The following is a 56561-nucleotide window of genomic DNA, read 5'->3' on the forward strand; positions in this document are numbered from 1 at the left end:
ACACAATATGCCGCTTATGCGGAATTTAATGTGCCACTGGCGGACAGTCTGGATTTAATTGCCGCCCTGCGCTACGACCACTACAGCGATTTTGGCGGCGATGTTAACCCCAAATTGTCACTGCGTTATCGCGCTACCGATGATTTGATTATGCGAGCCTCCTGGAGCACCGGCTTTAGAGCCCCTTCGCTGTCTCAGCTTGGCGCGGGTGAATCTTTAGGCACTGCCTACATCAATTGTGGTGCAGATCAACCTTTTGATGCGCTGTGTGGCGAGTTCGGCGCCTCTTTTGGTGAACTGGAGCTTGATCAGGAAACCATTGGTAATCGCGGCCTTGATGCAGAAAACTCAGAAGCCATTAACCTTGGCTTCTCCTGGAACCTGACAGAAAATCTGCAGTTAACCGCCGATTACTGGCGCTACGAACATACCGATATTGTTGATGTGGATGCCAACACAACATTAAAAGCCTGTATCGCGGGCAGTGCGCCACTAACAGACAGCATAGCGGCACTGAACGGTGAGTTTGGTTGTGTGTTAGACGGTGGCGGCGATTTGGTGTTTTTACGCACCGGCTTCTTTAACGTGGGCAGTCAGAAAACTGATGGTGTTGATGTTAAAGTAAACTATCGTCTGGAAACTGACCAATTCGGTACCTTTAAACTGTTTGCTGCTGGTACCAAAACCTTCAGTTACGAGCGGCAAATTAATGCAGACTCTCCAGCAGAAGATTTACTCGGCCGCTTAAGTGGTGCTAATGAAATCGCCCGGCCTGACTTTGTTGCTGATGCAGGTGTAGATTGGCAGCTGACGAATTGGACAGCCAGTTTATCAGCGCACTACATCAGTGAGCTGGGCGATGGCGATTTTAAATTTGGCGGCAACGAAACCGTAGATGCCTGGACAGTGTTTAGCGGCAGTCTGGGATACGATCTGACTGATAACCAGTCGCTGCTGTTAAGCGTGCGTAATCTGACTGACAAAAAGCCACCTTACGCGTCTTCGCCCACGAATGGTTATGCCAGTTCGGTACACGACTGGATCGGCCGCTTGTGGACTGTGCGTTACACCGTGCGCTTCTAATCTGAGATAAACAGCAAGGGCCAGAGCTATCTGGCCTTTTTTTGTTTTATATCACTGGTATTGTACCGTTAGGGCTTTACACTAAGAGATGTTGTTAAACTGTCTGGCGCGGAGCACCGCTTGTCTGTCTTAAAACTTAAACCTGATGAACTCAAGCTCGGCTATGCCGTTAAGTTACCCGGCAGCTGGATGAAACACCCGTTTCTATCCGGCGAAATTCTGATTGAAAACCCGCAACAACTGCAGATCATCCGTTCATTGCAGTTGGATTACGTACTTTTTTATCCGGATAAAAGTAAAAAAATGCCGCAGCCGGACGATCTGAGCGAGGAGGAGCAAGCCAGCTTTAATATGGCAGCCAGTGAAGCCCAGCTTAAAATGCAGCAGGAAAAAATGCTGCGCATCGAACAAGCTAAAGCTAACCGGCGCGACATTCAAAAAACGGAGAAAGCCTTTGCCCAATCACTGATCCAGGTAAGAGCCCTGATGAGCAAAATTCAGGGGCGGCCACTGAATGCCATTGCGGACGCCAACAGCTTAATTGGCGCCATGGCCGATGTACTGTTAGGTGCAGATTCATTAATTTTGCACTTAATTTCAGCGGCCAATAAAGAGCAGGAAGGGCTGTATTATCATGCGCTTAACGTTGCTACCTTATCAATGATGTTAGCAAAAAACCTGAAACTAAGCGCGAATGACATTAAAGCCGTAGGCATGGGCGCGCTGTTTCACGATATCGGTAAGCTGAAAATCCCGTCTCAGATATTACGCAAAACCACAGCAATTACTGCGCCGGAGCAAAACCTGCTGAAGCTGCATACCAAATACGGTGTTGAGTTGGTTGGCCTGACCGACACCTTCCCACTGCAGGCCTGGCCCATTATTGAACAACATCACGAGTTAGTTGACGGCACTGGCTACCCGAAAGGGTTAAAAGAGGCTCAAATAGATAAACTGGCCCGTATTGTTTGTGTGGTCAATTGTTTTGATAACCTGTGTCACCCGCTGGATATCAGCAAAGCGCGCTCGCCGCACCATGCGTTATCCTATATGTACCGCAGTATGAAAGGTAAGTTACCCGAGCTGGAAATGCGGGTGATGATTAAAATGATGGGCGTTTACCCCCCCGGCACCATCGTGCAATTATCTGACCAGCGTATTGGCATAGTGATGTCGGTAAACAGCGATAACCTGCTCTGCCCCAATGTGATGGTGTACGATGCCGACGTGCCAAGATTAGAGGCACCGGTGCTGACCTTAGAACAAGATACGCTGAGCATAATAAAGGTATTAAAAATTCAGTCGTTACCACAACAAGTAGCAGAGTATTTAAACCCCAGAGCCCAGGTGAGTTATCATTTGCAAGGCAAACCTTAAGCGCTAAATTGATAAAGCTAACAATACAAAGGCCGGCAATATTTGCCGGCCTTTGTATATCGTGAGGTTACTTTAAATGCCGGTCAAAAAACTGCGTAATGCTTTTATGCAAGTGCGTTTGTACCGGCTGGCCAAACATGGAATGTTTGCTGCCCGGGTAGTTGAGCATGTCAAACAGCAAGCCCTTGTCTTGCAGCTGTTTGTATAGCTTAGTGCTGTGGGTAAACAATACATTGTCATCAGCCATGCCATGATAAATCAGCAAGTTGCCTTTTAGACCGTCAATATAGGGAAATACTGCACTGTCGGTATATCCCTGCGCATTATCAGCCGGGTGGCCCAGATAACGCTCGGTGTAGTGAGTATCATACAAGGCCCAGTCAGTTACCGGTGCACCGGACACGCCGGCGGCAAAATAGTCTGCTGCTTTAAACATGGCCATAATCGCCATGTAGCCACCGTAACTGTGGCCGTAAATAGCAATTTTATCGGCTGCGACATAAGGCAGGCTTCGCAGATACTCTACACCGCGGATTTGGTCCTGCAGCTCTACTTCACCGAGCTTTTTATAAATCGGATCTTCAAAAGCTTTACCGCGATTGTATGAGCCACGGTTATCAAGCTGAAACACCAGATAGCCTTGCTGCACTAGGTAATGCAGGTACAAATCACGCGGACTAAAGCTATTGGTGACCCGCTGCGCATGCGGGCCGCCATATACACTGACAATCACCGGGTATTTTTTGCCCGCCTCTATTACTGCAGGTTCAAATATACGGTAATGCAACGTTTGGCCGTCTTCAGCGGTTAAAGTGCCAAAACGCGGTGTGTTAAGCGCGCTGTGATAAGGTGCTAACGGATGCTGGTCATTAAGTGCATTTTGTTCAAGCCAGGTCAGTAACTTGCCATCGATGGCCCGCAGCGCCACCTTGTTGGGTGTACTGACGTTGGAAAAGCTATCAATAAAGCTACTGCCATCTTTTGCCACGACCAATGCATGATCAAAGCCGGGCTCAGTTAAGCGCTGCACTTGGCCATCTTTTAAACTGACCTGATACAAATGCCGCTCCAGCGGTGTGTCTTTACGACCGGTAAAAAACACCTGGCCTTTGGCCTCATTCACCGCTTCAAGCTCATCAACCACCCAGGCACCAGCGGTCAGCTGACGCAACAGCTTGCCGCTAAAATCATAGTAGTACAGGTGCTTATAGCCGCTACGCTCAGACGCCCAGATAAAGCCCTGCTCGTTGTTTAAAAAATGCAGATCGTCATGCAAGTTTAACCAGGTGTTGCTGGTTTCTGTCAGTAACACTCGTTGTTGGTTAGCTGGCAGATCAACCAGTCTAAGCTCCAGTTTTTGCTGGTTACGGCTTTGCCACTGATAGCTTAAATACTGCGAATTTTTGCTCCACTGCACGCGGGGCAGGTAAATATCCTCGTTATCACCCAGCGGGATCCATTGCACCTTAGCATCGGCCAGGCTGACCACACCCAGCTGAATTTTTGCATTGGCCGTGCCAGTGTAGGGATAGCGCTGGTTAAACAGCTTAATCTCATCAGCATAAATCTCGTTGCGCACCACCTCGGCAACGCCACTTTCATCGGTACGGGTAAAGGCAATTTTGCTGTCATCCGGTGCCCACCAGTAACCTGTCATGCGGCCCATTTCTTCCTGAGCGACAAACTCGGCCATACCGTTTTTAATTTCGCCACTGCCATCAAAGGTGAGCTGCGTTTCCTTACCGCTGGCAATTTCCAGCACAAACAGGTTTTGCGCGCGGATAAAAGCGATATAGCGCCCGTTTGGTGAAATGGTAGCGTCGGTCTCAAACTCGCTGGTATGGGTCAGTTTTTTTGCCTTTTTTCCCGCCAGCTCGTAGTAATACAAATCCCCGTTTAGCGGAAACAACAAGGCATCACTGTTTTTCGACCAACTGTAACTGATAATACCCGAAGCAAATAAGCGCAGACGCTCGCGGCGGGCTTTTTCTTCATCTGATAAGACTTCTACGCCACTGATCAGGCTGTCGGCGTTCACCAATAAACTGTGCTTGCCGTCTTTAATGTGGTATTGCCATAAGTCTAACCGGTTGGCATCTTCTGGCTTACCTTTTAAATACGTGACGCGGCTACCATCCGGTGCCATTGTTAACGCGCGTGGCGTGGTGCCACTCAGCGCCGGATCAGCAAATAAACGCTCCAGCTCCAAATGTTTCGCATTTGCCATGCTTCCTCCTACCAACAATAAACTTACTGCCATCACAAAACCTGATAATTTAATTAGCATTATTGCTCCTGCAACTTAGCGCTACTTACCCCGGCTGTTTGTATAATGCTTCGCACAAAACTGCAAGTAAAAGCCGATTGCGGTATGCTTAGCTGCGCTAAACAGAGGATTTGCTTATGACACTGACCGAAGTTAACCACCCACTGGTGAAACATAAAATTGGTTTATTACGCGCGGCGGATATCAGCACCAAGCAATTTCGCCAGTTGGCGTCTGAGCTTGGCAGTTTACTCACCTATGAGGCAACCCGTGATCTGCTTACCGAGCAGACAACGATCGAAAGCTGGAGCGGCCCGGTAGACGTTGAACAAATTCAGGGCAAAAAAGTGACCATAGTGCCAATACTGCGCGCGGGTCTTGGTATGCTTGATGGCGTGCTGGAGCTGCTGCCCAGCGCCCGCATCAGTGTAGTAGGTATTTACCGCGACGAGCAGACCCTTAAGCCAGTGCCCTATTTTCACAAGCTGGCAGCGGATCTGGAGCAGCGATTAGCATTAGTGGTCGACCCCATGCTGGCAACCGGCGGCTCACTGATTGCCACCATAAACTTGCTAAAACAGCACGGTGCAACGCGGATCAAAGCCTTAGTACTGGTAGCCGCGCCCGAGGGCATTGCGGCGCTGCAACTAGCTCACCCTGATGTTGAGCTATACACTGCCGCCGTTGACCGCTGCCTGAATGAACACGGATATATTCTGCCGGGTTTGGGTGATGCCGGCGATAAGCTTTTTGGTACTAAGTAAGCTGTATTTGGTAATGCACTACGTTTAGGAGCCTCTTTTGCAGTTAGTTCCCTGGTCTTTTCATACGCCGCTGGGGTTTACCCTGCGCGGTTATCGCACAGAAGCACGCGGAAAACCGGTGCTGCATATGCTACATGGCAATGGCTTTTGCAGCCGCATGTACCAACCCATGCTGCGCCAGCTGTATGACGATTTCGATTTGTTTTTATCTGACGCCCAGGGCCATGGCGACAGCGACCATGGCGGTGCCTTTGTCGGCTGGAATAAAAGTGCTGAGCTGGCCGCACAGGCCTGGCTGGCGCACAAAACACATTATGCTGATGTGCCGGTTTATGGTCTGGGCCACAGCTTCGGAGGTGTGTTAACCGCGCTTATCCATAGTACTGCTCCCAGTCCGTTTCAGGCGGCGATTTTGCTCGATCCGGTGCTGTTTACCCCCACTATGCTGACCTTAATGGGTACGCTTAAAGGTGTGCGGCTGTATAATAAAAACCCGATGGCAAAAGCGGCATTACGCCGCCGGCAGCACTGGCCAGATCGGGATAGCGCTGTAGCGTATCTAACTAACCGTGGCATGTTTGCCAACTGGCACCCCGATGCGCTGGCCGCCTATATTGATCATGCGTTAAAGCCCACCGAGCATGGACTAAGTTTAAAATGCCAGCCCGAGCGAGAGGCTGATATTTTTTCGTCATACCCCGATAAGCTCTGGCAGCAATTAAGCCAACCCTGTCCGCCGGTGCAGGTGATCTATGGTGATAAAAGTTATGACTTCATCGGCAAAGCACTGGCTAAGTGGCAAAAGCGTAATCCAGCCGTTAAGGTATCGGTTGTCAATGGTGGTCACTGCTTTATGCAAGAGCAACCAGAGCTTGCTGCACATCAAGTGCGCCAGGCCATAAAAATGCTGCGTCTGGCGCTTAAATAGCTGTTAATGCCGCCACGTAATTCCGCTATAATGGCGAAAATTTTAACCTGGGATCCCAGATGAAAAAGCGTTTACTTGTTACCGCCTTGCTGTTGTCGGCTTGCAGTCAGTTACCTACGGAGCGCAGTGCAAAGGTAGAAACCCTGGTTATCCCAAGCCAGGTAGCACAGCCAACAGAGCCTGAAGAAGTGGTGATTGAAAATTCTGACACCACTGAAGCCGTTGCCACCGATTTTGAGCATATTTTTGTTGATGCCGATATGAGTTTTACCGGCACCCTGCCCTGCGCCGATTGCCCAGGCATTAGTTACCACGTTAATTTATATCGCGATGGCCGCTTTGAAGCGCGTCAGGAATATTTGGACCGTAACCAGGTGAATCTGGTGAAAGGCATTTGGTTACTGGAAAAACGCAGCCTGCATTTGGTTAATCAAATGCAGACATTACCCGGTTTTCACTTCTTAACCAACAACACCTTAGCGATGTTGGATTTAAGCGGTAAACCCATTAGCCATAATCAAAAATACCAATTAAGCCGTGAAGCTGAGTTTAAGAAGCTCGATACCCGTCAGGCCATGCTGGGGTTATATAAACTAAGCGATAATCAGGCCAGTTTTACCAGCTGTCGCAGTGGTGACGTATTAACGGTGGCCAATACCCAGCACCATTTACCCGTTATGCGCCAGTATCAGCAGGATGAACGTTTTCGTGGTCAGGCCGTAGTCGCCACCTTAATTGGCCGTCGCGGTCAGGATGATCAGGCCACCACCTTGTTTATTGATAAGTTTGAACAGTTCTGGCCTGGCGCTATTTGCCCGGATCAGCAACAGCCCGGCAAAATGCAGGGCATTGTCTGGCGTGCAGAAAAACTGACTAACCGCTATGTGCCACAGCAGCTGAATGTACGGGTTATTTTTGATCAAAATGAGCGGCTTTATGGCTTTGCTGGTTGCAACAGCTTTAACGGTCAGTACAAGCAACGGGCAAATCAGTTAACCGTACAACCGCTGGTCAGCACCCGTAAATTCTGTGCCGACAGCAGCGAGCTGGAGCAGCAGTTTACCCAGTCATTGCAATCGGCAGATCGGGCCGAAGTGAACGGCGACAAGCTGCAACTGTTTAAAAACAACCAGCTTATTCTGCAATTTAAGCCTGCGGTTAATTAACCGCAGCGCCTTTGGCTGCCCTACCATTTCTCAGTTATAGAGCTTAACGCATAAAAAAAGCCACCCTTGGGTGGCTTTCTTATAAGCAGCTTAGATTAAGCAGCTAAGGCTTGTTTCGCTTTAGCAACTAAAGCAGTAAAGGCTGCTTTGTCGAATACGGCGATGTCAGCTAAAATCTTACGGTCGATTTCTACTGAGGCTTTTTTCAGGCCATCAATGAAACGGCTGTATGATAAACCGTTCATACGTGACGCTGCGTTGATACGCGCAATCCACAGTTGACGGAACTGACGCTTACGCTGACGACGGTCACGGTAAGCATATTGGCCGGCTTTAATTACAGCCTGGAAAGCAACACGATAAACACGACTGCGGGCACCGTAGTAACCTTTAGCCTGGTTTAACACCTTCTTATGACGCGCGCGCGCCGTTACACCACGTTTAACTCTTGGCATGTCAGACTCCTAATTAATTATGCGTACGGCATGCAACGGACTAAGCCGGCGATGTCTACTTTAGCGACTAAGGTTTTTGGACCTAACTGACGCTTACGCTTAGAGGTCTTCTTCGTCAGGATGTGGCGAAGGTGTGATTGCTTACGTTTAAAGCTACCAGAAGCGGTCTTTTTGAAACGCTTCATAGCACCTTTATTGTTTTTCATCTTTGGCATAGTTAAAAACTCGCATTGTTAAATTACAACGAATAATAAGGCGTCAACCCCACACCTTGCAGAGCAGGGTTACACTTGAAAGCACTTATTACTTCTTATTTGGGGCCAGCATCATGATCATCTGGCGACCTTCCACCCGTGAAGGGAAAGATTCGCAAACGGCAATGTCCGCTAAATCTTCTTTAATCCGATTTAACATATCAATACCGATATCAAGATGCGCCATTTCACGACCACGATAGCGCAGCGTTACTTTAGCTTTGTCACCCTCTTCAATGAAGCGACGCAGGTTGCGTAGTTTTACCTGGTAATCGCCTTCATCAGTTCCAGGCCGGAATTTTATTTCCTTAATCTGGATCTGTTTTTGCTTCTTCTTTTGCTCTTTCAGAGCTTTACTCTTTTCGAACAGGAACTTACCGTAGTCCATCAACTTACATACTGGCGGTTCGGCAGTCGGGCTAATCTCTACTAAATCAGCGCCGCTTTCCTCAGCCAAACGATTGGCCTCAGCAATACTTACTACTCCCAGCTGCTCACCTTCAACACCAATTAACCGCACTTCTGGCAGGTTAATTTCTTCGTTTATCCTGTTAGGACGGTTTGCAGGTAATGTCTTCTTTCCTACTTTAATAGTATGTTCCTCCGAAAATTATTCTTATCGCTTAACGGCTCAGACGCGGTTTTTAATTTCAGTGGTTAGCTTTTCAACAAAAGCCGCTACCGACATTTTACCCAAGTCTTCACCCTTGCGCGTTCTCAGTGCAATATCACCGGCTTCCATTTCTTTATCACCAACGACAACGAGGTAAGGAATGCGCTTAAGCGTGTGCTCGCGAATTTTAAAGCCTATCTTCTCATTTCTCAAGTCACTTATGACGCGAATGCCGTGAGATTTGAAAGTTTTTACCAATTCCTGCACATATCCGGCCTGATTATCGGTAATATTCATCACCACTACCTGAGTAGGTGCTAACCAGGCTGGGAAGAAACCGGCGTATTCTTCAATTAAAATACCGATAAAACGCTCGATTGAGCCCAAAATGGCGCGGTGGATCATCACCGGTGTTTGCTTATCGCCACTTTCAGCAACAAAACTGGCACCTAAACGACCCGGTAAGGCAAAGTCTAATTGCACCGTACCGCACTGCCAGGCACGACCTAAACAGTCATGCAGAGTAAATTCAATTTTCGGGCCGTAAAAGGCGCCTTCGCCCGGTTGCAGCTCGTAAGCGATATCATTGGCTTTTAACGCTTCCATCAGGCCCTGCTCAGCGCGATCCCACATTTCATCGCTACCGATACGCTGTGCTGGCCGGGTCGACAGTTTTACTGCCACGTTTTTAAAGCCAAAGGTGCTGTATGTGTCAAACACCATCTGAATACACTTGGTCACTTCAGCTTGCACCTGATCTTCCGTACAGAAGATATGCGCATCATCCTGGGTAAAGCCACGCACCCGCATCAAACCATGTAAACCACCTGATGGCTCGTTACGGTGGCAGCAGCCAAACTCGGCCATCCGCAATGGTAAATCACGGTACGACTTTAAACCCTGATTGAAAATTTGTACGTGACCCGGGCAGTTCATTGGTTTGATGGCGTATTCGCGGTGCTCAGACTGGGTGGTAAACATGTTATCGGCGTACTTTTCCCAGTGGCCGGATTTTTCCCACAGCACGCGGTCCATCATTAATGGGCCTTTTACTTCATCGTACTCGTACTGGCCCAGCTTTTCGCGCACAAAGCTTTCCAGTTCGCGGAAAATCGTCCAGCCGTCATTGTGCCAGAACACCATGCCTGGCGCTTCTTCCTGCCAGTGGAATAAGCCTAATGCTTTACCAATTTTACGATGGTCGCGCTTTTCCGCTTCTTCTAATTGCAGTAAGTAAGCAGCCAGCTGCTTTTTATCGGCCCAGGCGGTGCCATAAACACGCTGCAGCATTTTGTTTTTCGAGTCGCCACGCCAGTAAGCACCGGCCACTTTCATAATTTTAAAGTGCTGGCAAAAACGCATATTCGGCACATGCGGGCCACGGCACATATCAATGTATTCTTCGTGGTGATACAAGCCTGGCTTGTCATCACGGCTAACGTTTTGTTCTAAAATTTCCAGCTTGTAACTCTCGCCACGCGCTTTAAAGGTATCAACCGCTTCCTGCCAGCTGACTTTTTTCTTAATAACATCATATTCCGTTTTTGCCAGTTCCAGCATACGCGCTTCAAGCTTGGCTAAGTCATCGCTGCTGATGGGCTGATCTAAATCAACGTCATAATAAAAGCCGTTATCAATTACCGGACCTATAGCCATTTTCACATTTGGCCATAATTGCTTGATGGCGTGGCCTAATAAGTGCGCGCAGGAGTGGCGGATAATTTCCAGGCCCTCCTGATCTTTGCTGGTAATAATGCTTAAGGTAGCGTCAGTTTCAATAGGGTCACAGGCATCAACTAACTGGCCATTCACCTTACCGGCAATGGTGGCTTTGGCTAAACCGGGGCCGATGTCTTTGGCGACATCCATTACAGAAACGGCATGTTCAAAAGCGCGCTGGCTGCCATCAGGCAGAGTAATAACTGGCATGATAAGTCCTTATACAGTGGTGGCCCGTACCAAGGGTCACTTGTTTGTTAGTGTCGTTTGCGGCCGTGCAATAAAGTAGTTAATGGCTTACACAAAAAGCCATCTACTAAACCGGGCACGACAGCACAGGTAGAAGCGCCGTAATGGTAGCATTAGCGGGAACTCTTGACTATACAACGACAGGCTTTTGCCTCGCCGTTTAGCCAGGCACCGGGCAGTTTAACCTGTTGTGTTATTAGTGGTATGACAAAACTATCATTAACTGAACATAACACACCACTGGCATAAGGCCCTGCGTACTGCAACTGGCCGTTGATAAACACCAGCACGGCTGGGGTTGCGGGAAGGGCAAAGCCTGCCTGCGCTAACACAGCTGCACTGCTGTAGTGATGCTGCAGCTGTGACAAACTGGCATCCTGCACCAGCGCACGCTGATGCCCCCGGGCGCGGTAATTACAGGGGCAGCCATCATCCATAACGTGTAGTAAGGTTATCCCCTCTTGCAGCGGCAAGCCCAACGCAGTCAGTGACAAGCCATCAACTTGCCAACGCTCAGCACCGGCAAATTCACCATAATGGCGCTGGCCCAGATAAAACAGGGCAGCAGAGCCTAAACTAATCCAACCGCCGAACAGCAGTAGCGCTATCAGCAACCGGCCTGGCGGCAGCCTCACACTGTAAATTTCCCGGACTCGCTGGCAAGCACCTGGGTCACCTTCTCTAGCTGGTTGGCGCTTTGCACCACGCGTTGACCCAGCGCGTTTTGCTCGGCAGTCATACCACTTATATGCTGCGCGCCCTCCGCTACCTCTGCGCTGGCGGTGCTTTGCTGGCGCAGTGCATTTGTCATCACATCAGCTGATGTTGCTACCTGCTGCGCGTTCTGCAGTATCTGCTCTAACATAGCGCCACTTTGCTCTGCATGCTGCCGGGTGTGCTGCAACTGGGTAATACTGCGTCCTACCACCTCAACAGATTGGCCGCTGTTGGAAATCAACTGCTCGATCATACTTTTAATTTCATCGGTAGAACCGCGGGTACGAGATGCCAGCGTACGTACTTCATCGGCCACCACAGCAAACCCCCGGCCCTGCTCGCCTGCGCGTGCGGCTTCGATGGCGGCATTAAGCGCAAGCAAATTGGTTTGCTCGGCAATCGCTTGAATTACATCCAGTACTTTGCGAATATCTGCGGTCGCCTTGGCAACATCATTCACTTTATCGCCAGTCTCAGCAAGCTGGTTAGCTAATGCCGACACGGAACTGATCGTTTGCTCCACCGCCTGCTTACCCGCTAGCGCCGCCTGCTCAGCCTGCGTTGCAGCCTGCAAAACTTGTGTAGACAGTTCGGTAACTTCACGGATACTCAGCGACATTTGCTCTGTCGCTGCAGCGATACGATCCACTTCGGCCAGCTTTTTAACCATACTACCGGATAGCTCAGTTCCGCTGCCAAGCAGCTGTTGCGCTTCCTGTTTCAGATTGGCGCTTGCTTCATCAATTGTGCTGATGGTGTGCTGTAAAGTCGTCAATACGGCATTAAAACTGTTTATTACCCGCGATTTAATGTCGACACAGCGCCCGGTCAGCACTATTTTACCGCTGTCCGTTACCAAAGCTTCTGTCGCGTCAAACAGTGCCTGCCCTACCTGGGCCTCACGCAGGCTATGGCGGGAAATGATCACCAACACAGCAGCTTCCACCACAACAAAAAACGCATGCAGTACAATTATGCCAAGCGACAGGCTCTGTTGTGGCACCACATATACACCGGCGTTTTGCATTTGCAAATACATAAACAGCAAATGGTGCACTGCGATTGTCAGTGCAGCAGCAACTATCACCTGATAGTCACGAAAAGCGATTAATACGGCCAACAACACAAAAATGGCGAAATGCATTTCCAGCATTCCGCCGGTTTCGTGAATAAATAACGCAGCGAAAAACATAAAGCCAACGCCGTAACTGATACGACTTAAGCTATGATCACCAAGCGTTTTATACAACAGAGGCGGGATGACCGCCGTGGGTAACCCAACCAACACGACCGCCAGCCAGTTGTTTTGCATCCCTGCCAGAGCAGTGGCAGCAACCAGCAGCATCACATTAATCACCAGCATAATGTTATAAGCTGACAGACGAAAACGGGCAGTAGCGAGGGTCATAGTACAACCTTTTGATCTATGGGAGGCCTGTTTCCAAGCACAGTCGCATTTACGTGACGAAGCCTGGTGCGGATCAGTGAAAAATTGGCAATATCGGCCATACTAAGGTGTCACTGGCAAAGGAGGCAGTTTATGTGGCAGGCAATTGCTGAGCATATCAACAGTGAGTTAGACACTGACTTTCAGATTGAGCAAAAAACTCAGCTCAGTGGCGGCAGTATTAACCTGGCCTGGCATATCAAGGGCATGGGCCAACAGTTTTTTGTCAAAATAAATCAACGCGAACAAGCCGAACAGTTTGATACTGAAGCACTTAGCCTCAGTGCGCTGCGACAGGCGCATTGTATCCGGGTGCCCAAGGTTATTTGTAGCGGTCAAACACTGGATAAGTCCTTTCTGGTGTTGGAATATCTGCCGTTTGCCGGTGAAACGTTAACCGGCTGGCGGAATCTGGCGCAGCAACTGGCTTTGCTGCACCGCCAACATGAGCAGGCCATGTACGGTTTTGACTGGGACAACATGCTTGGCAGCACTGTGCAGCCGAACAAGTGGCAAGCTAACTGGAGCAGCTTTTTTTCAGAGCAGCGGATTGGCTGGTTATTGCAACTGCTGTTAGAGCAAGGCTTCGGTTTTGGCAAAATTGATTATCTGGTGGAACAGTGCCGGCAGCGGCTGGTACATTATCAGCCAGTGCCAAGCTTGCTACATGGCGATTTATGGCGCGGTAATGTCGGCTTTGTTATTGACAGCCCAGCGGTTTTCGACCCGGCCTGCTACTACGGCGACCGCGAGGCCGATATTGCTTTTAGTACCTTGTTTGGTCGCTTTCCTGACAGCTTTTATCAAACCTATGAGGAGTTTTATCCACTGGAGAAAGCTTATTCTGAGCGCAAAGATCTTTATAATCTGTATCATGTGTTAAACCATGCTTATTTATTTCGCGGCGCTTATCTGGTGCAGGCCCAGGAGCTGATCAAACAGTTGTTTTATTAACTCGGCCACATCATAGCCCGTGCAGTTAACAATACCGGATTACCTATGTCTTGCTCTTCCCCTGTTGCTTTTATTTCCGGCAGCGCTAAACGTTTGGGCCGCGCCATGATTGAGGCCCTGCATCAGCAGGGTTACAAGGTTATTATCCATTGTAACCAGTCACGTGCTGAGGCCGATAACCTGGCAAACCAATTAAACCAGCAGCGCAGCCAAAGTGCTGCAGTACTGCAAGCTGATTTACTGGATGAAGCTGGCTGGCCAGCATTGTGTGACGCGGTAAGGAGCTGCTTTAACCGCTTAGATGTACTGGTTAATAATGCATCCAGCTTTTATCCAACCCCTATTCACTCGGCCAACATGGCGCAGTGGCAGGATTTATTTGGCTCTAATGTTAAAGCGCCCTACTTTTTATGTCAGGCCCTGGCGCCTGAGCTGGCCAAGCAGCGGGGTGTTATCGTAAATATGGTTGATATCCATGCTGAAAAGCCACTGCCACAGCACAGTATCTACTGCATGGCCAAAGCGGCGCTGCTGATGATGACCAAGGCGCTGGCACAGGAGCTGGCACCAGAGGTGCGGGTAAACGCTATTGCACCGGGTGCCATACTCTGGCCACCGGCGCAATCGGTTAGCCTGCAAGAGCAGGATAAGGCAGCTATACTTGCGCAAATACCGCTGCAGCAGCTGGGTACGCCGCAAGACATCGCACAAGCGCTGCTGTTTTTGCTGCAATCGCCTTACATTAACGGCCATATTCTGACTGTTGATGGCGGGCGTAGTATCAGCGGCAACGCTAAAGCCTGAAGCTTTATCATGTTACAGGGAGAGCACTATGAGCATGCTGAGTAAAACTATCGACTGCCCGTTTTGTGGCCACCCGGTGCACCTAACCGTAGAGGTGACCGATGAAGATCAGGAATACATAGAAGATTGCAGCAATTGCTGCAACCCCATACATATTCGTGTGCATAAAGACGAGCTACACCACAGCGTGCAGCTGTTTATTGATGCCGATGACGAGCAGTATTACTAAGACTTTACGCGCTATCGTTACGACTGCGACACCTTAGCAAAACGCTCAGCCATAATGCGCTCAACCGTTTGCACTATGGTTTGCGTTTGCTGGTCAAGTTCAATGTTAAGTACGTCACCCACCTGCTTTTGCCCCAGGGTGGTAATAGATAGCGTTTCCGGAATTAAATACAGGCTAAAGCCATCTGTGTAGGTTTCCCCCACCGTTAGGCTGCAACCCTCTACCGCAATAAAACCTTTGCTTAGAATAAAACGCATAAACTCTGGCGCAAGCTTAAGGCGCATAGCGCAGTTATCAGCGCTTTTAATAAGCTCGGTTATAACTGCTGTGGTTTGAATATGGCCAGACACAATATGGCCGCCCAGCTCACTGCCAAAGCTTAACGAGCGCTCCAGGTTAACCTCTGCCCCCTGTGTTAACTGACCTAAATTGGTTTTGCTTAAGGTTTCGGCGATTACATCAAAACAGACCCAACCGGCTGCGCTGTCAAACTCAGTGACTGTTAAACACACACCATTAATGGCAATACTGGCGCCTCGCTCTAACTGTTTAAGATTTTGCGGCGGCACTTTTAGGGTTAACTGACGAAACTGCGCTTTATCGCGTATTTGTGTCACCTGCACTTTAGCTTGTACTATTCCGGTAAACATAAGCCCCCATCTGTGCTACATTGCGCGCCATTGCACGCTGTTGATACGACACTCGCTATGTTACCGTTTTCCCGCTTCGAAGCCAGAACCATCTTAAAACTCAGTGGTCCCATCGTACTGGCACAGCTTACCCAAACCCTGATGTATTTTGTCGACACTGTCATGGCTGGTCGCTACAGCGCGGTTGATATGGCGGCTATTGCCGTTGCCTCAGGCCTATGGTTTCCCGTAGTGATGACCATGCAAGGTTTGCTGCTGGCACTAACGCCAATAGTGGCGCAGTATTTTGGCAGTAAGCAAGTAAAACCGGTCACCCATTTTACGCTGCAGGCCATGTACCTCGCTATGGCACTGGCGGCGGCATTGTTCGTACTGATGTTATATGTGCAAGTGCCTATCGATCTGTTAAACATGGATGCCCAGCTTCGGCAAATCTCACTGGATTATTTGTACTATGTGAGTTTTGGCCTGTTTCCGGCTGCCGGCTATATGGTGCTGCGCAGCATGTTTGAAGGTATTGGCAACACCAAAGCCAGTATGTGGATTAGCTTTGTCGGCATTTTGGTGAACATTCCTGCCAATTATGTGTTTATTTACGGCAAGCTGGGAATGCCGGCACTGGGCGGTGCCGGTTGTGGTATCGCCACTGCGCTGGTGTTTCTGGCCATGTTTATCGCCATGCTGGTCTATGGCTGGTTTAGCCGCAGCACGGCACGTTATCGTACTCAGCCAGACAGCTACCGCGTCAATCTGAAAGACATCTGGCAAATTATCTGTATAGGTACGCCAATTGCGTTCTCTATCTTTTTCGAAGTCACACTGTTTGCCTGTATTCCGCTGGCCATCGTGCATCTTGGGCCTATTATGGTGGCCGGCCACCAAATTGCGCAAAACTACAGTGGCATCGTGTTTATGCTGCCGTTGTCATTGGGTATGGCTGCTACTATCCGTGTCGGCCACCTGGTGGGCCAACAAAGTATACTGGAGCTGAAAAAAGCCGTTTCTACCGCCATCGTACTGGCAGTACTCATGTCGCTGGTGATCGCAAGCCTTACCTATATGCTGCGCGGCAGCATAGCGTCGCTGTACTCGCCCGATGCGCCCGTGGTGGCACTGGCCAGCTCTTTACTGATACTGGCCTGCTTTTATCAGGTGTCAGATGCGATTCAGGTGGTGTCAGCCTGTGCACTGCGCGGGATGAAAGTGACCAAACCGGTGTTTTTCGTTACCTTTATTGCTTACTGGCCAATCGGTTTTGGTTTAGGCGCCGTACTAGGTTTAACAAACTGGCTGGTTGAACCTATGGGCGCACACGGCTTCTGGGTAGGCATTATTGCCGGCCTCAGCGTCGCCGCTATCTTACTGGCCATTATTCTAAAACGCACTTTGCACAGGTTTGAGCGCGAGGCAACATAAAGCGATGAAATACTGGCTACTACCACTGTGTTTGCTGATAGGCCTTAGCGGTTGCTCGAAAGACAGTGGCGAAAAAGCCGTTGAAAGTTATCAGCAGCGCCTGGCTCGGGTGTTAGAGCAAGAGCTACCACAAACGCCGTTGCCAACGGCACCTTTACTTACCGAGCCGCGCGATCTCAAGCAGCCACTGCCCGATCTGCGGCTGGATCTCACCGACACCTTTGCTACCCGCCACTGTGGTCTGGACACCTTAATCGGCGAGCGTAACTCCAGCCTGGGCCGGGTATATACCACCAGCAAACAATTAAGTTATGAGCTGCGCTTTTTACACCAGTTAGCTATTTGCCTGCAAAAGCAGTGGGACAATACTGAGCTGCAAAGCCAGCTACAGCAGGTATATGACGCCAAGCAGCAAAGTGCAAAACTAGCCTTTAACAACATGCTGCTCACCGACGACACCCTGCGTAAACAGCTAGTGGGCGTGCGCGATAGCCTACCCTACAATGACAAACCGGGCTTGAGTGAAAGCTGGCAAGCGCTAACAGCATTAACCCAGCTGCAGCAGTTTATTCAGCAACAAAACTGGCAAGCGGCAAGCAGTGTCGATATAGAGCAACAATTACAATTGCTATATCAGGCTAACCTGCCAGGCCGTTTGCAATACAGCCTGCGTCAAAGCAGCCATCAGCTATCTGAGCTTAACCAAATGCTCGCCGAGGTGGCACCACAAAGCCTGTGCCAGCCCAGACCAGATAAACAGCAGCTGGAAATACTAGCCAACATTTTTAGTAAATTTTTTATATCGCAGGTACAACAATACACAGTAAACCTGCAGCAATATCAGCAGCAGTTGTGGCCGCTGCTGCAACAACTATATGCCGACACACCGCTGATAGAGGCACTCACAGTACGGTTTGAAGGCAATTACCAAAATATGCGCCGCGAACTGGCGATACATGTTAAATGGTGGCAGGACCTTAACAGCCAATGCCCACTGCAATTAACCACGAGCAGCTAAGCTTAAAGCGGTGAAAAATACAGCAAACTGCCAGCGAAGCAGTAAAAACACTTGCCAAGGCTGTAGCTGCGCAATAACATAGCCGCCGTTGTTCGCTGTACGCAACAACCAAAGCGTGCGTCCTTAGCTCAGCTGGTTAGAGCACCACCTTGACATGGTGGGGGTCGGTGGTTCGAGTCCACTAGGACGCACCAAAAATTCTTTTAAAAACGCCACCTTACGGGTGGCGTTTTTATTTAAGCCGCAAAAGTTTTTCTGTTGTACCGCCAGCGCAATTAAGCTCGGTAAACTCTTCGCCCAAACGATCCTGCAAAACCGCTATCGGGCGCTCTAGTTGTGTGCTGAATATGACCATTGATAAAAGCCGGTATGTAGGTATCAGCTCATGCCATCAGGCTTTAGCTTTGAGTTTTTCCTGCATAGCAGCAAAGGTTACGACATTAACTGCAGCGTGCTCGGGATCATTTGCCTCACATTGCACCAACGTTTTTAACGGCGTTTCAATAGCATCTGTTAACTGAGTTTCGCTCAGCTGTTTTATCCGCTGGCGAATGCCTGCTACTGCATCCCGAGTACCTAGTTGATTATCTGCAAGCGACGCCTGAGTGTTATGTTGCTGATTAAGAGCGTTCAGTTTATTGCGCACGGTATCAAGCTGCGCAGTGCTGGATTTTATACCTAATTTATCCAGCGTCAGGCCCTCTTCTGCCATACGCTTTAGCAGCGTCTCTGAGGGCAGGTGCAAGTAACCAACAACAACCTGCAGTAAATCCCTAACCTCTGATTTTTGCGACAAGCTTAATGCACTCAGCGCCGCATATAGCTTATCTTCAGCTAGAAAAGTATTGCGCAGATGGCTTCGCAGCACGGTGTCAGACGTCTCTGCCACTTCCGCATTGTTATTAACGGCCGGCTCTATGTCAGCGAGGTTTAACCCTTCCTGCTGCATTTGTTCCAGTAGGGCTGCTGAGGGAATGTTAAGCCTTTTGATAGCGTGCTCAATGTTGCATTTAACCCGCAAAGCCTCCAGTGTGCTGTAACTGCCAAATACCGCTTTTAATTGCGTTGCGTCAGAGAAGTATCGGTACATATTCTTTGCCCCACTGAAATCTGATTACCTTAAATTACCCACACTTCTACCCGACGGTTGCGTTCACGACCGGCATCAGTGTCATTATTTGCTACCGGTAACAGCTCACCGTAAGACTCAACGGCTACCACAGGTATGCCACGGGCGGTTAACTCGCGCTCTACCGCTTTGGCGCGACGCAGCGCCAGCTCGCTATTCTTCGCAACGGCACCAACCGCATCTGAGAACCCCATCAGCACCAGACGACGACCACTGTTTTGCTCCATAAAGCGGATCAGCCGCTCTAAATCACGCTTACCCTTATTGTCCAGGTCATTTTCGCCGTAGTTAAACCGAAAGTTCAGCGATAACCTCTGCCCGGTGTCGGCATAACGGTTATAGGACGCGGGTGCACCTTCCACAGCAAACACTTTCTCGACACGGATGTTTTGCGAGATCAATCCGGTTTGCTCCACCAACTGCTGGCCTTTTTCTGATATGGCAAACTGGGCAAAGTCCTTCGCCAGCTGAGACGCTGCGGTAGGCGTATACAGATACAGCCGGCGTGATAGCGCATAATCTTCGGTGCTAATGGTAAAGCGGGTTGGGTAAATCGGCGTAGTGTCAGCACCCTCTGAAATAGCCAGTGCTTTGTTGTACGAAATGTAGTTTAAGCCGATAAAGCCGATAGCAGCTTCATCCTGTGATACCGCCACCGACAATTCCGTGCTCGATTCAAACCGTGTGGCAGTATCGGCAAGCTTTTTGCCGTGCTTTTTTAGCACCAGGCTGTTAAAGGTGTCAAAGGTCCCTGAGTTATTGTCGCGTGCTAGCAGCACTATCGGCTTGTCTTGACCGCCAAGCTGCGACCAGCGCGAAATTTCACCGGCATAGATCTTTGCCAGCGTTTCGGTAGAAATAGCCTTGAGGGAATTATTCTGGTTAACAATAATGGCCAGGCCATCCAGTGCGATAATGTGCTCGTTACCAATTTTGCTCAGATCGCCAAGCTCCGACCGGGCCTGCGTCACCTCATCCGGTGTTACCTTGCGTGACGACATACCAATATCTGCTTTATGTGACAGTAGCCCGCTAAAAGCGGTTCCTGACCCATGAGCATGGAGTTCTATCGCCTCAGACTGCCCGGCCGTTGTAAAGCGAAGCTGTTTCTCCACCTCTGAGTCGCCTTGCTGCCAGGCAAAAGCACTACCGCCCTGCTCTGCCAAAAACGCCTCTAAAAGCGCCGGCGCCAACTTCTCACCAACGGTATTTGAGCCATGTACTCTTAGCACTGGTGTCACAGTAGGCTGGGTGCTACCCGAAGTATCTACGGTAGACGTATTAACGATTTGAGCCTGCTGAGCAGGTGTTGTCGTTGTAGCTGGTGTCGCGCTGACTGCCAGAGCTGGCTGCACTGAATTTGATGTAAACCAGAAATAGCCACCACCTGCCAGAGCAACAATACTGAGCACCAATGCCAGCAGCAGCGCTTTGCTTTTACCTGCTGTCGCTGTCGGCGTTGCCTGATTAGCAACAGGCGCCACATCTAGTGAAGATTGTACGGCGGTATCTAACTGGTTAAGCAGGTTATTCAGCTCTTCATCTTGTAATGCGTGAAGCTCAGCCAACACTGCAGCACGGTAATCGACATTTTGCTGCAACCGGGCTAATGACAGCTGAATTTGAAATTTAGTTTCACATAGCTGAACCAAGCGGCTCAATATCAGGTTTATACTGGTGTTATCGTTTGATGTCGCGCCCACGTCTTGTCCCTAATTAAATAACATAAAACAACGACATGATTCTAGGCAGCTGATATTGCAGCAAGATTACAACATATCTCCTTAGCAAGCGGATACCACCAAGTTACAGCAGCAAAACTTGCATTAGTTTTATTAATGATTTACAGCTAGTTTATCTCGCGTATCTTACACAGAAGTGTCATTGACGCTGTATAGAATTTGCATCAGTTAATTCAGGCACTGCAGAGGTTAATCATGAAACTGTTATCTATTACTTTAGTATCGTCACTGGCTTTTTTTAGCACCCTTAGTCAAGCAAGTAACAATACTTATGTTTATTCAAACACTGAGTACTGTCTATTATCTAACGGTACAGCGTCAGCTCCGTTTTTAGACGCCTACAGCCGTAAGTTGGGCTTTACGCCGACGACAGAAGAGTGCCGCGCACTCACTATCGTGGAGAATGAGCAACGTGCGGTGTCGGCACAGCAAGACGTACGAAAGCTGTTAAGAGAAGCGTTAAAGGGCTCTGCACTGCGCCCAAGTGCGGCGTTAAACCGTAAGTTACAGCAGTTACCGGAGCAGGAACGTACAAAGGTTGTGCAGAATTTGTGGGGATAACAACCGGCAATTTAGTGAATAGGCAGCAGCTATTATTGCTGCCTGTTTCCTTTGTAATCTATTGGTAACGGCATTTGCGAAGGCTACACCTGCGCATTTAACCGGATCAGGTTATGGTAAACATGATGCAAGCGATCAACCTCTTCTCGCGAAGCGTTCCCGTGTTGACTCAATGATTGGATGGCCTGATCAAGCTGATACAGTGTGTCGCGCACTGGGCTATTTTGCACCATGCTCTGTATCCAGGTGATGGCAGCGTATCGGGTGCCTGCTGTCACGGGGGTTACTTTGTGTAGCGTGCCAGAGCTATACAACACCGCGTCGCCGGCAGCGAGTTTAACGTGTTGCTGACCAAACTCGGTATTAATCACCAGCTCTCCACCATCATACTCATCTGGCGCAGATAGAAACGTCGTCATGGACAGATCAGAACGCATTACCTCATTGCTGCCCGGTATACGCATGATGGCGGCATCGACATGAAAGCCGTATGTTTCTTGCTCGCTGTAACGATTAAAGCAGGGTGGGAAAATACGCTGGGGTAAGGCTGCGGAAACCACTTGCGTATTGTGACCAAATTTTGCCAATAGGGTATTAGCCAGCTGTTGTACTTTCGGATCGGTTGGGTCGGCCTGGCCATTTCGTTTAACGGTAGCCGCCATCCCCATCGCGGTGCTTTTACCGTCTTGCCAGCGCGCCTGTTGCAACTGCTGACGAAATAAACTCACCTCATCCGGGCTTAAAAGTTGCTTGATAATAATCACATTATTTGTCCTGAAAATGCTAAGCCCGGCGCGTTAATAACGCCGGGCTTAGTGTTGCTTAGAACTCGTATGTCAAGGTAGCACGCACCGCGCGCGCATCACCCAAATACATAAAGGCGCCTGAGCGATATGCTGCGGTCCAATACTCTTTGTCGGTCACATTCTCGATATTCAAGCGTACCGTTGCCGCTTTAGACAAGCTGTAATTGGCAAATAAGTTTGCTGTCGCATAACTTGGCACCACAATACTGTAATAGCCATTTTGCGCATCAAAAGACGCCGCAGCATCGGGTTGACCACCGTACATTTCACCTTTGTAGGTATAGTCGCCTCCAAAGGCAAAGTCGTCGTTTAACTGATAACGCAACTGCACATAGAAGCTTTTATCGGCAAAATTACTCAGCTCCAAGCCCAAGGTTTGCGTGTTTATCGACTTCGTCACCTCAGATTCCATTAAAGAGGCACTCGCCTGCACACTGAGCTTATCGGTCAGGTTACCGTTTACTGCCAATTCAACACCACGAATACGGTTTTCACCGGTGTTTAACGTGCCAAGCGTAGAGTATGCATCACCAACACTTTCCATCACGTCAGATTTAGTCGTTTGGAACAGCGCAGCTGCGAAAAACAGTTTCTCCTCCAACAATGACCACTTGGTACCCAGCTCCAGGTTTTCCACCGTCTCCGGATCGGCCAGTGCCGCTTGCTCAGGGTCTCCACACAGGCCGCCATAGCCACAGTTGGCACCCAGATCAGACTCCCCACCGTTGATATTGGTTGCAGTGGCATAACTTAGGTACACATTGGCGTCGTCAGTCAGGCTGTACACCACGCCAATATGGCCGTTATAAAAATGATCTTTGTAGGCGTACAGTAAGCTGTTATTACCACTTACTACGTCGTTGCTGTAATCAATATTGTCGATACGCGCACCGGCAAACACCTGCCACTGTTCATTAATTTTTGCCGTATCCATCACATAAACGGCGATGGTTTGCGCGTTAAACAGCGCATCAGAGCCGCCTTTGCTAAAGGTTCTGCCAATAATACTGCTGGCTTGCGGGTATACCTGGCCATTTTGGTCAAGTAAGCAGTAGCTTGGGCTTACGCCGCCACGGCCGCTGAGCGTACAGTTTGGCTGGCCGTTAGCCGTAATGTTGTAAACGCCGTTGTTGACTTTTTCGTCGGTAAATTCAGCGCCAAATAGTAGTTTATGCTCAATATCGGCAGCGGCAACATCCCAGAACAGGTTGAATTGGGTGGCAAAGTATTCCACATCTTGCCAGCCCTGATGGGTGCTTAACACTATGGTATTGGCACCGGGTGCCTCTGTATCACTGGCGTCACGCACTGTGCCACGGGCACCGGTAGATAAATACCCATTTTCGGTTTCACCATAACGGGTCGCGTTGTAAAACTTCAGGCTGTCGCTAATGTCATATTCGGTGCGCAGAGTATAGGCACTGACATCAGAGTTAAGAAAATCTTCGTTTTGTGCATAAACCGGGATATTCGACACGGGTTTTCGTGTATTACGGTCAAAATAGCTGCCTAAATCCGGCGTGTCCTCTGCTTTTAATGTGTAATAATCGGCAAAAATTCGCAGGTCGTTTACGTTGTCGAACAATCCTGACAGCAAAGCGCCACGACGGCTGCGATCTATCCCGTCACGGTTTGGGGCTTGCTCTTCGGTATGCAATAAATTTATCCGTGTGGCAACATTGGTGCTTATCGGCGTGTTGTAGTCGAGTACCAAACGGTGATGTTCATCCGTGCCTGATGCCGCATCGACACGGCCAAAATCATAGGCTGTCGAAGCCTTTTTAGTGATGCTGTTTACCGCACCACCTGACGAGCCGCGCCCGGCAAAGGTTGAACTGGGCCCTTTGGTTATTTCAATTTGTTCGGTGGCAAAGCTTTCACGTGTGGTCATGCCAGGGTCACGCAGGCCGTCTACAAACACATCTGAGCGTGCCTCATGACCGCGAATAATATAGCGATCACCAAAGGCATTACCATTCTCTCCTGTGCCCAGCGTCACGCCCGCTTGCGCGGCAAGGATGTCTTTTAAATCGCTTTTGCCTGATTCTTCAATCTGATCTTTGGTTAACACTGTGATAGTAGCTGGCGTGTCGACCAAATCTGCCATACGGCGCATGTCGCCAGACTGCTTTACGCTGTATACCGAAGTCCGTACACCGTGCACTTTAATAAGCTCTATGGCTTCGTCAGTGCATTCTTGCGAGGTTGCACCGCAGTGCTCTGGTGTCTGGGCAAGTGCCGGGGTAATGAAGTTAAATGCGAAAGCTGTCATTAACGCTTGTGAACCAAGCATGGACATTTTTTTTGTCGACATGGGAAATTATCTGCCTCTTCCTGTTAAAAGTGGCATGATAATAATTCGCAATTACAACAATGTAAACGCTATTGAGAATTGTTTTTATTTTAGTATCAATTTTTTAAACGCAGAGCTCGCCCAAATTGGCCAGCCTCTGCGCTTATATTGCTTTCAGGACGTTTGGTGTTGTAGCAAAGAGAGGCGATACACATCATGACGCCTATCTTTCATCGTATTCACACTACCATGAGTGTGTAGCTCTTTTAGTGCATTGAGATCAACATCTACTACCAATAACATCTCAGAGTTTGGCGTGGCCTCAGCCTTAATACCAGTGGTTGGAAATGCGAAGTCTGACGGCGTAAACAATGCCGATTGGGCGTACTGAATATCCATATTATTCACCCGGGCTAAATTACCCACTGCACCAGCGATGGCGACATAGCATTCGTTCTCAATAGCGCGGGCCATAGCACAATGCCGTACACGGGTGTAACCGTTTTGGGTGTCGGTTAAAAAGGGTACAAACAGGATATTCATGCCCTGATCAGCAAGTAAACGGGCATATTCAGGAAACTCCACATCGTAGCAAATCATAATGCCAATTTTGCCGCAGTCAGTGTCAAATACCCGCACCTTATTACCGCCGGTCATGGCCCAGTTACGTTTTTCAGCGGGTGTTACATGTACCTTGTCGTATTGCTCCCAGCTGCCATCGCGCCGGCATAAAAAGCCGCTGTTATACAGTTTGCCGTCTATCAGGTACGGCATACTGCCGGTAATGATGTTGATGTTGTAAGCAATAGCAAATTCGATAAATTTATCGCGGATAGTTTCGGTATATTTTGCCAGCTGACGAATGCTCTCGGTCACGCTTAAGTGGTTGTAGTGCTCCATTAAAGGCGCGGCAAACAGCTCCGGAAACAAAATAAAGTCGCTTTTGTAATCAGATACCGCATCAACGAAAAACTCCATCTGTTCAAACAGCTGGTTAATATCTTTCATATTGCGCATTTGCCACTGCACCAGGCCCAAGCGCACTTCGGCTTTAGGGGCATTAATCAGTTTTACCGACTTGGTGTAATAAATATTGGCCCACTCCAACAAGGTGGCATATTCCTGTGACTGGGTGTCACCGCGTAGGTAGCCTTTAAGTAACTTACGCACATGAAAACCATTCGCCAGCTGAAAACTTAACACCGGATCATGAATTTCCCGCACTTTTACTTTATCAATATATTGTTTCGCGCTCATTTTATCGGCGAACTGGTTGTAGTTGGGCATACGCCCGCCAGCCATAATGGCGCGTAAATTCAGGTTTTCACATAGCTCTTTGCGGGCATCATAAAGCCTTCTTGCCAGCCTGAGCCCACGAAAATCAGGGTGAATAAACACTTCTATGCCGTACAGTACATCGCCATTGGGGTCATGGTTTTTAAAAGAAAAGCCGGTAACAATTTGATCATACGTATGATCGTCACTGAATTTGCTGTAGTCGATTATCAGTGAAAAGGCGCAGCCGACCACTTTGCCATCAACACAGACACAAAGCTGGCCTTCAGGAAATTTGGTCAATAACGTATTTACCACCGGCTCTGTCCAGGCCAGTAAAGGCGCATCGGCATACACCTGCTCAGACGCTTTGCGTAGCGCCGTCATATCTTCGCGCGTTAAATGCCGTACTTCAACATGATTGGCTTCCATAAGCTCTCCTGTGTTTTGACTTAACCTAAGCCTAACACAGTGAGCACAGTTTGCAGGCTCCGGTTATTTATCAGCCCTGTTGAAGCATGATTCTCACATCCTCGGCAATGTACTGCGTTCTTACACCACTTTGGAATAACGTTGCTGGCCCTGGGCTAAATACGCATCAAAGCAAGCGCAGATACTGCGCACCCAAAGCCTGCCGGCATCGGTTACTTTAATACGCCCGGCGTACACCTCAACCAAGCCATCTTCCATAAACGGCTGTAACCGCACCAGAGCCTCCGCAAAATACTGCCAGAAGCTGTCAAGCTGCCATTCCCGGCTAAAGGCAGCGATATCCAGTTCAAAGTGACAAATAAGCTGGCTGATAACTGCAGCGCGTAGCCTATCGTCATTATTCAGACAAAAGCCTCGTTCGGCCGGTAACTGGCCGGCGCTAAAGGCAGCATAATATTCAGGTAAATCTTTACTGTTCTGCCATAGCACACCATTTACCTGGCTGATACTGGACACCCCCAAGCCAATTAAGGCGTTTTGCCCTGCGGTGGTATAGCCCTGAAAATTACGCTGTAGTTTACCGGCCTGCTGTGCTTTGGCTAACGCATCGGTTGGTTTAGCGAAGTGATCCATACCGATAAACTGATAACCGGCACTGACAAAGCGTTTTATCGCCAGCTGCATCAATTCAAGCTTTAACGGTGCATCCGGCAGGCTGGTATTAGCTATCTTACGCTGCGCAGCAAAACGCTCTGGCAAATGCGCATAACTAAACAGCGAAATACGATCAGGGTTAAGACGGATAATTTCTTCCACCGTTTCGCTAAAACTGGCCGGCTGCTGAAACGGTAAACCATAAATAAGGTCCAGGTTTATTGACGTAAAGCCAAGCTCGCGGCTAAGTGCTACCTGGTGGCAGATAAGGTGAGTATCTTGTCGCCGGTTAATGGCAATTTGTACCTTTTCGTCTAAATCCTGCACACCAAAGCTTACCCGGTTAAAGCCCAGATGGCGTAAATGGCGCAGCTTGTCATCGCTGCAACTGCGTGGATCGATTTCAATACTGATTTCAGCATCAGCATTAATCGTAAAGTGCCCGTGCAATAACGCCATTAACCGGCTTAGCTGCACTTCAGTCAGAAATGTTGGGGTGCCGCCGCCAAGATGCAGTTGGTTGATGCGTTTACCCTGCACCATTGGCGCATACAGCGCCATTTCCAGTGCTAACGCGTCTAGGTAGGCGTCTGCTTTATGCTGGTGACGGGTGACAACTTTATTGCAGCCACAGTAGTAACACAACTTATGGCAAAACGGGATATGCACATACAGACTAAGCTCGTCTGAGCTCTGGCGGATGGCGGCGTGAATCCTAGCCGGATCAAAGTCAGGCGTGAGTGCCAGCGCCGTAGGGTACGAGGTATAACGCGGGCCGTTAATATTGTACTTATTGATTAACTTCTGATCCCACTGAATGGTTTGCATACTAACCTCTTAACTAAACTGCGTCGGCGGGGGGCATTATAGGCGCCGTCACGCCGGGCGTTTTTGATCTGTCGCAGGTCAAACTTAATTGGCTCGCCTACTAGCTTACCTCTGAAGGGGTAAGCCTGCGGCGGCTTTGATTTATATCAAGCCGCCAGCTACTGCGGCTCTTACACTTAGCCAATACGCAAGTGCAAGCGGAGCCCATTTTATGAATACCGACTATCAAGACAAGCCACTGGTTTATGCCTGCTCCGGCTGCTCGAATGTCGCCCAGTTGGCCAATGATTTAGCAGTGGTGCTGGACCGCGAAGGCTCGGCACAAATGTCTTGTATTGCCGGTGTCGGCGGCAAAGTAAAGCAGCTGGTAAAAGTGGCGCAGTCGGGCCGGCCAATACTGGCGGTGGACGGCTGCCCGCTTAACTGCGTAAAACAAACCCTGGCCACAGTAGACGTGGTGCCCACCTGGCACATCGAGCTAACTACGCTGGGCTATAAAAAACGCGACCATGAAAACTGCGGTTTAGACGATGCCTATAAACTGCTACAAATGGTGCACAGCGATATCCTGCCGCAGGCCGCCAAGCCGGTGTAATGTAATCGGCGCGACATTATTCACTTCAGCCTCTGGTAAAGGCGCGTAAAAGGATTTACTGTACTGGCTTGTTAAGGGCGTATTCAGCTTTACTATGCAACGCCAGCTGACAACCGCTACAGCAGCCTTAGCGACACCGGAGCGAATATGGGGTTCATCCTACGAAGCCGATACTGGCCACTTGCCGCCGCCGTGCTATTGGGATGTTTTTTTCCGCAACATGCTCAGGCACAGCTACCGGTGCAACCTCAGCAAAACTGGACAGATGTGGTACGCACTAAGCCTTATGCTCAGAGCCAGGGTGTGTATGACAATATGATGAATGTCAGGCGCTGGATCCTGACCCGCTCCGATCACTGTGCTGAGCCCAATCGGCACTTGTTGTTTGATATGCGCGGCAACTTTCTGCAGTTTATTGAAGACGCCACCGACTCGCCACAAACTCAGCGCATACTGAATCAAACCCGTCAGGCTATGGCACAACAAGGCCTGGTCAATGCCTGGGTAGAAGGCAATAGCCAGACCCCGGGTTATCCATTCGCCATTCGTTGCCATCATCCTTCTGTTAATCTGCCGCTGGCCATAGCACGCTACATGGGGGATCATCCCGATGGCCGCTTGTCAGGTAACTGGGATGGCATTAAGGTTGGCAGCCCGAAAAAGCAAGCCTCACTGCATGATACCCTGCGCCTGGTGCATGCCCGTCGGGTGCAGCAAAAACGCATTAGCCTACCCGATGACTTACTGGCCGATCTGGCTGGTATGTTAATTATCGAAAGCGGTGGCGTACGCGAAGCTCACTCGAAAGCCAATGCCAGGGGAATTTTGCAACTAACACCACAAGCATTGAAAGATTGCAAAGTGCCTAAGCACAAACAACTGCACCGTATTGCTCAGGTTGATTGCGCCCTGTGGCTGTTTGAACGTAATCACCGCATGCTACAACCGGTGTTTCTAACGCGTTTTGGCCATTTGCCAGAAGATAAGCAAGCTGACATTTATCGGTTGTTGCTGATCCAGGCTTATCATGGCGGCCCTGGCCGGGTTAGATCGCTGCTGACAGACGACGAACTCAGCAAACCCGCCGCTTATTTTGCCGAACACCACCAGGACTTCAGCGCCGGCGATATTGCCTTTGGCATGGTGTTCCATAATCTGGGCCGCAATCGTCTTGGCTTTGCCTCACTGTATTACACTGCCGATATCCGTATTGCATTGCAGCAGCTTGAGTCCAGGCACAAAGAGCGTTTTTCTTTTGGCCGCCAAGCAAAAACGCTGTCAGCACCCTAAGTATGCCACCTAACGGCAAGCTGTAACGCCGGCTAACGACCAGCCACAATTACCTACTCGCCAATATCTTCAAACCACAGCTGTGGCTTGGCGGCGATAAAATCCTGCATCAACGCAATGCACTCAGCATTATGTTGGTTTTCCAGCGTAACGCCGCGGCTTTGTACATAAGCCTCTGGCCCCTGAAAGGTTTGGTTCTCACCAATCACTACCTTAGGTATGCCATATAGTAATACCGTGCCGCTGCACATATCGCACGGCGACAAGGTAGAGTACAGCGTAGCGCGGCGGTAATCAGCGGCGGTTAAGCGGCCGGCATTTTCCAGGCAATCCATTTCCGCATGCAGCACACAGCTGCCCTTCTGCACCCGCTGATTATGGCCAGCGCCAACGATCTTGCCATCAATAACCAGCACCGAGCCAATCGGAATACCGCCCTCAGCTAAACTTTTTTTCGCCTGGGCGATAGCCGCCTGCATAAAGAGATCTGTCATATTTGCTCCTGTGGCAACAATAGCGATAACCGAAAACGACACTAGCGTCACTTTTCGGCCAGTGTCAGGTTTAACACTATCAGGTCAAGTTTAAACTGCCTAGTGTGGCCCGGCATCAGCAGCCAATGAGCAAAGTAACCACGCCATCAGGCGCGCCGTACATGCCAGACAACAGCCCGTTTGCACAACTTTAGCCATTGCCGCTTGGCATCGTCTTAATCTGATATATACTGTACAAATATACATATATAGAGGTTTTGTATGACTGTCCTATTTCTGGGGGATGCGCAGCAAAGTGCCCGGCTTGCTATGCCGCTATTTGCCAGCAAAATTAAGGCGGGCTTCCCCTCGCCGGCGCAGGATTATGTCGAGCGGACGCTGGATTTAAACCAGCTGTGTATCCGCCATCCTAACGCGACGTTTTTTGTCCGCGTAGAGGGCGATTCGATGATTGACGCCGGCATTTACGATAACGATGTGCTGGTAGTAGACCGCGCTATTGACGCCGAGCATGGCGATATCGTGGTGGCCGCAGTTAATGGTGAATTTACCGTAAAAGAGCTATGCACCCGCCCTGCACTAATGCTACTGCCACGCAATGCGGCGTACCAGCCGATACGCCCACGTAATGGTGAAGAGCTGAATGTTTTTGGTGTGGTTACCAATGTTATCCGGCAAATGAAACGCAAATGAGCACCACTGTGTTTGCCCTGGTGGATTGCAATAACTTTTATGCCAGCTGTGAAAAGCTGTTCCGACCCGATTTAGCCGATAAGCCGGTTGTGGTGTTATCTAACAACGATGGTTGCATTATTGCCCGCTCGAAAGAGGCTAAAAAGCTTGGCATTAAAATGGGCCTGCCGGTGTTTCAGGTGCGCGATATATTGCAAAAGCACCAAATAGTGGCCTTTTCATCCAACTATGCGCTGTATGCCGATATGTCGCAGCGGGTAATGAGCACCCTGGAAAACCTGGCTCCGCGGGTAGAAGTGTACTCAATTGATGAAGCCTTTTTGGAGTTATCCGGCCTGGTTTATCGCGCAGGGCTCACCGAATTTGGCCAGCACGTTAAACGCACCGTGCAAAAAGATATTGGCATCACGGTTTGTGTTGGCATAGCGCCAACTAAAACCCTGGCAAAACTGGCCAACCATGCCGCCAAAACCTGGGCTAAAACCGCTGGCGTGGTCGATTTAACCTGCAAAGAGCGCCAGCGCAAGTTACTGGCCCTGTTACCGGTAAACGAAGTGTGGGGCATAGGCGGCAAGCTGACTAAACGTTTAGCGCAGCTGGGCATTACCACAGCGCTGCAGTTGGCCGATGCGGCCCCCGATTACATTCGGCAACACTTTTCTGTGGTCGTTGAACGCACCGTGCGCGAACTTAACGGTGAGTCATGCATTGCACTGGAAGATGTCACACCAACTAAAAAGCAAATTATCAGCAGCCGCGCTTTTGGCGAGCGCATTACCGACAAGCAGCAAATGCGTGAGGCCATCAGCGAATACATTGGCCGGGCGTGCAAAAAACTGCGCCAGGAGCAACAACAGGCAAAATATCTGACGGTATTTTTGCGCACCAGCCCCTTTAGCGACAAAGACGCACCCTACTCCGCCAGTAAAAGCTGCGAACTGGAAAGCCCAAGTAGCGACACCCGGGTGTTTTTAGCCAAGGCAATGCAGCTGCTCGACAGCCTGTGGCTTAACGGCTACCGCTACGCCAAGGCGGGGGTGATGCTAGCCGACTTTTACGATCCGGGCGTGTATCAACCCGGCCTTTTCGACGAGCCGATAGTACAAAAAGAAGCTGACCAAAAGCTGATGCAACTGATGGATAACCTCAACAGCAAGCATGGCAAAACACTGTGGTTTGCCAGCCAGGGCACAAAACAAGAATGGGGGATGAAGCGGGAGCTACTCTCGCCAGCTTATACGACTAACTGGCGAGAGCTTCCGGTGGCAAAGTAAAGTCCGGTTTGAGCGAGTTGCAGACAGTCAGGTTAATTTTGATCTGACCCTAATATTACGACTGGCGAGAGCTTCCGGTGGCAAAGTAAAGTCCGGTTTGAGCGAGTTGCTGACAGTCAGGTTAATTTTGATCTGACCCTAATATTACGGTCTGAATATGAACCCAACGGGCCAGAGAGACGCTTAGTCATTTTAAGCACTGTTCTTACCCATAAAAGGCGAGCAACTTGTTGCGAGTCCAGCGCTGAAAGCGCGATTTTTGATGGCTTTGTTATACCCATTGCACGCTATCTATACCCGGATTACCACCAGTACGCACCTTAACAAAAATTGCAAACTGATATCCTAATTGTTCTTTGAAAGCGTTAAGCTTTTCTAAATCGTAATGATCACTCTTTTGGCTAGATGTCTTTTTCATTTCTATGACCACGAAATTTTCGTCAGTGCCTCGACGATGAACGATAATGTCAGGGAATACCGTCGTAGCTTGAGTATCGTCCGATTGAATATTCCGCCTTCTAATTTCTAATCTTTTCGGATCATCGTGATTGCGATTGTATTCACAATCAACATTCCAACCGTGAAAGAGCGGCTCCAAATAAGAGGCAAGCCTGTGAGAAATGGATCTTTCGTTTACGTCCATAGCGAGAATATCGCCGTCAGAGCGTAACAACTGATTCAGTGAGTCATTCAAAGCTGACTCGACTAATTCTCTCATTGGTGAGTTCCTATTTGGGTATAACGCTTATTCGGCGGGTCGACCCGTAGTTAAACACGGATCAACCTGCTTTTGTAAATTTAATGTACAGAACACTACACCGTTATCTTAAGGCTTACAACAACTTATAGGTACAGTTGATGTTAGGGAAAAGGGGGCGGAGCTAATTAACCAGAAAAGTGCTTCAACACCATTTTTGCCTAAATTTGTAATGGCACCAAGCGCCTACCGAGAGCGGTTTCGCTGATATCAGTATGGTCACTGTTGCCAGCTAGGCAGGAATTGACCGACTCCCCTATCCGGCATCATGTTAGCGGCGTTAGCAGTTTTAGTTATCGAAACCTATGGCGTTCGCAATGTGTTTACTTATTGACTAAACGCATTTAACATGGCGGCGTTTAAACGGAGTTTCCATGAAGCTTATCATACAGTTAGCACCCGTATCCGGTTGGAATAGTTATGAAATCTAAGTCGTATATTGTCGATAGGGCGCTGCACTGGATATCAGCGTTATTGTTGCTTTTTATGCTGCTGAATTTATCGTCTCAGCTACATAATGTGGATTGGGATATTAAAGGCCAGCTGGAGCACAGGCAGGACGCTGTTGAACTGCATGCTTTTTTAGGCATTATGCTGTTAGTTTTTACCGCTTCGCGTATTATTTTTCCGTACCTTACCAAAACTAGGATTGAACGCGTCAGTCCTACATCCAAAAAACATGCGATATTTATCAAAGTCACTCACTTAAGCCTGTACAGCTGTATTTTTCTGTTGGCGGCGACAGGATTAGCACTAATTAACAATTATCAAATACCACTTACCGTTTTTGGCATTGAGCTAGCACCAGACAAAGACGCTTTTTATCAGGTTTTTCCGGGGATCCACGATATCCATATGGTTCTTAAGCAGTTAATTTGGTGGCTGATAGCCATTCATTTCTTTGGCATTATGTACGCCAAAAGATAACACTGCCCGCTCAAACCCGGATAATATTCGCCCAATCAACAGGTTGGATACCCTTTCGCTAGCAGATATCTGTTGTTCCATTCGTAAAACGACAAAAAGGCAACAAACATACCTTCCAGACTGATAAAGGTTAAACCTACCACACTTGCTGTTTGTGCATATATCAACACAACGGCAATACAAACAGGCAACCAGGCTGCGTTTGCAACTGCCAGCACAGCAACCGATGCGGATGTTCTTTGGTTTGAAAACGCAAGCCATAACGCATACATACCGTAGCAAACATTTGCCGTCGCCAGGAGCAGAATAATTGAGGTGGGCAGCTTATACAGGTCGCCAAACCAATTTGGAAACAGCAATAACAAAATGCCTACTGTGAAGCCAGCACTGCCATCCAAATGTAAAATGTTGAATTTTCCTATTCGTTTCATTTACAGCGAAAATTTTGCCGGCTGATGTTAACACTGGCCGGCGTGGTTAGCGTAACCTGATACAAAAGGTCATAGTCTTGCTCTGTCAGCGGCGCCATGGCGATACCACTTAACTGCGCCACTAACTCAGGCACCGTATTGCTGTGTCCTACCACTAAAGCTGGTTGGCTTAGCGCCTTTAACTGCTGAACTAACACCTCAGGCTGACGCGGATCGTAGGTTGTTACTTCTAGCTGTTGCTGTTTCGCCACCGCTGCGGCCGTTTGCCCGGTGCGCTGATAGGGCGTAGCGTAAACCGCAGCTAATTTAACTGCCGTCAGGCTGGTCGCCAGGGCATCGGCGCGCGCCTGACCACAGACTGTCAGCGCCGGATCTTTGCCATCGGCCAGTTTTTCCGCATGCCGCACTAAATACACGGTATCAGCCGCAGCCATACAAGATAGCAGCAAAACTAATAGCAGACTGATGATGTTAAGCCGCATAGTTGTTGTCCTTTTCCAGAGGCAGTTGCATATAACAAGCTTGCTCGCCCTGATAACTTGCCAGCGCCAGCTCAGCTTCTGACGTTAGATCATTGATTACCGTAAAGCCCTGCCGTTGCCAGTAAGGCACTGAGCCCTGCACTGCCACCAATGCCAGTTTGCTTACGCCAAGGTTTAGCGCATACTGCTTGGCAACTTGCAGCAATTGGCCGGCCAAACCCAGCCCACGCGCCCCGGGACTTACCGCCATATCATGCAGGTACAATAGCGCTGGCGTAATACTTGGAGCAAAAGGCGCCGCTAAAGGGGTAACATAGCCATCGGCTGCCGGGTAACTAAACAGATAAGCCAGTAACTCACCGGCGCTGTTTTCTGCCAGCCAACAACTTTTGACCGCCACCGTTAAGCGCTGCGTTAAAAGAGCAGGGCTTTCATACAGGGCGTCGCTGTAACAACTATCTTGCAACTTTACGACAGCCGCTAAATCTGCAGTTGTTATTAAACGTAGGTTAATCATTTTTTATCTTATTCGGTATTATGCCAAACCGTTGCACACGGGGCACTGAGGATCTTTTGGCAAATTAAACTGGCGCCACTGGCTGGTTAGGCCATCAAACAGCTGCAATTTGCCATACAGAGGTGTACCGACACCTGCAAGGATCTTTACTGCCTCCAATGCCTGCATTACACCGACTATGCCAACGACCGGGCTTAAAATGCCCGCTTCCATGCAGCTAAGCTGTTGCTCGCCAAATAACTGGCTTAAACAGTAATAACAAGCACTGTCTCCCTGCATACTAAAACTGGCCAGCTGGCCTTCAAAACGGATGGCAGCGCCCGATACCAGCGGTACTTTAGCCTTTACACAAGCGGCGTTAATCGCATTGCGCGTAACTAAGTTATCAGTGCAATCCAGCACCAGTGAATATTGCGGCACCAACGCGGCTAAATCTTCGGCATTTAAGCGTTGACGCATTGCGTTAATGTTCACTTCGAAATTAAGCTGGCTAAGGGTTACAGCGGCCTGCTGTGCTTTGCTTAGGCCAATATCGGCCTCGCGATACAGGATCTGCCGCTGTAAGTTGCTGCGGTCAATCGTATCGTCATCCACCAGCGTTAAATGTCCCACACCGCTGGCCACCAGATAAGGCGCTGCCGCACAGCCCAAACCGCCCATGCCGACTAGCAGCACCGAGCTGGCCAATAAGGCTTCCTGACCGCGAAAATCCAGCTGCGGCAACATTAACTGGCGGCTGTAACGCATCGCCTGCAACGAGCCTAAAACATTGTTTTTATTAGTTATTCTCATAACACCTTTGAGCCCTTAACTTAACAGCTGCAGCTGGGCCAACTGCTGATACAACGGGCTTTGCTGCAGCAATTGCTGATGCGTGCCCACAGCCAACAGTTTACCCTGGTCCAGTAGCATAATGCGGTCAGCATTTATTACCGTGCTTAAGCGATGCGCAATAATAAGGCTTGTTTTGCCTTGCATCAGCCGCTCCAGTGCCTGCTGAACTTGTTGCTCGCTAATGGCGTCCAGTGCGCTGGTGGCTTCATCTAACAGCAGCAGTGGTCGGTTTGCCAGCATGGCACGGGCAATGGCGATACGCTGTTTCTGACCACCGGATAGACGCACGCCGCGCTCTCCCAATTGAGTGGCATACCCCTGGCTAAAATGATGGATAAACTCATCGGCGCGGGCAGCAATGCAAGCGTCAATTACCTCCTGCTCACTGGCGTCAGGCCTGCCATAGCGCACGTTTTCCAGCACTGAAGTGGCAAAAATCACAGCGTCTTGTGGCACTAAGGCATACTGGGCGCGTAGCTGGGCCAAATCCAGTGTGCTGATATCCACACCATCAAGCAAAATTTGCCCAGAGGTTGGCTCATAAAAACGTTGCAGCAGCTGAAACAAGGTGGTTTTACCGCCGCCACTGGGGCCTACCAGCGCAATGCGCTCGCCGGGGGCAATATCGATACTCAGCTGCTGTATTACGGTTTTATCTGCCACTTGTGGGTAAGCAAAGCTTAACTGCTTTATGCTAAGTGCGCCTGTAGAAGGTGTTGGCAACTTTGCAGGCATTGGCGGTGAAGCAATATCCACCGGCGCACTGGCCAGCTCAATTAACCGCTCGGTGGCGCCCGCGGCACGCTGAACCTCACCAATCACCTCGCTGATGGTGGCAGCGCTGCCGGCAACCATCACCGCGTAAAACATAAAGGCAGTGAGCTCACCGGCGCTGACCTTACCTGCCATCACATCTTTCGCCCCCACCCAGCTAATCAGCACCATAGCGCTGATACTGAGTAGCATCACTGCTGCGATTAACAGAGCGCGATAAAAAATACGCTGCCGTGCTGCCTGCATCACTTGCTCTATGCGGCTGGCAAACTGCTGGCTGTCCACCGCTTCGTGGCCATAGGCCTGCACGGTGTGAATTTCATGCAGGCTCTCATCAACATAGGCGCCAACATCCGCCAGCTTATCCTGACTGGCACGTGATAACGTTCGCACCTTGCGCCCAAGCATAATAATGGGTAGCAGCACCATTGGTACCGCCAGCAGCACCAAAGCTGTCATTTTAAAACTGGTTAATGCCATCATCAGTAAACCGCCCACAGCAGTAACAGTAGAGCGCAGTGCCATGGAGAAACTGGAGCCGACCACGCTTTGCAGTAAGGTGGTATCGGCGGTAAAACGCGAGATCACCTCGCCGGTGCGCATCTGGCTGTAAAACTGTGGCGACAGCTTCAGCATGTGTCGGTACACCCGGTTGCGGATATCGGCACTGACCCGCTCGCCCAGCCAGGTCATTAAGTAAAAGCGGCAGAACACTGCCAGTGACGTTAGCGCACACAACAGCAAAATGGCCAGCGTGATTTGGTTTAACCGAGTACTGTTGTTGGCAACAAAACCCTCATCTACCAGCAGGCGTACCCCTTGCCCCAACGCCAACCAGCTGAGCGAGCCGAGCAATAAGCACAACAGCGCCAATATTACCCGGCGGCGGTACGGCAGTAAAAAGCCCAGCAGCCAGGGCATTACGGCATAGGGTGCACGCATCAGTGTAGCTGCGTTACAACGTCAAGCACGGCAGAGGTGGCTTTTAAGCCGACCACAGACGCACCGCCCAACACATAAACTTGGTTATTCAGTTTTACAGCGCCTAAGCCATGCCGAGGCAGCGGCATATTGCCGGCTTGTTGCCAGCGGTCTTTAGCAGCCTGATAACGCCACACCTCACCGTACACGCCGCCATCATTGTCAAAATACTCACCGCCGAACACCAACAGATCACCGTCCAGCACAGCGGCTGCCAAACCGCCCTGCGCCTGTGGCATGGCGCTAAGCAGCTGCCAGCTGTTACTGGCTGCGTCAAAACGTTGCAACTGTGCCAGGTTAGCCGCGCCGACCTGTCTGCCCCCGACAATATAAAACTGGTCATCTAATACCACACCGCTTGCACTGTTGAACGCCAGTGGCAAGGGCGCGGCTTCAGTAACACTTAAGCTATGTGGGTCAAATACCCAGTGCCAGTTAACATCGGCCTGATCGCGCCACTGCGCATTGTCTGCCCCAGCTGGCGAACGGCCACTGGCTAGGTGTACCTTGCCGTTTAGCACCACCGCCACCGTTTCCGTCAGGGGTTTAGGCAGCGTTGCTACCTTGCGCCACTGTTGTGCGGTCTCATCAAGCAGCAACACATCGCTATTGGCGCTCCAGCGTCCACCGCCTGCAATAACAAAACCACCGAATAAAAACAGCTTATTATCAACCGACAATAAATAAGCATGATGTCGCGCTTCAGGCAGTGATGGCGCCATGGTCCAGCGGTTTATTGCTGGATCATAAACTTGCACTGCAGAGGTCATCTGCTGCTCTGCCTCTGGCAACGCATCGCTTAAGCCACCAGCGACATAAATTTTGCCGTTATGCACTGCCGGATAAATTTCCTGCACCGCAATCGGCATTGGGGCCAGCGTTTTCCAGACCAGCTGTGGCTGTGCTCTTAGCTCTGCGCTAAGCGGCGCAATGAAGAGAATACTCAGCCAAAGGAGTAACGTCAGTAATACATTTCGCAACATGCTTAAGGCTCCTGATACCAGTCAGTCCAGCTGGCAGTTAAACGATATACGCCGTAGCTGCTAAACTCGGCGACAAGCTTGCTGTAAAAGTCGAAATTAGACAAATTGACGGTGAAAAAACAGTTGTAACTGCAGTTGACCTGTCGCAGTGTCTGGCTGCTACTGGCAATCACCCGGCTGCTCAAACCATGCTGCTTTACCAGTTGGCTAACGCGCCAGGCATGAAAATCACTGGTCAGAATATAATCAGGCTTAAGGCCACGCGCGCTAATGCTGTTAAATTCCTGGTAGGTATTATCGCCACCGTTAAAGCAGTCCACCGCCAGCTGACGCTGTTGCGCCAGCAGATAATCGACATAAGGCTGGCAGTATTCGGTGGTTATAATCACACTGGCACGCTCTGGCAATAGCCCGGCTAAGGTGTCGATACGGGCTTTGGCACAGGCCGGCAACATCGTAGCAGAGCCACCACAGCCCAGTAATAAGGTAGTACTGTCGGCCGCTATGGCATAAGTTGCCACATAACCGCTGTACCAGTGCCGCACCTGGTTGGCCAGCCAGGTATTGCCGGCCAGATAGTAAAATGCCAGCAATAGCCACAAGCCCCTTTTACGGTAGCCAATGCAGGCCGCCAGTAACCCTAGTAGCAGCAGATTATGCGGAAATAACAGCGGTTCAAGCAGATCTTTCATCATGTTCAGCCTGATAAAGTTGCAGCAGTAATGCGTTACACAGTGCCCACGGCAGCCACAGCATACCAGAGGTGAGAATGTGGCCAGCTAAGCTTGATACCACCAGCAGCAGCAGGTTAAGCAGCAACAGCACCCGTCCGGCGCCGGAATAACACAGACGCCAGCTGTGGCGGATAAACACGGCAAATACCACGACAAACAGGCTAATACCAGCGATGCCATAAAACACCAGCAGATCAAACCAGTCCAGTTCAGCAAAATACTTTTTCAAATACAAGGCCACCCCGCCCTGCCCCACGCCCAGCAGACGCTCCAACATGCTGTATTGCTCACTACTCAGCTGCCAGATGCGCCCGGCGTAGTAGTCACGTGACGACAATACAATGCCGCTGATACCCCGCTGTTGATAAACAAAGCTAAGTTTATCGTATATGCCCAGCAGTTTAAGCAACGCCTCGCCATTAACGATAACCAGAAGCAGCACCAACGCTACCGCCAGCGCCAAGAGCCCTATTAACTTGCGCTTTGCCTGCCAGAAGTCTCGTTGCTGCAACAGCAGCGGCACCAAAAGTATCAGCAACATAACGCCAAATAGCCCGGTTTTGGTTAGTAGGGACAGCGCCAGCAGCAGCGCACAACCACTTACCAGCGCGTAATAACGCTTATGCTGCCAGCTTAAACACAACAGGGCCGCTGTCAGCACCAACAGCACGGCAGACAGCTCATTGGTTGAATAAAAAAAGCCTTTAATGCCAAGAAAAGATTGTGCCACACCGTCCAGCGGCTGGTAAGCAGTAAAGCCCAGGCCGGCGATACCTGCCAGCGCATTTAGCAGCAGCACCAGGCTGCTGAGCAGCAGGCTGTGTTTTAACAGCCTGGCCGCCAGCACTGAGCTTCGCTGCGCAAGTGCATATAAATAGGCCAGCGCCAGCAGTGGGCTTAGCAGTTTCAACGTCAACTGCAGATCGGCCAGCGCCCAGCGAGCGGGCAATGCCGGCCACTGCAACATTGGACCTATCAGCAATGTCAGCCAGCTTAGGGCAATCAGCAGCAGCCATCGCGGCTGTTGTATGGTTAAGCTAAGCGCCATCAGCAGTAAAAGTATCAGCTTATAGCCGGCGGCCAGGCCGTAACTGCTGCCCAGGGTTTGCAGCAAGGCGCCGTTTAGACAATCAACCAGTAAAAACCACGGAATAAGACGGCATAACAGCCGGTCGAGCGCTGGCTGTAATGGCGGCTGTGATGTCGTTGCGGTGGTCGTAGCCAGCATTATTTTTTAAACAATCCGGCCAGGCCTTTACTAAATACCTTAATGCGCCAGCGGCTGAGCACCCCCAGTTTATGTTTAAGGTAATAACGCCATTTCAGGATTACCAGACCATAGCGACAACTTCTGATAAGCTCGGAAAAGCGAAACGGGATTTGTTCCATGCTACGCCGGTAAAACATCTGGTTTTGCAAGTTACGCTCGCTCATCTGGGCCCGGTGTTTAGCCACAAACTGCTTATGCGCGTCCAGCCGCTTTGGCGAGTTGGTAATACGGCCCAGCTCATGGCCGACATTCACTTTGTAGCTGGGCGTCGCGATACGCAGCGCAGGGCCATAAGCCTGTACCACCCGCACCCACATGTCGTAATCCTGAAACGCTGCTAGATTAATATCAAAACCGCCCAGCGCCAGCATGCGTTCGCGCTTTACCAGCGCCTGATTCGATAGCGTATGTAAATCTAACAACTCTGCCAGCCCCACCACCTGCCGCGTCGCAAACAGCCGCTTTTGCACGGTGCCGTAATCCCAGATATAGCTCGAGCAAACACAGCTGTATTTATCATCATAGGCGCTATACAGGCTACTTAAGCGGTTGGGTAAGAACTCGTCATCATCGTCAATGCCGGTAACAAACTCACCTTTCGCTTCGCTAATCGCGCGGTTGCGGGCGGCACAGGCGCCCTGACCGGTACTTTGACGAAAAAAGCGGATCCGCTCGTCGTTAATATACTTATTTGTTAACACCTGCCAGGTATCGTCGCTGGAGGCATCATCTACCACCAGTAATTCCAAGTTAGGGTAATCTTGCGCTAATACCGACTCAATCGCCCGTATTGCCATTTGCACCCGGTTGTAGGTGGGCATATAGACACTGATCAGCGGAAAGTTCGAAGTTGTCATTTCAACACACCTGCACCATTAAATTTTACCGGTCCAATACCACCATAAATAACGGGCCAACCCCAGCTGGCGGCCAATACGGCTGGGCTGCGACAATAAACGGTAGGCCCACTCTAAATTCAGCTTACACCAAAGCGCCGGCGCCCGTTTCACATTACCGGTAAACACATCATAGGTACCGCCCACGCCCATGTAAAAGCAATCAGGATACTGAGCGCGGATGCGCTGAATTAACAGCTCTTGTTTGGGTGACCCCATCGCCACACTGACAATGCGGGCACCGCTTTGTTTAATTTGCGCAATTAAAGCCGCTTCATCTTTAAAATAGCCATCAACCGCACCCACCAGGTTTACCTGCTGGCTGCGCAGTTTAGTCGCCGTTTGCTGGTTTACTTCAGGTTTAGCGCCAACAATAAACACCGGCACCTGATATTTCGCCGCCCGCAGCATCAGTTGCTGCCACAGCTCGCAGCCCGGTATACGCTGCACTTTTTTGTTCAGTCGTTTTCGCATCACTTTTACTACACCGATACCATCGGCGTAGCGAATATCAGCGGCGCGGATCACTTCACTAATAAGCGGTTCACGCATAGCGGTTAATACTTTTTCCGGGTTAATCGCAATGGCAGAGCCGGCAAACACCTTGCCGTCGTCACCGACAATAAACTGCAACAGCTGCTGCATGTCGTTAAAGGCGGATACCTGTACCGGCCCAATGCTCACTTGCGCAATCTGGTCACTTGCTGCTGCCACTTTGGCATCACTCATAACATCACTCTCTGATAAATTTGCTGTAATTCTGTTACCACCTGCCCCAGCAGGTATTGTTCGGCACTGCTGCGGCCTTGCTGCTGCAGCAGCTGATACTGCTGCTCTGACAAGCTAAAAAACTGCTGTAACGCTGAACTAAGCCTGGCGATGACGTCGGTTTCTTCACCCTGCTGGCTAACCAATAAGCCATTGATGCCATGTTGCACTTGTTCTCGTGCGCCATCAGTGTCGGTAGCAATCACCGGTGTATAACAAGCCATCGCCTCTGCCATCACCAGGCCAAAGGCTTCGTGGCGCGACAGACTGATAAAACAACGCGCCTGGCAATACAGCTGCTTAAGCGCCGCCGTGTCCTTTGGCCCCACCACCAGCACATTGGGAAATTGCTGCGCGGCGTGTTGTAAACGTGTAAGCCACGGGCCACTGCCGGCCACCACCACTTTTTTATCATGCAGTATCGGTAACAGCGCCAGTAGCCGGTCCATGCCTTTATTCTGATCTAAACTGCCGACATACAACAGATCGATGCTCTTTTCCTGATAGCTCAGTCTGTCAGTCTGGCGAAACAGCTCGCTGATACCGGCCGGCAGTACCTGTTTATTCGCCACCGGCAAACTAAAATGCTGCGCCAGAGCGTTGCTGGCAAAAATCCACCGATCGACTTTAGCCGCACACCAACGATATAGCTTGCCCGGCGGCTGGTATTTATAGATATCACTGCCATGACACGTGACCACAATTTTTACCTGGCGGTTACGCAATCCTTTATACAGTAATGCCAAATATATCGTTGGAAAGAAAAAGTGTACGTGAATAATATCAAAGCGGCGGCGGCTAAGCACAAAGCGCCAAATAAAATCCAGCAGAAACACCGGGTATTTCAGCACTTTATTCAGCCAGGAGTCACTGTGCCAACGCATATAATGATACGCAGGATTTAATGCGGCAAGCGCCCATACCTGGTTGTGTACAAACTTGCCCTGAAACGGGCTGGACGGCTTAGGTCCCATATTGCTGACAATAAGAAGATTAAGATTATGGCTTTGCACGCTTAAATTTCATCCTGACAGCCGACGCGGCTGTGTACAATACTTGTTGTTAATAAAAAAAACACTTAGTTTATAGCAGCAGTGTGTAACAAACGTAACGCACACAGATATAACCTGTAATAGCTGACGCCCGGCTGAATATCACCACTGTTTTACCAGCAACAGGATAGCTAAATGCCTGAACATACTATGCTTTACCTTAGTGCCTTTGTCGCCTCCGCCCTGGCCATCTTAGTGTTGTACCCGCTGTCAGTCCGGGTCGGCTTGGTCGATATTCCGCGCGGGCGCAAGCAGCATCAGGGCGCGGTGCCATTAATTGGTGGTATTGCCACTTACTGTGGCCTGGCGCTGTCGTTACTGCTGTTTGCCGATAGCAGCATACAACCGCTGTATTATCTGGCCTGTAGCGGCGTTATTGTGTTGCTTGGCGTTTTTGATGATTACCTGGATTTAAGCGTTAAACTGCGTTTGGCGGTGCAAACATTAGTAGGCCTTGCTATGACCTACGCGCTGGATCTACACCTGGCCAGTCTGGGTAATTTATTCGGCTTTGGCATAGTAGAGCTGGGTGTACTGGGCCTGCCAATCACGTTAATAGCAGTCATTGCGGCTATTAATGCCTTTAATATGACCGACGGCATTGATGGCCTGGCCGGTATGTTAAGCCTGGTTAGTTTTATCGCCATAGCCATTTTTATGGCACTGTGGGGCCAGCAAGACTATGCGGTACTGGCGCTGCTGCTAGCACTGGCGCTACTACCTTATCTGGCGTGCAATCTTAACTTGATCCCCGGTCGGCGCATTTTTATGGGTGATGCCGGCAGTATGTTAATTGGCCTGTCGGTGATCTGGCTGCTGATTATCGGCACCCAAAGTGAAAGCGCCAGCTTTCGCCCGGTAACGGCACTTTGGATCATCGCCATACCGCTAATGGACATGATTGCCATTATGGTCAGGCGCATCCGCAAAGGCCAATCGCCGTTTCAGGCCGACCGCGAACATTTACACCATATTTCACTGCGCCTGGGGCTAAGTTCACGTGAGTCGCTGGCGCTTATTACCGCACTGGCATGTATTTTTGCTTCTATCGGTATTATTGGTGAATATCTGTTGTTGCCAGACTGGTTAATGCTGCTGTTATTTTTGCTGTTGTTCGGTGCTTACCTATATCTGCTGCAGCATATCTGGCGTATCATTTCGCACCTGCGCCACAAGCGGCTTTCCCGCACCGTTCCAAGGGTTGTAAAGTAGTGAAACTGCTGAAAAAAATTCTGCTCGCTCGTGCTACAGCGATGCTGGGCGATAAAGTGGTAAAACTGGCTGCCGGTGCTGTACTTACCGTGTTCGTTGCCCGTATGCTCGGTGCCAGCGAACTGGGCGTGTATTCAATTGTCATGGCCTGGAGCGCCTTTTTGGTGCCGATGACCAGCCTTGGCCTGAATAACGTGGTCGTGCGCCAGATGGTAAAACACGACAACGGCCATGACGCCATGACGATGCTGTACAGCGCCATTAGCATGCGCCTGTTGCTGGGCCTTTTGGGCGGCAGCCTGATGCTGCTGGCGTTTTATCTGTTATACCCCGCCATGTTTGACGGCAACACCGCTATTGCTATTCCGGTGCTGTTTTTACTGCAGGCTTTTTTTGGCTTCTTGTTGTTTGAGTTTTACTTAAATTATCAGGGCACTTTTCGCAGTGTAGCCTATGTGAAGTCCGCCATTTCTGTGTGTAGCTTTGCTGCTAAACTGGCGCTGTTATATAGCGGCTTTGGTATTGCCAGTTTGCTGCTGTTAACCGGTATCGAATTTTTTGTCGTCGGCATGGCGCAGTATCTGCTGTACCGGCGCAAACACCAGCCTTACAAAGACGGCGAAGCACGCTGGCCAGCCTATCACCCGCGCTGGTTTAATCTTAATCAGGCAAAGCAGCTGCTTAAACGGTCTTCCTGGCTTTGGGTGTCGGGCATCGTCTCGGTCATTTATCTGAAAATCGACATTGTGATGATAGGCTCTATCGCCGGCACCGAGCAGGCAGGTATTTACGCCGCCGCCAGCCGTTTATCTGAGCTATGGTATGTGTTTCCGGCCACCTTAGCCGCGCGTTATTACCCGGATATGATCCGCGCGCATCAGCTAGGCTGGACACCTTATTATTTGAAGCTGCGCCGCTTTGCACTGCTGTTTTTTGCCATGGCCTTTGCCATTGCGGTGGTGATGTCGCTACTGTCGCCCTGGATTGTTAGCCTGTTGTTTGGTGACGCCTTTGCTGGTGCCGTAGAGGTGCTGCGCATTCATATCTGGGCCGGCTGTTTTATTTTTGTGCGCTATTTAATCAGTCAGCATTTGCTTATTACCGAGCAAGAGCCGCTGTCACTGTTAAGCCACACAGTAGGCGCCGCACTTAATGTGGGTTTAAACCTCTGGCTTATTCCTACTATGGGCATAGTTGGTGCCGCATGGGCGACGCTGATTTCATATGCTTATGCCTCGTTTTTCTTTTTATTCTTTGCCAAAAGTACCCGCAGCCAGTTATGGCAACTGATACGGGCACGCCGGCAACCAAGCTGATAAGGGCGATTATGAGCAAACCACTGTTTGTTGAAATTAAAGGCGTGCAATTTCGCAATAAGGGCGCCTATTTAATGCTACTGGCCTGCCTGGAAGGCTTAGAAGGCCTGAAGCAACCCATAGAGCTAGTGTTATCACCCGGCCCTAACCTGCCTTATGTCGAGCGCGCGCGCTTAGGCGCCTGGCAAAAGCTGTCGTTTCGCCGCGGCGGGCTCGATTTAACACCGCTGATTGGCAAATTGCCTGCTGCTGTGCAGCGGCTGTTTAACCGCTATGGCATGGCAAGCGAGCGTCAGGTAGATGTCGTACTGGAAGCCAGCGGCTTTGCCTATGGCGATCAGTGGCCGCTGCGCTTTTTGCAAAACACTGCCAAAGAAGTGGTACGTTTTGCCAAAGCCGGTAAACCCTTTGTGTTTATGCCGCAAGCCTTTGGCCCCTTTAACAGTGACGCGAGCAAAGCGGCGATGCGCGATATTATCAACCACGCCCGACTGATATTCGTGCGCGATCCGGTGTCGCTGCAGCATTTGCAAAGCTGCGTGCCTAACCTGCCCGACTCCGTCGTGCTCACACCGGACTTCACCATTAGCTTAACACCACGCGCCAATGATGAGCTGCCGCAAATAAGTGGCCCCTTCGCAGCGCTAATTCCCAACAATAAAGTGGTGTCAAAATTTAACCATGCCGGCGCCGAACAGCAGCGGGCTGATTACATTAACGCCTTTGCCGCTGCCGCCAATAAGCTGGCCGCAGAGGGACTGCAATGCGTATTGGTAAACCATGAAGGCAAAGAAGATGCACAGCTTTGCACCGAAATTGCCGCCAAAACGCCCTGCACTATAGTACAAATTGAAGATCCGCTGGCAGTAAAAGCCTTTATTGGTCAAGCAGAGCTGGCGGTAAGCTCGCGTTTTCATGGTGCGGTCAATGCGCTCAGCCAGGGCGTGCCCTGTATCGCCACCAGCTGGAGCCATAAATATCACGCCATGATGTCTGATTTTGCCATGGGTGATTACTGCGTGGCAGAGCTTAGCGAGCAAAGCCTGCTAGCCGCCCTGCAGCAGGTGCTTGATAACAAAGCCAGCTTAAGCGCCGAAGTTAAAACCAAAGCAGCGGCATTAAAACTGCAAAATGCCGCCATGTGGCAACGGCTGTATCAGGCCATTCGTTAAGTCAGGCAACACCCTGCACATACAGCGGCACTTTTAAGGTGTTATCCACCTTATCCGGGCCGCCGCACATTTCATCATAGGCCGACTGATGTACCAAGTAGGCTTTGTAAATGGTGCAGCGATCCAGTGCCTGCATTACCTGCTCGACACTGCCAAATTTCTCAGGTTTGTTGTCATCATTCATTAGAAAGGCTTTGCGGCCGTCATAGTCGGCCTCGACTAAATACACACCCATTTCATAGGAATGAATGGTCAGCTCGTTAATACGGACATCCTGATGGTTTAAATGGCTAACGCGATGTAAGTTCATGATGAGTTCCTCTGTTGCCGGTATTAAAGCTTACGCAAAAATATTAAAAGCGGATCTACTTTGAATATTAGCACTGGCAGGCGGCATACTTAATTTCCGCGAAACATAAAGTACACTGCCCCAACCAAACATAAGCCGGCCCATAAATAATCCAGCTTTAGCGGTTCTTTTAAATACACCACCGACAACAGCACAAATACCGACAGCGTGATCACTTCCTGAATTATCTTCAGTTGGCCTACCGTTAGCACCGAGTAACCAATTCGATTCGCCGGCACCTGAAACAGATACTCAAACAGTGCTATGCCCTAACTTACCAGAGCGGCAATGATCCAGGGTTTGTTATTCAGCTCTTACAAATGCGCATACCAGGCAAAGGTCATAAACACATTGCTGCAAATAAGTAAGGATATGGAGATAAGTATTAGTTTCTACTGTCAACGCACCGCTCTGCTGCCATTATAGGTGCAGATTAAGCGTTATAAAATGGCTGTTTGGAGCCAGCTATAGCTGGCCGCCTAGCAAGACTAACCCACTAAGCACCGCCAGATTAACCAGCACGCCAAGCCTGAACCCATTAAGAAAGGCTCGCTTTTGTGATTTATGCCGTAAATAACGTTGCGCCAGCGCAGCTCCTGGTCAGCTACATCAATTAGCAAGTGATTTGCTGTTGGCACTAAGATGCCATGCAACCCGCGCGCGATGTTCGCTAACGCACAGATACCTTAAAAATTTCAGCGTATGCTAACCAATGTTGACTGGTAACCGTTAACGCAACGTTAAGCAGTAAATTTTCGTTTCTCCAATCTCAATAGAGGTGATCCTTATGTCAAACACTAACACTACAGCCATTAACGCCCATAAAGCCGCGGCCGATGAACACCGCGCATGTGCAGAACACCACAGTAAAGCAGCGGCTTGTCATGAAAAAGGTAAGCTGGAAGATGCCAAAGAGTGTGCGAGCAACGCCATGAGCTGTTGTGACGCGGCCAATCAAAAATCGGCAAGTGCTTGCGGTTGTTGATGGCGCTCCGACGTTGGCTATCCCCGGCAAGGGTAACGAAACAGCTCGTCAAGGTAATCATGGGGCGGCGGTATTAATGTTTGAACTTATCACCGCGTCCATCGCTTTTTTGCTTGCGATTTTTGCCTGGCACTCAGCTAACAAAGCTATTATCCGCGATAACATAGCATTATGAACCGCCAGAAAAAGGCTCATGTAGCTTCTGGTCTATCGGTTGCAACTTATTATGCGCTTTCAAGCAGCTGGATTATTTCCTGATAAAAAGCGGCTTTTTCCAGCTGATACTGCGCTTTATCAGTGGGATATTTTGCAGCAAGTTGTAGTTTAAGCTGATTTAGCTTTGCCACCAGATCTGGCCTGGCCTGCATTAACCGCACAAACCCCAGTTGCCTGGCTATATTGCAGTTGCCGTCCTGATAAATATGCAAATGTACTTTAGGCGAGCGTTTAACAAAATATTCTCTGCCCTCAATTCCATAAGCCGCCCGGTACTCAAAGCCCAAAGCAGCGATTGGGCGAATAAAGTGTTGCACCCGCTCAAGCTTGTCGACAACACCCAGTATATCGATGCAATCCTTCGCATACAGGCCCGCTACTGCGGTTGAACCGATATGATGCAATCTAACGGCGTCATCACATGACGCCGCTATCTGCTGTGCTTGTGCCTGGTAATCGCCGGGCCAGGCCTCGTTGTAGGGAAACAAGTACATATCTGCCATCAACGCAGTTTCAGGGTCATAAAGTGGCTGTTCGGATACAGCTTATACTGGCCAAAAGGGCCGCAGTCGCTAAAGCCAAATTTACGGTACAAGCTTCTGGCCGCGGCAAAATAGTCTTGTGTGCCGGTTTCAAGATTAAGTGTGGCAAAGCCCTGTGCTTTGGCATGGTCGATAATAAACTGCAATAACGCCTGGCCTACGCCCTGACCACGAAAGGCCGTAGCGGTGCGCATTGATTTAAGCTCGGCCATCTGGTTATCCAGCGTTTTAATCGCAGCGCAACCGGCTAAGCTATCACCCTGCCAGGCACTGAAAAAGCGGATATTACTGGCTTTTAACGCATCAACATCCAAAGCATGTACACTTTCAGCTGGTGAGGTGGCATACATGTCGGCCAGGTGCTCGCGCAGTAAGGCAATCACTTCGCCGCCGGTTAAATCATCTAAGCGAATTTGCATCTGAGTTTCCCGCTTATAACAGTGCGTCTAGTGTACAAATAAAAAAGGGCGCTTACAGCGCCCTTTTCACTTTTTATTTCAATTATGCAAGCCGTTAATCAGGCCACCGGTCAGTCTAAGTTCAAACTCGTGGGCCCCGCTGACCAACTCACAGCTAGCAACCAACTCAGCAATCACCGCGCCATCCACCAGGTCTTCCTCAGCAAAGCGGCACTTTGATTGAATCGAACGTGCAGGCTATATTGATCCGGGTGTTGCGGTCATACGTTAAAGTCGCCGTTTCCAATAAAATCGCTTAATGCGAATAAAGCCAAAACGTATTTTTTCAGAATTGAGGATACAAAAATGTCGAAGCAAAACAGGATGATAATGGTAGCGATTGCGGTATCGTTGGCTGGACCGGCGATGGCGCATGCCGGAGATATTGGCTTTACCTACATCGAAGGCGGTATTGTCGGCGGCTTTGTCAACGACATTGAGACATCCGGCGCAGTCACTGGGAGCGAGCCACTTGATGTTGAGAGCGATGCTGATGGCGGTGGCTTTATTGGTGGGGCGTGGCAGTTAACAGATCAGATACACCTATTTGGCGAGTATGCTTCACTTGGCCAGGAGCTTGAGATCCGCAGCGGCGCCGACACAGTTGCAGGTGAATACGACGTGGTGCGTTGGCGCATTGGCGTGGGTTACCAATACCCTGTGTCGGAAAGCCTGGCTTACTACGGTCGGCTAAGCCTTGATCAGCTCGAGTTCAAGGACGCGCGCGCTGCAGGTTTCAATCTGGATGTCGACGCTGACGATAGCGGCCCCGGTGCAGAGCTTGGCGTTATCTGGGCAGCGACGCCGACGTTACATCTGCAGGGCCATGCGCGTTACACCGCGATTGGTGGTGTCGCGTCCAGTGGTTCAGATCCGTTTGAATCCGACGTTCTGATCGGTGTGAACGGACGCTGGTATTTCCATCCTAACATCGCACTGGTCACAGGCTACGAGTATGGAAAAATCACAACCTTGAACGTGGGCGTACGTTTATCATTCTGAGTGCTTCCCAATTGTAGATAAGGCTTACTCAGCTTTGATAGTGGCTTGCCAGTTTACCGCTTGCCAGTGGCCATTTTTGCGCACAAAGGTGCCGCTGTTTAAATAGCGTTTGGTATCAACGCCAGCTCTGGCAACCAGTACAAAGGCGACTACGGCAGTGTCACCGTACTGCATAATGCGTACGTTTTCGCTGTCGTACACCGTTTTAATCTCGTCTGCTTTTAACAGGCCGCGGCTGGTTACGCTTTGCATCAGTTCGGCTTTACCAAATCGCGTACCTGAAGAACTGGTATAAATAAGCTCGTCAGCCCAGTACTTATTGTGAATGGCGGCGTCATTGCGGGTGGCGCCGTCTAAAAATTCGGCTAATAAAGTGGTAAGTTCGGCTTTGTCATCCGCCAGGGCAAGAGTTGGTGTTACAAAAAGTGGTATTACTAGCAGTGTGGCAAGCCGTAGGCTGGTTTTCATCAGGGTCCCCTTTATTTACAATCGACTTTAATTCAGATGTTTAGCGATACTTTGCCAGTCTTTGTAGCTAAATGTCTATCGCAGATTACTGCACTTGCACAATTGCAAAAAAAAACGCCTGTGTAACTCATAACAGGCGTTTATTTCATCCCGATTTAAGTGAATATAAATATTATTACTATGCGTTATTTCAACATAATCTCACGCATTTGATATTCACCAGTTAAGGTTCTTACTTCAGGGTATTTCGCAGATATTTCTTGCGACATCTTTTGATCTGCCTCAGTCCATTTTTTCATAAAGGCGTCGTATCTTTTTTTGTTCGGCTCCATATCAGCGCTGTTATTAAAGGTGACTACCAGCATCATATTAAAATTCCCGCTGTTAGGTAAATCACTGCCGTAAATTTTCCAATCTTTAATAAAACCCAGTTCTTTTTGGATTTTCACCGCCTTAACCCAGCTGTTCTGCAATCCTGCCAGGTAGACATCACCCATATTAGGATCTACCTTCACCGTTGTAACAGTCATAATTTCGGTACCGACATCATAGTCTTTATAAATCTCCAGTCTGTCTTTTGCCTGCAGGGTACAGCTGAACACTATGCTTAAAAATGCTATCAGAATCTTTTTCATCTTAAATATCCTTTTAATAGTGAAATAATCTGCTCACATTAAATTCAGACACCGAGCACTGCAAAGTATAGTAAATTCTGTTAAACACGCTTATTTATTGTTATAATCCAAATTAAACAAGGCATTACAGAAACAAAAATCAAATAAAGAACACTACGTACACATAATAAGAACAAAAAATTAAAAACAAAAACAATATATTTAACGCCAACCTTTTAACTTAGTTAATAAACAATAAAAAAGACGCCGAAGCGTCTTCTTTATTTTTATAATCAGCTAATTACATGCTGATACCACCATCGATTTCAACTACCCGACCGGTAAAGAATTCGTTCTCGAAAATGTATTTTGCCGTATGGGCAATTTCGCTGGCTTCACCTAAGCGCCCTACCGGCTTCATTTTCTCTAAGCGGTCGCGCGCTTCGGGCTTCATCGCATCGGTCATCGCAGTACGGATAACGCCCGGCGCTATAGCGCCAACACGAATGCCAAAACGACCTAGCTCACGCGCCCAGGTTACTGTTATTGCTACCACGCCAGCTTTAGACGCAGCGTAGTTGGTTTGCCCCATGTTACCAGCGCGCGCCACGCTGGACATATTGATAATTACGCCTTTAGTGCCACGTTTTACCATGGCTGCAGCCGCTTCACGGCCACACAGGAACACGCCTGTCAGGTTAACATCGATAACCGACTGGAACTGTGCCAGTGACATTTTACTTTGCAGCTCGCCGTCTTTGTATTTCAAAAGCAGGCCATCGCGTAAGATACCGGCGTTGTTAATCAGGCCGTCGATACCGTTAAAATCACTGTCGATTTGCGCGAAGGTGGCTTCTACCTGTTCTTCATTCGCCACGTTAGCAATGTAAGTGTTTACTGCGGTACTCACACCCAGTTCCGCTTTAGCTGCAGCTAATTGATCAGCATTCATGTCGATTAATGCCAGTTTGGCACCTTCGGCCGCACACATGCGCGCCATTTCCAGGCCCAGGCCCTGTGCACCGCCAGTGATAACGATGGTTTTGTTTTGCAGGTTCATCTCTTTCTCCGACACCGCGATTACTGCGTACATTTTTTCTGCGACACGCCATAAACCATCCCTGGGGCTCGATTCCGGCCATCCATGGCCTCCAACGGTCGCTGAAAAAAGTACATCCGTACTCGCTTAATACTGTGATATGAGCAAGTGCGTAGAATTTTTCTGCCGGGACCGTGTTTTTCAGGGACGTAAAACACGAGCCTACAGGGACGTATTTACGGCGTGTCCCGGAGAAAATATTCGGAGTACTTGCGTGTTAATTCAAATTAATTAGTTTTGGCAAACAGCTTAAAAATACTGGAAAAATCCAGTTTGCCATTGCCGGCCCGCTGGTGTGCCACGTATAGACTGCGCGCCAGTGCACCCATTGGTGTACTGCTCTGGCTTTGCAGTGCCGCTTCCATGGCCAGGCCTAAATCTTTCGCCATTAAATCGACCATAAAGCCGCCTTTGTAGCCATTTGACGATGGCACGTTTTCCATGACATCCGGGCAGGGGTTGTACAGCTCCAACGTCCAGTTGCGGCCCGAGCTTTTCAGCATAATATCTGATAGCACTTTGGGGTCCAGGCCATTATCGACGCCCATTTGCAGCGCTTCTGAGGTGCCAACCATTAGGATACTCAGCAGCATATTGTTGCAGATTTTCGCAACCTGGCCAGCACCAACAGCGCCGGCATGAAACAGGTTTTTACCCATATTACCCAGCAGGGTTTTAGCGCGCTCAAAATGCGCAGCGTCACCACCGACAATAAAGGTTAGCGTGCCGGCTTTGGCGCCACCGACGCCGCCAGATACCGGCGCATCGATAAAGGCAATACCCTGCGCTGCGAGACCCGCGCCCACTTTACGTGCGCTATCGGCATCGATGGTAGAGCAGTCGATTACCAGCGCATCTTTACTGATATGTGCCGCTACGCCCTGCTCGCCTAAATACAGGCCCAGCACATGCTTGCCCGCTGGCAACATAGAGATAACAAACTCTGCGCCATTGACCGCATCGGCGGCACTGGCCGCTACGGTAGCGCCTTCCGCTTTCACCTGCGCTAATGCCGCTGCAGATAAGTCAAACGCAGCCACACTGTGGCCCGCTTTAACCAGATTAATGGCCATAGGGCCACCCATATTACCTAAACCGATAAATGCAACCTTTGCCATATTGGCTCCTTACTCGTCTGTGCCCAGATGCCGCAGCGGATGTTGCTCTGGTTGCCACGGTGAGCGAAATAGTTCAGCAATAACCGCTTGTGGTACATCAGCGACGGTTTTGTATTGCCACTTCGGTTGTAAATCTTTATCCATCAACAGCGCACGCACACCTTCGGTAAATTCACCCAGTTTGCCGCACTGCACGCTTAAACCCAGCTCTAAACGGAAGCTGTCGGCCAGAATTTTGCTTTGCCCCAGCTTTAACAGTTCAAACACGATATGCGCAGTGATGGGGCTGCCATAGGCCAGCGATTCCTTGGCTTTTTGTAGCCATTTATCCTCACCTTGCATGGCATGAATTGCACTGATAGCACTCTGCAGGCTGCTATGTTGAGCTAAGGCTTCAATAGCGCCCTGGTGCGGACGGATATTACTTAGCGGCATCTGGGTACGGCACTGATCTTCCTCGGCACGTAACACATCACTTAGCTTTTGATGGTTAAGCGCTATGGTGTCGCCCCAGTTAATGCTTTTAAGCTTGTCGATAAGTGCTACTTTGCGCTCATGCAGTATAAAGTGATCGGCAAGGCCGATAAACTTGGCATCAGCCGCGTTAATAGAGGCGCCGGTTAAACCTAAAAACAGCCCACAGCCCGCAGGCATGCGGTTTAAAAACCAACTGGCGCCAACATCCGGATATAGGCCTATCGCCATTTCCGGCATGGCGATACGGCTACTAGCAGTAACCACTTTGTGTGACGCACCAGCCATCAGGCCTAAGCCGCCGCCCATCACTATGCCATTACCCCACACCAGTACTGGCTTACCAAAGGTATGAATCAGATAATCCAGTGTGTACTCTTTGGTAAAGAACTCCTCTACGTAAGGCGCGTACTCGCCCGGCTTATCCAGCATAGCTTTGTATAGATCGCGAATATCACCACCGGCGCAAAAGGCTTTATCACCCGAGCCCTGCAGTAAAACCATGCTGATACTAGCGTCAGCCTGCCAGGCGTGTAGTTTAGGCAGTAATGATTCCACCATCGGTAAGCTCAGCGCATTTAATGATTTTTCTGAATTAAGTGTGGCAACACCGATTTTTTTGCCGTTCTGTGCTGTCAGCTCCTGATACAGCACAACCTCATTAACCGCGCTCATTAGCCGTTCACCCAGTTCGCTTTGCGTTTTTCTAAAAACGCCTGCACACCTTCAACCTGATCTTTGGTATCGAACAAGCCAACAAACAGCTCGCGCTCCAGCGGCAATGCGCTTTGCATAGTACCGCTGCGACCTTTTTGAATCAGTGCTTTACACGCAGTAACGGCACACGGGCTTTGCTCGGCGACTTTGTCGGCCAAGGCCAGCGCGCTTTCCAGTGCCATACCCGTTGCGACGACTTCTTCTACCAGGCCAATTTGTTGTGCTTTTTCCGCGCCAATACGCTCACCACACAGGATCATGCGCTTTGCCCAGCCCTCGCCTACCAGCCAAGCCAGGTTTTGTGTGCCGCCAGCACAGGGTAATAAACCGACTTTGGCTTCAGGCAGCGCCATCTGCGCTTGCTGCTCGGCGATACGGATATCACAGGCCAGCGCGACTTCTAAACCGCCGCCCATGGCATAGCCATTAATGGCGGCAATAGACACGCCACGAAATGCACTTAAGGTTTCAAACGCTTCGCCAAAAATACGTGACATGTCGCTGGCTACCGCTTTATCGCCGTCGGCAAACAGTTTTAAATCTGCACCGGCTGAGAAGAACTTCTCGCCTTCACCGGTGATGACCAAGGCATAAATATTTTTGTCGGCATCCAGGCTTTTAACCGCCTCACGCAGTTGGGTTAAAGTATCTGCCGTCCAGGTATTTGCCGGCGGGTTAGACATGGTGATAAGCGCCGTGTGGCCGCGTTTTTCGAGTTTTAGTTGAGCCATTGTTGTCTCCTTTTATTGCCCGAATAAACTCAGGCAAGAAGGAGGATTAGCCTTGTTCTAAAGCGACCGTTGGAGGCCATGGATGGCCGGAATCGAGCCCCATGGATGGTTTACGGCGTGTCGCTGTGGACAAGGCGGTTCCTCCTGATGATTCAGATCATCGTAACAAAAGTTGATTACAGAATGTCGCCTGCCGCTTCATCCAGTAAACGCCGGCCAATGATCAGCCGCATAATTTCGTTGGTACCTTCCAAAATCTGGTGTACACGTACATCACGGAAATGACGCTCCAGCGGGTATTCTTTGATGTAGCCATAACCGCCGTGTAACTGCAGCGCCTGATCACATACCTGGAAGCCAACGTCAGTAGCAAAACGTTTTGCCATTGCGCAGTACGCTGTCGCTTCACTGTCTTTTTGATCCAGCTTAAACGCCGCTAAGCGCACTAACTGACGCGCAGCTACCAGCTCGGTTGCCATATCGGCCAGTTTAAACTGCAGCGCCTGA

At 49.8% G+C, this 56561-nt stretch carries 58 protein-coding genes, 1 tRNA gene and 1 pseudogene (2 of these 60 cut by a window edge); 22 read left to right on the forward strand and 38 right to left on the reverse strand.

Translation table 11 applies throughout. The annotated features are described in order from the left end of the window. Positions 1-1083: the end of a TonB-dependent receptor gene (locus ABGI61_RS14180; protein WP_347602182.1), read on the forward strand. The gene continues 1521 nt to the left of window position 1, outside the view; only the last 1083 of its 2604 coding nucleotides appear in the window; its start codon lies beyond the left edge, outside the window; its stop codon occupies positions 1081-1083. A gap of 120 nt (positions 1084-1203) precedes the next feature. Further along, positions 1204-2460: a cyclic di-GMP phosphodiesterase gene (locus ABGI61_RS14185; protein ID WP_347602184.1), complete on the forward strand. Its 1257-nt coding sequence runs from the start codon at positions 1204-1206 to the stop codon at positions 2458-2460. A gap of 67 nt (positions 2461-2527) precedes the next feature. Here the strand turns inward: ABGI61_RS14185 and ABGI61_RS14190 are convergent, their stop codons facing one another. Next, the gene (locus ABGI61_RS14190) at positions 2528-4747 is read right to left on the reverse strand and encodes a S9 family peptidase (RefSeq protein ID WP_347602186.1); all 2220 of its coding nucleotides are present in this window, start codon (positions 4745-4747) and stop codon (positions 2528-2530) included. 116 nt (positions 4748-4863) lie between these two features. Here ABGI61_RS14190 and upp point away from each other — a divergent pair, with 116 nt between their 5' ends. Genes upp through ABGI61_RS14205 form a run of 3 tightly spaced genes read left to right on the forward strand, consistent with a single transcriptional unit; the run spans position 4864 to position 7584 of the window. Continuing rightward, the gene (gene upp / locus ABGI61_RS14195) at positions 4864-5490 is read left to right on the forward strand and encodes a uracil phosphoribosyltransferase (RefSeq protein WP_347602188.1); all 627 of its coding nucleotides are present in this window, start codon (positions 4864-4866) and stop codon (positions 5488-5490) included. Between the two features lie 37 nt (positions 5491-5527). Beyond that, a complete protein-coding gene (locus tag ABGI61_RS14200; RefSeq protein WP_347602190.1) occupies positions 5528-6418 on the forward strand; it encodes an alpha/beta fold hydrolase in 891 nt (296 codons plus the stop codon). 59 nt (positions 6419-6477) lie between these two features. After that, a complete protein-coding gene (locus ABGI61_RS14205; protein WP_347602192.1) occupies positions 6478-7584 on the forward strand; it encodes an META domain-containing protein in 1107 nt (368 codons plus the stop codon). 95 nt (positions 7585-7679) lie between these two features. On the opposite strand, the gene rplT is transcribed toward ABGI61_RS14205, so the two are convergent. The 6 genes from rplT to ABGI61_RS14235 form a co-directional block, all read right to left on the reverse strand. Continuing rightward, positions 7680-8039, reverse strand: a complete 360-nt coding sequence (gene rplT, locus ABGI61_RS14210) for a 50S ribosomal protein L20 (RefSeq protein ID WP_008219135.1) — start codon at positions 8037-8039, stop codon at positions 7680-7682. Between the two features lie 17 nt (positions 8040-8056). Next, positions 8057-8254: a 50S ribosomal protein L35 gene (gene rpmI / locus ABGI61_RS14215; RefSeq protein ID WP_081502265.1), complete on the reverse strand. Its 198-nt coding sequence runs from the start codon at positions 8252-8254 to the stop codon at positions 8057-8059. An 88-nt stretch (positions 8255-8342) separates the two neighbouring features. Beyond that, complete coding sequence (infC, locus tag ABGI61_RS14220) at positions 8343-8885, reverse strand: translation initiation factor IF-3 (protein ID WP_081502266.1); 543 nt, start codon at positions 8883-8885, stop codon at positions 8343-8345. A 39-nt stretch (positions 8886-8924) separates the two neighbouring features. Next, positions 8925-10835, reverse strand: coding sequence for a threonine--tRNA ligase (gene thrS, locus ABGI61_RS14225; RefSeq protein WP_347602195.1), 1911 nt, complete (start codon positions 10833-10835; stop codon positions 8925-8927). A 152-nt stretch (positions 10836-10987) separates the two neighbouring features. Continuing rightward, entirely contained in the window at positions 10988-11509 is a 522-nt protein-coding gene (locus ABGI61_RS14230; RefSeq protein WP_347602197.1) for a DUF6436 domain-containing protein, read from the reverse strand. After that, positions 11506-12999 carry a methyl-accepting chemotaxis protein gene (locus tag ABGI61_RS14235; protein ID WP_347602198.1) on the reverse strand — a complete coding sequence of 498 codons (1494 nt, stop codon included), beginning with the start codon at positions 12997-12999 and terminating at the stop codon, positions 11506-11508. The genes ABGI61_RS14230 and ABGI61_RS14235 overlap by 4 nt, the downstream gene beginning before the upstream one ends. Positions 13000-13131: 132 nt before the next feature. Between ABGI61_RS14235 and ABGI61_RS14240 the strand changes: the two genes are divergently transcribed. The 3 genes from ABGI61_RS14240 to ABGI61_RS14250 are packed head-to-tail and all read left to right on the forward strand — an operon-like array spanning position 13132 to position 15025. Next, positions 13132-13992 carry a fructosamine kinase family protein gene (locus ABGI61_RS14240; RefSeq protein ID WP_347602200.1) on the forward strand — a complete coding sequence of 287 codons (861 nt, stop codon included), beginning with the start codon at positions 13132-13134 and terminating at the stop codon, positions 13990-13992. A gap of 45 nt (positions 13993-14037) precedes the next feature. After that, entirely contained in the window at positions 14038-14796 is a 759-nt protein-coding gene (locus tag ABGI61_RS14245; RefSeq protein ID WP_347602202.1) for a pteridine reductase, read from the forward strand. Between the two features lie 28 nt (positions 14797-14824). Beyond that, positions 14825-15025 (forward strand): CPXCG motif-containing cysteine-rich protein, encoded by a 201-nt coding sequence (locus ABGI61_RS14250; RefSeq protein WP_347602204.1) that lies wholly within the window; start codon positions 14825-14827, stop codon positions 15023-15025. A gap of 17 nt (positions 15026-15042) precedes the next feature. Here ABGI61_RS14250 and ABGI61_RS14255 read toward each other — a convergent pair whose 3' ends face one another. Further along, positions 15043-15675, reverse strand: coding sequence for a riboflavin synthase subunit alpha (locus ABGI61_RS14255; protein WP_347602206.1), 633 nt, complete (start codon positions 15673-15675; stop codon positions 15043-15045). A gap of 57 nt (positions 15676-15732) precedes the next feature. On the opposite strand from ABGI61_RS14255, the gene ABGI61_RS14260 reads away from it, so the two are divergent. The 3 genes from ABGI61_RS14260 to ABGI61_RS14270 all read left to right on the forward strand — a co-directional run bounded on the left by ABGI61_RS14260 (position 15733) and on the right by ABGI61_RS14270 (position 18303). After that, a complete protein-coding gene (locus tag ABGI61_RS14260; protein WP_347602208.1) occupies positions 15733-17091 on the forward strand; it encodes an MATE family efflux transporter in 1359 nt (452 codons plus the stop codon). A gap of 4 nt (positions 17092-17095) precedes the next feature. Further along, the gene (locus ABGI61_RS14265) at positions 17096-18109 is read left to right on the forward strand and encodes a DUF3080 family protein (protein ID WP_347602210.1); all 1014 of its coding nucleotides are present in this window, start codon (positions 17096-17098) and stop codon (positions 18107-18109) included. A gap of 117 nt (positions 18110-18226) precedes the next feature. Continuing rightward, a tRNA-Val gene (locus tag ABGI61_RS14270) sits at positions 18227-18303 on the forward strand. A 197-nt stretch (positions 18304-18500) separates the two neighbouring features. On the opposite strand, the gene ABGI61_RS14275 is transcribed toward ABGI61_RS14270, so the two are convergent. Together ABGI61_RS14275 and ABGI61_RS14280 are read right to left on the reverse strand one after the other, a co-directional pair. After that, positions 18501-19199, reverse strand: coding sequence for a hypothetical protein (locus tag ABGI61_RS14275; RefSeq protein ID WP_347602212.1), 699 nt, complete (start codon positions 19197-19199; stop codon positions 18501-18503). Positions 19200-19228: 29 nt separating this feature from the next. After that, a complete protein-coding gene (locus tag ABGI61_RS14280) occupies positions 19229-20941 on the reverse strand; it encodes a substrate-binding domain-containing protein (RefSeq protein WP_347602214.1) in 1713 nt (570 codons plus the stop codon). Positions 20942-21175: 234 nt separating this feature from the next. Between ABGI61_RS14280 and ABGI61_RS14285 the strand changes: the two genes are divergently transcribed. Continuing rightward, positions 21176-21541 (forward strand): hypothetical protein, encoded by a 366-nt coding sequence (locus ABGI61_RS14285; RefSeq protein WP_347602216.1) that lies wholly within the window; start codon positions 21176-21178, stop codon positions 21539-21541. Positions 21542-21624: 83 nt separating this feature from the next. Here the strand turns inward: ABGI61_RS14285 and ABGI61_RS14290 are convergent, their stop codons facing one another. From ABGI61_RS14290 to hemN, 4 genes are all read right to left on the reverse strand, one after another. Then, positions 21625-22305 carry a Fe2+-dependent dioxygenase gene (locus tag ABGI61_RS14290; RefSeq protein ID WP_347602218.1) on the reverse strand — a complete coding sequence of 227 codons (681 nt, stop codon included), beginning with the start codon at positions 22303-22305 and terminating at the stop codon, positions 21625-21627. Positions 22306-22363: 58 nt separating this feature from the next. After that, entirely contained in the window at positions 22364-24619 is a 2256-nt protein-coding gene (locus ABGI61_RS14295; RefSeq protein WP_347602220.1) for a TonB-dependent receptor, read from the reverse strand. Positions 24620-24814: 195 nt separating this feature from the next. Continuing rightward, positions 24815-26347, reverse strand: coding sequence for a carbon-nitrogen hydrolase family protein (locus tag ABGI61_RS14300; protein ID WP_347602222.1), 1533 nt, complete (start codon positions 26345-26347; stop codon positions 24815-24817). Positions 26348-26467: 120 nt separating this feature from the next. Beyond that, positions 26468-27829 carry an oxygen-independent coproporphyrinogen III oxidase gene (gene hemN / locus ABGI61_RS14305; protein WP_347602224.1) on the reverse strand — a complete coding sequence of 454 codons (1362 nt, stop codon included), beginning with the start codon at positions 27827-27829 and terminating at the stop codon, positions 26468-26470. A 211-nt stretch (positions 27830-28040) separates the two neighbouring features. Here hemN and ABGI61_RS14310 point away from each other — a divergent pair, with 211 nt between their 5' ends. Together ABGI61_RS14310 and ABGI61_RS14315 are read left to right on the forward strand one after the other, a co-directional pair. Beyond that, positions 28041-28424 carry a putative zinc-binding protein gene (locus tag ABGI61_RS14310; RefSeq protein WP_347602226.1) on the forward strand — a complete coding sequence of 128 codons (384 nt, stop codon included), beginning with the start codon at positions 28041-28043 and terminating at the stop codon, positions 28422-28424. A gap of 147 nt (positions 28425-28571) precedes the next feature. Beyond that, positions 28572-29714, forward strand: a complete 1143-nt coding sequence (locus ABGI61_RS14315; RefSeq protein ID WP_347602228.1) for a transglycosylase SLT domain-containing protein — start codon at positions 28572-28574, stop codon at positions 29712-29714. A gap of 53 nt (positions 29715-29767) precedes the next feature. Here the strand turns inward: ABGI61_RS14315 and ABGI61_RS14320 are convergent, their stop codons facing one another. Continuing rightward, on the reverse strand, positions 29768-30208 hold the full coding sequence (locus tag ABGI61_RS14320) for a nucleoside deaminase (protein WP_347602230.1): 441 nt from the start codon (positions 30206-30208) through the stop codon (positions 29768-29770). A 261-nt stretch (positions 30209-30469) separates the two neighbouring features. Here ABGI61_RS14320 and umuD point away from each other — a divergent pair, with 261 nt between their 5' ends. Next, entirely contained in the window at positions 30470-30901 is a 432-nt protein-coding gene (gene umuD / locus ABGI61_RS14325) for a translesion error-prone DNA polymerase V autoproteolytic subunit (RefSeq protein ID WP_347602232.1), read from the forward strand. Further along, positions 30898-32175 (forward strand): translesion error-prone DNA polymerase V subunit UmuC, encoded by a 1278-nt coding sequence (umuC, locus tag ABGI61_RS14330; protein ID WP_347602234.1) that lies wholly within the window; start codon positions 30898-30900, stop codon positions 32173-32175. The genes umuD and umuC overlap by 4 nt, the downstream gene beginning before the upstream one ends. A gap of 271 nt (positions 32176-32446) precedes the next feature. Here umuC and ABGI61_RS14335 read toward each other — a convergent pair whose 3' ends face one another. After that, positions 32447-32893: a hypothetical protein gene (locus ABGI61_RS14335; protein WP_347602236.1), complete on the reverse strand. Its 447-nt coding sequence runs from the start codon at positions 32891-32893 to the stop codon at positions 32447-32449. A gap of 459 nt (positions 32894-33352) precedes the next feature. On the opposite strand from ABGI61_RS14335, the gene ABGI61_RS14340 reads away from it, so the two are divergent. Continuing rightward, positions 33353-33859 (forward strand): cytochrome b/b6 domain-containing protein, encoded by a 507-nt coding sequence (locus ABGI61_RS14340; RefSeq protein ID WP_347602238.1) that lies wholly within the window; start codon positions 33353-33355, stop codon positions 33857-33859. 35 nt (positions 33860-33894) lie between these two features. On the opposite strand, the gene ABGI61_RS14345 is transcribed toward ABGI61_RS14340, so the two are convergent. The 11 genes from ABGI61_RS14345 to ABGI61_RS14395 are packed head-to-tail and all read right to left on the reverse strand — an operon-like array spanning position 33895 to position 43542. Next, positions 33895-34290 carry a hypothetical protein gene (locus tag ABGI61_RS14345; protein WP_347602240.1) on the reverse strand — a complete coding sequence of 132 codons (396 nt, stop codon included), beginning with the start codon at positions 34288-34290 and terminating at the stop codon, positions 33895-33897. Then, entirely contained in the window at positions 34287-34772 is a 486-nt protein-coding gene (locus ABGI61_RS14350; RefSeq protein ID WP_347602242.1) for a SixA phosphatase family protein, read from the reverse strand. Before ABGI61_RS14350 ends, ABGI61_RS14345 begins: the two co-directional genes overlap by 4 nt. Next, positions 34762-35289, reverse strand: a complete 528-nt coding sequence (locus tag ABGI61_RS14355) for a GNAT family N-acetyltransferase (RefSeq protein WP_347602244.1) — start codon at positions 35287-35289, stop codon at positions 34762-34764. Before ABGI61_RS14355 ends, ABGI61_RS14350 begins: the two co-directional genes overlap by 11 nt. Positions 35290-35307: 18 nt before the next feature. Beyond that, positions 35308-36081, reverse strand: coding sequence for a molybdopterin-synthase adenylyltransferase MoeB (gene moeB / locus ABGI61_RS14360; RefSeq protein WP_347602246.1), 774 nt, complete (start codon positions 36079-36081; stop codon positions 35308-35310). Between the two features lie 15 nt (positions 36082-36096). Next, entirely contained in the window at positions 36097-37839 is a 1743-nt protein-coding gene (locus ABGI61_RS14365; RefSeq protein ID WP_347602248.1) for an ABC transporter transmembrane domain-containing protein, read from the reverse strand. Then, on the reverse strand, positions 37839-38861 hold the full coding sequence (locus tag ABGI61_RS14370; protein ID WP_347602250.1) for a Kelch repeat-containing protein: 1023 nt from the start codon (positions 38859-38861) through the stop codon (positions 37839-37841). Before ABGI61_RS14370 ends, ABGI61_RS14365 begins: the two co-directional genes overlap by 1 nt. Positions 38862-38863: 2 nt before the next feature. Next, on the reverse strand, positions 38864-39556 hold the full coding sequence (locus tag ABGI61_RS14375; RefSeq protein WP_347602252.1) for a YdcF family protein: 693 nt from the start codon (positions 39554-39556) through the stop codon (positions 38864-38866). Continuing rightward, entirely contained in the window at positions 39537-40823 is a 1287-nt protein-coding gene (locus tag ABGI61_RS14380; RefSeq protein WP_347602254.1) for an O-antigen ligase family protein, read from the reverse strand. Before ABGI61_RS14380 ends, ABGI61_RS14375 begins: the two co-directional genes overlap by 20 nt. After that, positions 40823-41722, reverse strand: coding sequence for a glycosyltransferase (locus ABGI61_RS14385; protein ID WP_347602256.1), 900 nt, complete (start codon positions 41720-41722; stop codon positions 40823-40825). The genes ABGI61_RS14380 and ABGI61_RS14385 overlap by 1 nt, the downstream gene beginning before the upstream one ends. Before the next feature lie 18 nt (positions 41723-41740). After that, positions 41741-42490: a WecB/TagA/CpsF family glycosyltransferase gene (locus tag ABGI61_RS14390; protein WP_347602258.1), complete on the reverse strand. Its 750-nt coding sequence runs from the start codon at positions 42488-42490 to the stop codon at positions 41741-41743. Next, positions 42487-43542, reverse strand: coding sequence for a glycosyltransferase family 4 protein (locus ABGI61_RS14395; RefSeq protein ID WP_347602260.1), 1056 nt, complete (start codon positions 43540-43542; stop codon positions 42487-42489). The genes ABGI61_RS14390 and ABGI61_RS14395 overlap by 4 nt, the downstream gene beginning before the upstream one ends. Before the next feature lie 174 nt (positions 43543-43716). Here ABGI61_RS14395 and wecA point away from each other — a divergent pair, with 174 nt between their 5' ends. The 3 genes from wecA to ABGI61_RS14410 are packed head-to-tail and all read left to right on the forward strand — an operon-like array spanning position 43717 to position 47281. After that, the gene (gene wecA, locus ABGI61_RS14400) at positions 43717-44793 is read left to right on the forward strand and encodes a UDP-N-acetylglucosamine--undecaprenyl-phosphate N-acetylglucosaminephosphotransferase (RefSeq protein WP_347602262.1); all 1077 of its coding nucleotides are present in this window, start codon (positions 43717-43719) and stop codon (positions 44791-44793) included. Then, complete coding sequence (locus tag ABGI61_RS14405; protein WP_347602264.1) at positions 44793-46109, forward strand: flippase; 1317 nt, start codon at positions 44793-44795, stop codon at positions 46107-46109. Before wecA ends, ABGI61_RS14405 begins: the two co-directional genes overlap by 1 nt. Then, entirely contained in the window at positions 46073-47281 is a 1209-nt protein-coding gene (locus ABGI61_RS14410) for a polysaccharide pyruvyl transferase family protein (protein ID WP_347602265.1), read from the forward strand. Before ABGI61_RS14405 ends, ABGI61_RS14410 begins: the two co-directional genes overlap by 37 nt. A gap of 1 nt (position 47282) precedes the next feature. On the opposite strand, the gene ABGI61_RS14415 is transcribed toward ABGI61_RS14410, so the two are convergent. Together ABGI61_RS14415 and ABGI61_RS14420 are read right to left on the reverse strand one after the other, a co-directional pair. Then, on the reverse strand, positions 47283-47591 hold the full coding sequence (locus tag ABGI61_RS14415; RefSeq protein WP_347602267.1) for a DUF6482 family protein: 309 nt from the start codon (positions 47589-47591) through the stop codon (positions 47283-47285). Between the two features lie 89 nt (positions 47592-47680). Then, positions 47681-48016: pseudogene (locus tag ABGI61_RS14420) on the reverse strand (DMT family protein). A 555-nt stretch (positions 48017-48571) separates the two neighbouring features. Between ABGI61_RS14420 and ABGI61_RS14425 the strand changes: the two are divergent. Further along, positions 48572-48790, forward strand: a complete 219-nt coding sequence (locus ABGI61_RS14425; protein ID WP_347602269.1) for a hypothetical protein — start codon at positions 48572-48574, stop codon at positions 48788-48790. A 49-nt stretch (positions 48791-48839) separates the two neighbouring features. Here ABGI61_RS14425 and ABGI61_RS14430 read toward each other — a convergent pair whose 3' ends face one another. Continuing rightward, positions 48840-49334 (reverse strand): GrpB family protein, encoded by a 495-nt coding sequence (locus ABGI61_RS14430; RefSeq protein ID WP_347602271.1) that lies wholly within the window; start codon positions 49332-49334, stop codon positions 48840-48842. After that, positions 49334-49792: a GNAT family N-acetyltransferase gene (locus tag ABGI61_RS14435; protein ID WP_347602273.1), complete on the reverse strand. Its 459-nt coding sequence runs from the start codon at positions 49790-49792 to the stop codon at positions 49334-49336. Before ABGI61_RS14435 ends, ABGI61_RS14430 begins: the two co-directional genes overlap by 1 nt. A 345-nt stretch (positions 49793-50137) precedes the next feature. Here ABGI61_RS14435 and ABGI61_RS14440 point away from each other — a divergent pair, with 345 nt between their 5' ends. After that, entirely contained in the window at positions 50138-50833 is a 696-nt protein-coding gene (locus tag ABGI61_RS14440) for an outer membrane beta-barrel protein (RefSeq protein ID WP_347602275.1), read from the forward strand. Between the two features lie 24 nt (positions 50834-50857). Here the strand turns inward: ABGI61_RS14440 and ABGI61_RS14445 are convergent, their stop codons facing one another. From ABGI61_RS14445 to ABGI61_RS14475, 7 genes are all read right to left on the reverse strand, one after another. After that, entirely contained in the window at positions 50858-51301 is a 444-nt protein-coding gene (locus tag ABGI61_RS14445; protein WP_347602277.1) for a nuclear transport factor 2 family protein, read from the reverse strand. 185 nt (positions 51302-51486) lie between these two features. After that, complete coding sequence (locus ABGI61_RS14450; RefSeq protein ID WP_347602279.1) at positions 51487-51936, reverse strand: hypothetical protein; 450 nt, start codon at positions 51934-51936, stop codon at positions 51487-51489. Positions 51937-52216: 280 nt separating this feature from the next. After that, positions 52217-53008 carry an SDR family oxidoreductase gene (locus tag ABGI61_RS14455; protein WP_347602281.1) on the reverse strand — a complete coding sequence of 264 codons (792 nt, stop codon included), beginning with the start codon at positions 53006-53008 and terminating at the stop codon, positions 52217-52219. A gap of 233 nt (positions 53009-53241) precedes the next feature. Then, a complete protein-coding gene (gene mmsB, locus ABGI61_RS14460) occupies positions 53242-54132 on the reverse strand; it encodes a 3-hydroxyisobutyrate dehydrogenase (protein ID WP_347602283.1) in 891 nt (296 codons plus the stop codon). Positions 54133-54141: 9 nt separating this feature from the next. Then, complete coding sequence (locus tag ABGI61_RS14465; protein ID WP_347602285.1) at positions 54142-55281, reverse strand: enoyl-CoA hydratase/isomerase family protein; 1140 nt, start codon at positions 55279-55281, stop codon at positions 54142-54144. Further along, positions 55281-56054 (reverse strand): enoyl-CoA hydratase, encoded by a 774-nt coding sequence (locus tag ABGI61_RS14470; protein WP_347602287.1) that lies wholly within the window; start codon positions 56052-56054, stop codon positions 55281-55283. The genes ABGI61_RS14465 and ABGI61_RS14470 overlap by 1 nt, the downstream gene beginning before the upstream one ends. 176 nt (positions 56055-56230) lie before the next feature. Beyond that, on the reverse strand, positions 56231-56561 hold the 3' end of the coding sequence (locus ABGI61_RS14475) for an acyl-CoA dehydrogenase family protein (RefSeq protein WP_347602289.1). 827 nt of this gene lie beyond the right edge of the window; the window shows 331 of its 1158 coding nt (coding positions 828-1158); the start codon falls outside the window, past its right edge; the stop codon is at positions 56231-56233.

Origin of the sequence: Rheinheimera fenheensis (assembly GCF_039871805.1) — a bacterium.
Classification (GTDB): domain Bacteria; phylum Pseudomonadota; class Gammaproteobacteria; order Enterobacterales; family Alteromonadaceae; genus Alishewanella; species Alishewanella fenheensis.

What these genes read in the sequence shown, in the direction of transcription:
- ABGI61_RS14265 (WP_347602210.1), top strand. Translation starts at nt 17,096, where the DNA reads ATGAAATACTGGCTACTACCACTGTGTTTGCTGATAGGCCTTAGCGGT.
- ABGI61_RS14345 (WP_347602240.1), bottom strand. Translation starts at nt 34,290, where the DNA reads ATGAAACGAATAGGAAAATTCAACATTTTACATTTGGATGGCAGTGCT.
- ABGI61_RS14250 (WP_347602204.1), top strand. Translation starts at nt 14,825, where the DNA reads ATGAGCATGCTGAGTAAAACTATCGACTGCCCGTTTTGTGGCCACCCG.
- ABGI61_RS14285 (WP_347602216.1), top strand. Translation starts at nt 21,176, where the DNA reads ATGAAACTGTTATCTATTACTTTAGTATCGTCACTGGCTTTTTTTAGC.
- ABGI61_RS14445 (WP_347602277.1), bottom strand. Translation starts at nt 51,301, where the DNA reads ATGAAAACCAGCCTACGGCTTGCCACACTGCTAGTAATACCACTTTTT.
- ABGI61_RS14465 (WP_347602285.1), bottom strand. Translation starts at nt 55,281, where the DNA reads ATGAGCGCGGTTAATGAGGTTGTGCTGTATCAGGAGCTGACAGCACAG.
- wecA (WP_347602262.1), top strand. Translation starts at nt 43,717, where the DNA reads ATGCCTGAACATACTATGCTTTACCTTAGTGCCTTTGTCGCCTCCGCC.
- rpmI (WP_081502265.1), bottom strand. Translation starts at nt 8,254, where the DNA reads ATGCCAAAGATGAAAAACAATAAAGGTGCTATGAAGCGTTTCAAAAAG.
- ABGI61_RS14450 (WP_347602279.1), bottom strand. Translation starts at nt 51,936, where the DNA reads ATGAAAAAGATTCTGATAGCATTTTTAAGCATAGTGTTCAGCTGTACC.
- ABGI61_RS14255 (WP_347602206.1), bottom strand. Translation starts at nt 15,675, where the DNA reads ATGTTTACCGGAATAGTACAAGCTAAAGTGCAGGTGACACAAATACGC.
- thrS (WP_347602195.1), bottom strand. Translation starts at nt 10,835, where the DNA reads ATGCCAGTTATTACTCTGCCTGATGGCAGCCAGCGCGCTTTTGAACAT.
- ABGI61_RS14365 (WP_347602248.1), bottom strand. Translation starts at nt 37,839, where the DNA reads ATGCGTGCACCCTATGCCGTAATGCCCTGGCTGCTGGGCTTTTTACTG.
- ABGI61_RS14375 (WP_347602252.1), bottom strand. Translation starts at nt 39,556, where the DNA reads ATGATGAAAGATCTGCTTGAACCGCTGTTATTTCCGCATAATCTGCTG.
- ABGI61_RS14300 (WP_347602222.1), bottom strand. Translation starts at nt 26,347, where the DNA reads ATGGAAGCCAATCATGTTGAAGTACGGCATTTAACGCGCGAAGATATG.
- ABGI61_RS14380 (WP_347602254.1), bottom strand. Translation starts at nt 40,823, where the DNA reads ATGCTGGCTACGACCACCGCAACGACATCACAGCCGCCATTACAGCCA.
- ABGI61_RS14370 (WP_347602250.1), bottom strand. Translation starts at nt 38,861, where the DNA reads ATGTTGCGAAATGTATTACTGACGTTACTCCTTTGGCTGAGTATTCTC.
- ABGI61_RS14260 (WP_347602208.1), top strand. Translation starts at nt 15,733, where the DNA reads ATGTTACCGTTTTCCCGCTTCGAAGCCAGAACCATCTTAAAACTCAGT.
- upp (WP_347602188.1), top strand. Translation starts at nt 4,864, where the DNA reads ATGACACTGACCGAAGTTAACCACCCACTGGTGAAACATAAAATTGGT.
- ABGI61_RS14310 (WP_347602226.1), top strand. Translation starts at nt 28,041, where the DNA reads ATGAATACCGACTATCAAGACAAGCCACTGGTTTATGCCTGCTCCGGC.
- ABGI61_RS14415 (WP_347602267.1), bottom strand. Translation starts at nt 47,591, where the DNA reads ATGAACTTACATCGCGTTAGCCATTTAAACCATCAGGATGTCCGTATT.
- ABGI61_RS14430 (WP_347602271.1), bottom strand. Translation starts at nt 49,334, where the DNA reads ATGGCAGATATGTACTTGTTTCCCTACAACGAGGCCTGGCCCGGCGAT.
- ABGI61_RS14410 (WP_347602265.1), top strand. Translation starts at nt 46,073, where the DNA reads ATGGCAACTGATACGGGCACGCCGGCAACCAAGCTGATAAGGGCGATT.
- ABGI61_RS14440 (WP_347602275.1), top strand. Translation starts at nt 50,138, where the DNA reads ATGTCGAAGCAAAACAGGATGATAATGGTAGCGATTGCGGTATCGTTG.
- ABGI61_RS14350 (WP_347602242.1), bottom strand. Translation starts at nt 34,772, where the DNA reads ATGCGGCTTAACATCATCAGTCTGCTATTAGTTTTGCTGCTATCTTGT.
- ABGI61_RS14340 (WP_347602238.1), top strand. Translation starts at nt 33,353, where the DNA reads ATGAAATCTAAGTCGTATATTGTCGATAGGGCGCTGCACTGGATATCA.
- ABGI61_RS14435 (WP_347602273.1), bottom strand. Translation starts at nt 49,792, where the DNA reads ATGCAAATTCGCTTAGATGATTTAACCGGCGGCGAAGTGATTGCCTTA.
- ABGI61_RS14245 (WP_347602202.1), top strand. Translation starts at nt 14,038, where the DNA reads ATGTCTTGCTCTTCCCCTGTTGCTTTTATTTCCGGCAGCGCTAAACGT.
- ABGI61_RS14240 (WP_347602200.1), top strand. Translation starts at nt 13,132, where the DNA reads ATGTGGCAGGCAATTGCTGAGCATATCAACAGTGAGTTAGACACTGAC.
- ABGI61_RS14205 (WP_347602192.1), top strand. Translation starts at nt 6,478, where the DNA reads ATGAAAAAGCGTTTACTTGTTACCGCCTTGCTGTTGTCGGCTTGCAGT.
- hemN (WP_347602224.1), bottom strand. Translation starts at nt 27,829, where the DNA reads ATGCAAACCATTCAGTGGGATCAGAAGTTAATCAATAAGTACAATATT.
- moeB (WP_347602246.1), bottom strand. Translation starts at nt 36,081, where the DNA reads ATGAGAATAACTAATAAAAACAATGTTTTAGGCTCGTTGCAGGCGATG.
- ABGI61_RS14355 (WP_347602244.1), bottom strand. Translation starts at nt 35,289, where the DNA reads ATGATTAACCTACGTTTAATAACAACTGCAGATTTAGCGGCTGTCGTA.
- ABGI61_RS14385 (WP_347602256.1), bottom strand. Translation starts at nt 41,722, where the DNA reads ATGACAACTTCGAACTTTCCGCTGATCAGTGTCTATATGCCCACCTAC.
- ABGI61_RS14335 (WP_347602236.1), bottom strand. Translation starts at nt 32,893, where the DNA reads ATGAGAGAATTAGTCGAGTCAGCTTTGAATGACTCACTGAATCAGTTG.
- ABGI61_RS14320 (WP_347602230.1), bottom strand. Translation starts at nt 30,208, where the DNA reads ATGACAGATCTCTTTATGCAGGCGGCTATCGCCCAGGCGAAAAAAAGT.
- ABGI61_RS14390 (WP_347602258.1), bottom strand. Translation starts at nt 42,490, where the DNA reads ATGAGTGATGCCAAAGTGGCAGCAGCAAGTGACCAGATTGCGCAAGTG.
- mmsB (WP_347602283.1), bottom strand. Translation starts at nt 54,132, where the DNA reads ATGGCAAAGGTTGCATTTATCGGTTTAGGTAATATGGGTGGCCCTATG.
- ABGI61_RS14190 (WP_347602186.1), bottom strand. Translation starts at nt 4,747, where the DNA reads ATGCTAATTAAATTATCAGGTTTTGTGATGGCAGTAAGTTTATTGTTG.
- umuC (WP_347602234.1), top strand. Translation starts at nt 30,898, where the DNA reads ATGAGCACCACTGTGTTTGCCCTGGTGGATTGCAATAACTTTTATGCC.
- ABGI61_RS14235 (WP_347602198.1), bottom strand. Translation starts at nt 12,999, where the DNA reads ATGACCCTCGCTACTGCCCGTTTTCGTCTGTCAGCTTATAACATTATG.
- rplT (WP_008219135.1), bottom strand. Translation starts at nt 8,039, where the DNA reads ATGCCAAGAGTTAAACGTGGTGTAACGGCGCGCGCGCGTCATAAGAAG.
- ABGI61_RS14295 (WP_347602220.1), bottom strand. Translation starts at nt 24,619, where the DNA reads ATGACAGCTTTCGCATTTAACTTCATTACCCCGGCACTTGCCCAGACA.
- ABGI61_RS14455 (WP_347602281.1), bottom strand. Translation starts at nt 53,008, where the DNA reads ATGTACGCAGTAATCGCGGTGTCGGAGAAAGAGATGAACCTGCAAAAC.
- ABGI61_RS14275 (WP_347602212.1), bottom strand. Translation starts at nt 19,199, where the DNA reads ATGTACCGATACTTCTCTGACGCAACGCAATTAAAAGCGGTATTTGGC.
- umuD (WP_347602232.1), top strand. Translation starts at nt 30,470, where the DNA reads ATGACTGTCCTATTTCTGGGGGATGCGCAGCAAAGTGCCCGGCTTGCT.
- ABGI61_RS14470 (WP_347602287.1), bottom strand. Translation starts at nt 56,054, where the DNA reads ATGGCTCAACTAAAACTCGAAAAACGCGGCCACACGGCGCTTATCACC.
- ABGI61_RS14315 (WP_347602228.1), top strand. Translation starts at nt 28,572, where the DNA reads ATGGGGTTCATCCTACGAAGCCGATACTGGCCACTTGCCGCCGCCGTG.